The following is a 57,671-nucleotide window of genomic DNA, read 5'->3' on the forward strand; positions in this document are numbered from 1 at the left end:
GACTGCAGGCGCTGGACATGGTGCGCATCGAGGCCGGGTTGATCTTCGCCGGATACGAATTTTCCGACCAGACCGATCCGTTCGAGGCCGGCATCGGCTTCACCGTGCCGCTGAAGAGCAAGACCGACGATTTCGTCGGCCGCGAGGCGCTGATCCGCCGCAAGGAGCACCCGCAGACGAAGCTGGTCGGTCTCGACATCGACGCCAATGTCGACGTCGGCCATGGCGATTGCGTGCATGTCGGCCGTGCCCAGATCGGCGTGGTCACGTCAGGCATGCGCTCGCCGGTGCTGAACAAGACCATCGCGCTGGCCAGGCTCGATGTCACCCATTCGGCTGTCGGTACCGAGGTCGAGATCGGCAAGCTCGACGGCCATGCCAAGCGGCTGCCGGCGCGAGTCGTCGCCTTCGCCCACTACGATCCGCAAAAGACCAAACCGCGTTCCTGACGGCCCTTCCCTCCCAAGACAGTGAGGCCGTGCTGCAGTTCGTGATAGGAATTTTTTCTTGACCTGCTGAGGGCAGCTATGCTACATATTCGTCCATGGTGCTGATTTGCGCCGCGACCCGCCTCCGGCGGGTTTTCGCTTCCTGACCCTTGGTCCTTTTCCGAACAATCCCACCGCGGCAGTGTGAAGCCGACATGTTTCGCAAGCGTGATGTGCACGGCGCGACAAATCGCTTGACCTGAAAGCGCGCCGGATCAATCTTCACTGTTAAGAAAAAAATGCGACTGAGTGGAAACACCGACAGCCGCCCAAAGCATGCGTCGATGATGAAGCCTCGCGAAGTCGCGGCCGTCACGAACGGGGAACATCAAAATGGGGAACAAAGACATATGAGCACGATAACGACTGTCCTGGAGCCGCTTGCCGAAGGCAAGTTGCACCGAAATATCGACTGGCGCGGCGCCTTCTGGGTGGCGAGCGGCGTGCCGGCCCTGGTCCTGTTCTCGATCGGCGGCATTGCCGGCACGACCGGCACGCTGGCCTTCGCGATCTGGATCTTCTCCATGATCATGGGCTTCCTGCAATCCTTCACCTATGCCGAAATCGCCGGCCTGTTTCCGAACAAGTCGGGCGGCGCGTCGATCTACGGCGCCACCGCCTGGCTGCGCTATTCCAAGTTCATCGCGCCGCTGTCTGTCTGGTGCAACTGGTTCGCCTGGTCGCCGGTGCTGTCGCTCGGCTGCTCGATCGCCGCCGCCTACATCCTCAACGCGCTGGCGCCAGTGCCGCTGTTCACCGAAACCTCACCCGATGTCGTCGCCTATATCGCCGCGCATGCCGGGACGAGTGCCGCCGACGCCATCACAGCGGTGACCGCGGCGGCGACGCCGGCAATCCGCAACTGGACGCTTTACAGCCACACGCTGGGACCGGTCTCGTTCACCTTCAACGCGACCTTCTTTATCGGCGCAGTGCTGATGCTGATCATCTTTGCGATCCAGCATCGCGGCATTCTCGGCACCGCCAATGTGCAGAAATATATCGGCCTCTTGGTCATCGTCCCGATGCTGATCGTCGGCGTGGTGCCGATCGTCACCGGCCAGATCAACTGGGCGAATTTTTCGCCGCTGGTGCCGCTGGCCGCAGCCTACGCGCCCGAGCCCGGTGCCTGGAACATCGCCGGCTGGACGCTGGTGCTTGGTGGTATGTTCATCGCCGCCTGGTCGACCTACGGCTTCGAGACCGCCGTCTGCTACACATCCGAGTTCAAGAACCCCGGCACCGACACGTTCAAGGCGATTTTCTATTCCGGCCTTCTGTGCATGCTGCTGTTCATCCTGGTGCCGTTCACCTTCCAGGGCGTGCTTGGCCTCAACGGTATGCTGGCGACGCCGATCGTCGACGGCTCCGGGGTCGCCGACGCGCTGGCCGGCATGGTCGGCGGCGGCGCGCTAGTCCACAGCCTGTTGGTGATGCTGATGATCCTGGCGCTGGTGCTGTGCATCATGACGGCCATGGCCGGCTCTTCGCGTACGCTCTACCAGGGCTCGGTCGACGGCTGGCTGCCGCGCTATCTCAGCCATGTCAACGAACATGGTGCGCCGACACGGGCAATGTGGACCGATCTCGTCTTCAACCTGATCGTGCTGGCCATCGCCTCGGCCGACGCGACGAGCTTCTTCTTCATCCTCGCCGTGTCGAATTGCGGTTACATCATCTTCAACTTCCTCAACCTCAACGCCGGCTGGATCCACCGCATCGACAACGGCCATATCGCACGGCCCTGGAAGGCGCCGAGCTGGCTGCTCGGGATCGGGGCGATCTTCGCCTATGTCAACGCGATCTTCATGGGCGCCGGTGCCAAGGTATGGAACCCGATGGCGCTGTGGGCCGGCCTGATCACGGCAGCGCTGATCATCCCGGTGTTCTGCTTCCGACACTACATTCAGGACAAGGGCAAGTTCCCCGACCACATGCTGGCCGATCTCGGCATGACGGGGGCCGACCTCTCGGTCAAAAAGGCGGGCATGCTGCCCTATCTGACGCTGGTCGCCGGCGTGGTGGTGATGCTGCTCGCCAACTGGTTCTTCGTCATCTGACCTCATAAAAATAAAAAGGATCGGGCGCGCTTCGGCGCGCCCGATCCTTTTCGACTGGCGTGATCGATCTATTCGGCGGCCAGCGCCAATTGCGGCTTTTCGGCTTCCTGGCTCAGTTCCAGATCGTCCGTCCGTCCCTCCGCCCCGCGCTTTTTCGGCTCCCGGCCGAAGAACAGGGCGTAACCGGCCGGCAGGACCAGGATGGTCAGCACCGTGGCAACCAGGATGCCGCCCATCATGGCGTAGGCGAGCGGACCCCAGAAGACGCCGCGCGAGATCGGGATCAGCGCCAGCACCGCCGTCAGCGCCGTCAGCGTGATCGGCCGGAAACGGCGAACGGCCGAACCGATGATGGCCTCGTAGCGGTCCATGCCCGCGGCGATGTCCTGGTCGATCTGGTCGACCAGGATGATCGAGTTGCGCATGATGATGCCGAGCAGCGCGATGACGCCGAGAATGGCGACGAAGCCGAACGGCGCACCGCTGATCAGGAGTGCCGCGGCAGCACCGATAATGCCAAGCGGACCGGTCGCCAGCACCAGCATCGCCTTGCCGAAGTTCTGCAGCTGGATCATCAAAAGCACGACAATGACGGCCAGCATGATCGGTGCCTTGGCGGCGATCGAAGCCTGGCTTTCCGCCGAATCCTCCGCACCGCCCTGGATTTCGATCTTGTAACCGGGCGCCAGACCCGCACGCAGGTCCTTCATGTCGTTGTACATCTTGGTGACGACGTCGTTGGACTGCACGCCGTCGGGCAAGGTGGCGCGCACGCTGATGGTCGGCAGGCGGTCGCGGCGCCATTCGATGCCTTGCTCCAGCACCGGCACCACCTTGGCCACCTGCGACAGCGGCACGAAACCGCCGAAGTCGGTCGGGATATAGACCGAGTCGACCGAGGACAGCAGGCTGCGGCTGGCATTCGGCTCGCGGGCGACGATGGACACCGTCTCCTCGCCGTCGCGGAAGTCGTCGAGCGGCGCGCCGGACATCGTCGCCTGCAGCATCTGGCGGATGCGCTGCGAGGTAACGCCGAGTGCGCGGGCACGATCCTGGTCGATGACCAGCTTCATCGCCGGAACCGGCTCCAGCCAGTCATCATGCACGGCGCCAAGCAGCGGATCTTCACGGAACTTCGCCTTCACCTGGTCGGCGATGCGGCGCACCTCCTGGCGATCCGGCCCCATGACGCGCATCTGCACCGGCCAGCCGGTCGGCGGACCGAGGAACAGACGATCGACCTTGGCACGGATGGACGGGAAGTCTTGCGCCAGAACGGTGCGCAACTTGACGATCAGACGCTCGCGAGCCGGTTCGTCATTGGCCATGACGAGCAACTGGGCAAAGTTGGGGTTGCTCAGCTGCTGGTCGAGCGGCAGGAAGAAGCGCGGCGCGCCCTCGCCGATATAGGTGGCGATGAAACGCTTGTCCTTGTCGTCCATCATCTTGGTCTCGAGCGCCTTGGCCTGCGCCTCGACTTCCTTGATGCTGGTGCCTTCCGGCAGCCAAAGGTCGACGAGGATTTCCGGCCGCGACGATTGCGGGAAGAAGTTCTGCGGAATGAACTGGAAAGCCCACAGGCTGGTGCCGAAGGTGACCAGCGTCATCACCAGGACGATGATGCGATGGCGCACGGCCCAGCTGACGGTGGCACGAAGCCGGCGGTAGAAACGCGTGTCGAAGACATCGTGATGGCTGCCGGCATGCTTGCGCTGCTTGAGGATCATGTTGCCGAGCCATGGCGTGAAATAGACCGCGACGAACCAGGAGACGATCAGCGCGATGCCGACGACATAAAACAGCGTGCGGACATATTCGCCGGCGGTCGAGGCCGCGAAGCCGACCGGAATAAAGCCGGCCGTGGTGATCAGCGTGCCGGTCAGCATCGGGAAGGCGGTCGAGGAATAGGCGAAGCTCGCCGCCTCGACCTTGACCATTCCCTCCTCCAGCTTGCGCTCCATCATCTCGACGACGATCATCGCGTCGTCGACCAGAAGACCGAGCGCGATGATCAGCGCGCCGAGCGAGATGCGCTGCAGGTCGATGCCGAGCTCGTACATGATGGCGAAGGTCGCGGCCAGCACCAGCGGGATGGCGATGGCGATGACCAGGCCGGAACGCCAACCGATCGACAGGAACGAGACCACGAGCACGATCAGCAACGCTTCGCCAAGCGCATGCATGAACTCCGCCACCGCATCGGTGACGACGCCCGGCTGGTCGGAGATCTGGTCGACCGCAACGCCGTAGGGCAGCGCCTCTTCGAAGCGCTTGTAGGTGGCCTCGACATCCTTGCCGACATCGGTAACCTTGAAGCCCTTGGCCATGACGACGCCCAACTGCACGCTGTCGTGACCGTTGAAGCGGTACTTTCGCTGGAACGGATCCTGCAACCCCGAACTCACCGTGGCGATGTCGCCCAGCCTCGTGACCTGACCGCCGGCGCGCAGGCGCAGGTTCCTGATATCCTCGACCTTGCCGACATCGCCCTCGACGGAAATGCGCACCGAGTTGGTGCCGGTATCGACGGAGCCGGCCGGGTCGACATTGTTCTGTCCCTTGATCGCATTCTGCAGATCGGTCAGCGTCAGGCCCCGTTCGGCCAGGGCCTTGGACGAGACGTCGATATAGAGCTTTTCAGGCTGGTCGCCGATGATAACGGCTTTTTCGACGCCGGGCGTCGTCAAAAGCATGTCGCGCGCCTGGATGGCGAACTTCTTCAGCTCGGGATAGCTGAAGCCGTCGCCGCTGATCGAATGCAGGGTGATAAAGGTGTCGCCGAATTCGTCGTTGAAATAGGGGCCGAGCAGACCTTGTGGCAAGTCACCGGCAATGTCACCGACCTTCTTGCGCACCTGGTAGAACGCGTCGGTCACCTCGGCGGTGTTGGTGTCGCCCTTGATCTGCACGGTGATGATGGCGCTGCCGGCGCGGGTGAAGGAGCGCACGAAATCGAGATGCGGCGTCTCCTGCAGCTTGCGTTCGATCTTGTTGACGACCTGGTCTTCCATCTCCTGGATCGAGGAGCCCGGCCAGATCGCCTGGACGACCATGACCCGGAAGGTGAAATCGGGATCTTCCTTCTGGCCCATGCGCATCAGGCCGAGCGCGCCGGAAATGATGATCAGGCCGAACAGGAACCGCGCAATGGCGGGATGGCCGATTGCCCAGCGCGACAGGTTGAAGGGCCGCTTCTCTTCCGTGGAATTGGTCATCGACGCTGGTCCATCTATCTAGCGCAACAAAATCGAGGGTTCGTAGTGGCTTCCGGGCGGCAAGGCTCTCCCAGCGGAGAAGCACTCATCGCGGTGGGACGCGAAATCGATGTGGGGGTTACATCAATCGAGCGTCTCGGTCGGGCGCCTGCCGCCCGGAAACCAGCGGCTGCGGGAACGCGCAGCCGGTTGTCTGTCGTCAGCGCACCTGCTTGGCGTCGCCGTCCGCCGCGGATGCCGATTGCAGCGCCGTATCACCGGCGAGCTTCACCTTGAGGTTCTCGGTCATGAATTGCGTGCCGGCGGCGACCACGACATCGCCGGGTTTCAAACCCTCCGCGACACGCACGCCATCGGCGGCGAACTCGGCAACCTTGATCGGACGAGCATGAACGGTGTCGGCGCCACGATCGACGGTCCAGACGATCGATTGGGTGCCTTGCTCGGCCAGTGCGCTCAGGGGGATCGAGACCAGCTGCCGCTCATTGGCCGCCGTGGCTTCGATGCTGGCGGTCATGCCGAGCAGCACACGCGGATCGTTGGGCAGGCTGACGCGGACGGCAAAGGTGCGTGATTGCGGATCGGCGCTGCCGGCGACTTCGCGGACCTTGCCGTCGAGCGCCAGCGCATCGTCGGACCAGAAGCCCGCCTTGACCGCCTTGCCCGGCTTGAATTCGGCGATTTCCATTTCGGGGACGGCGATCAGCACTTCCTTTTCGCCGTCGACAGCGACAGTGACAACCGGCGTGCCGGAACCGACCACCTGGCCAACGTCGGCGCTGACCGTGGTGACGATGCCATCCCTGTCGGCCTTGAGATCGGTATAACCGACCTGGTTCTTCGCCTGAGCCAGTGTCGAAAGGGCGGAATCACGGGTGGCGACCGCTTGGTCATAGGTCAAGGTCGCCTGTTCGAGCTGTGATTTCGGGGCAAAATTCTTGGCAAAAAGCTGCTCGGCACGCTTGCGGGCGAGTTCCACGGTCTCGACCTGCCGCTCGGCGGCATCGAGCGCTGCCTGCGCGCTCTTGACCGAAAGGTCGTAGTCAATGGGATCGATGCGGGCGAGCACATCGCCCGAGGCCACATGCTGGCCGATATCGACGAGGCGCTCGGTGATCTTGCCATTGACGCGGAATGCCAGAGCGCTCTCGGTGCGGGCCCTCACCGACCCGGAATAGGAGAGCGTGCGGGTGTCATGTACCTTCGCGATCTCGACAACCTTGACCGGGCGGATGATATCCTTGACTTCGGTTTTTTCCTGGCTGCAGCCGGCAAGCCCGAGAGTGGCGGTGACAAGCAGCACCGGGCCTACAGCGGGCAACCTGCCGATGATTGAACTGAACGAAGACACGCGCGTACTCCCGAAATGGAGATGAATCGTTGAAACCGGCGCCCGGCGGGCGGAGGCTACTTCAAGGCCTTGATTGCATAGTCGACGAGGTCGTCAGGCATTGCCCGGTTGGTCTTGGCAAGGCATTGCGCCACCATCTGCGGATGACACAGGATGACGGTCGCGGCGCCGAAACAGCGAGACGCGATAACCGGATCCTGTTTTCTGAACTCACCGGCCTCGATCCCGTCACGAATGATTTCCGCGAACAGGTCGTGAATGCTGTCGACATGCTTGTCGATCACACCCCAATCCCGTTCGAGGGCGACGATGACCATCTCGTGGACCTTCTGGTCGTCGAGCATGACCTCCATCGTCATCTTGTATTGCGCATGCACGTAGCGCCGGAGCCGCTCCTCGGCGCTGATCGGCAGGCGCGAAATCTCGTAGGCCATCTTGTAGCTGGCGCCGAGCATCCGGCCGCAGACGGCCTGGTGGATTTCGACCTTGGAGGCGAAGAAACGGTAGATGTTGGCCGGCGACATGCCGAGCTCACGCGCAATGTCGGCGACATTGGTCTTGCCGTAGCCATAGTGCCGGAACAGGCGCTCGGCGCAATCGAGAATGCGCGTTACATTTTCCTGTCGGGCGGCTTCGGCGACTATGGTGGCGGCTTCGGACATGATCCTCTATCGATTTACGAGTGACGAATTTTGATTTTCATCACTCGTAAATCGAAAAGAAGGACCTGTCAATGCGGATTCGGTATACACGTACGAATGGTGACAGATGGTGACAGTGAGAAGGTGGAATCGACGATCGCCGTTAGCGGCTGGCCCTGATGAATTCGTCATCCTAGGGCGAAGCAAGGAGCGAAGCGACGCGGCGCAGACCCTAGGATCCATGCCGCGACGTTGGTCAAAGAGTGCGACGGATCAACAGGTTTACACCGGTCAGCGAGCTGTAGCCTGCAGCCGCCATTCTCGACTGTCGGAGCTCGGCCGCAAGGTGACGGCATGGATCCCTTGGGCTGCGGAGCAGCTCCAGGGTTTCCGCGACGTCGCTCGCGACTGCTACACCCTAGGATGACGAAGCCCGCGACAAATTGTCGAGGCGAAGCATGGGTGGCGATGCAGCTAAGCCCCCTTGGCCATCTCGCGTAGCCGGAATTTCTGGATCTTGCCGGTCGAGGTTTTCGGGATTTCGGCGAAGATGACCGCCTTCGGCACTTTGAACCGGGCAAGCAGCGCGCGGCAGTGATCGATGATCTCGGCTTCGGTCGCGACCTTGCCGGGTTTCAGCTCGACATAGGCAACAGGCACTTCGCCCCATTTGTCGTCGGGCCTGGCGACGACGCCGCAAGAGGCAACCGACGGGTGCTTGTAGAGCGCGTCCTCGACCTCGATAGAGGAAATGTTCTCGCCACCGGAGATGATGATGTCCTTGGAGCGGTCCTTGAGCTGGATGTAGCCATCGGGGTGCATGACGCCGAGATCGCCGGAATGGAACCAGCCGCCGGCGAAGGCTTCGTCGCTCGCCTTGCGGTTTTTCAGGTAGCCTTTCATGACGATGTTGCCGCGGAACATGACCTCGCCGATTGTCTCGCCGTCGGCCGGTGTCGTCCGCATCGTCTCGGGGTCCATGACCGTCAGGCCTTCGAGCGCTGCATAGCGCACGCCCTGCCGCGCCTTCCTGGCGCTGCGCTCGCCCTTTTCGAGATCATCCCAGGCGCCGTGCCATTCGTTGACGACCGCCGGGCCATAGGTCTCGGTCAGGCCGTAGAGATGGGTGACGGCAAAGCCGGCATCCGCCATCCCCGACAGCACGGCTTCCGGCGGGGGTGCTGCAGCCGTGTTGAAAGTGACCGTCTGCGGAAATGCGCGCTTGTCCTCGTCCCTGGCATTGATCAGCACCGACATGACGACCGGCGCGCCGCACAGATGGGTGACGCCCTGATCGGCGATCGCATCGTAGATCGGCTTCGGCCGCACCCAGCGCAGACAGACATGGGTGCCGGCCTGGACGGCGAGCGTCCAGGGAAAGCACCAGCCATTGCAGTGGAACATCGGCAGCGTCCACAAATAGACCGCGTGCTTGGCCATGCCGGCATGGATGGTGTTGGTGTAGGCCATCAGGGCCGCACCGCGATGGTGGTAGACGACGCCCTTCGGATTGCCCGTCGTTCCGGACGTGTAGTTGAGCGAAATCGCATCCCACTCGTCGTCGGGCATCGACCAGGCGAAGTCCGCGTCGCCGCCTGCGACAAATGCCTCATAGTCCAGTGAGCCTACCCGCTCGCCCTTTGGGTACGGCGCGTCGGCGGCGTATTCGGGATCGTCATAGTCGATGACCAGCGGCTTGACCCTGGCCAGTTCCAGGGCCTGCTTGACGACGCCGGAGAATTCGCGGTCGACGATCAGCAGCTTGGTCTCGGCATGATCGAGTTGGAAAGCGATGACCGCCGCATCGAGGCGGGTGTTGAGCGAATGCAGCACCGCCTTGGTCATCGGCACGCCGAAATGCGCCTCCAGCATCGGCGGCGTGTTTGACAGCATGACGGTGACGGTGTCGCCCTTGCCGATGCCGCGCTTCTGAAGGGCCGAGGCAAGCTTCAGCGACCGCTGCCAGAAAGTGCGATAGTCGATGCGCTGGCGGCCATGGATGATGGCGATATGGTCGGGATAGGTCTTGGCCGCGCGCTCCAGATAGGTGAGCGGCGTCAGCGGCTGATGGTTGGCCGCGTTCTTGTCGAGATCCTGTTCGTAAGGATTGCCCATCCCATGCTCCCCGCGATTTTCTTTCAGACGTTCTAATCACAGGCTCGGGCCGCGTCACCACAAACGATGCCACGACAGAGCGCATTCGGCACAATGATGAACCAGATTCGGCGCAAGCGGGAGCATCGCATACCTCTGCCCAGTTTGACTTTTGTCGAGAGCCGTGAATAATGTCAGCTGAGGAGACGGCATGGCGATCCGACCGGCAGAACAACTCATCCACAAGGCCGCCTGGCTCTACTATGCCCATGGCCTGCGGCAGGACCAGGTGGCGAGCCAGCTTAACATTTCCCGTGCCTCGGTCGCCATGTACCTGCGCAAGGCGCGCGAGACCGGCATCGTCAACATCTCGACTTCGACCCAGCTTTTCACCGACGACGTGCTGGCGCGCAAGCTCGAGGATGCGCTGAGCCTCGACGCCGTCTGGATCGCGCCGGAGAATGATCATATTGCCGACCCGTCGACGGAAATCGCCGTGCTGGCGGCGAGCGTCTTTCTCGAACTGGTCAAGAAGGGCGACCGCATCGGCGTCGCCTGGGGCCGCACCGTCTATATGATTGCCGACGTCATGTCCTATGCCGACCTGCAGGATGTCACGGTGGTGCAGCTCTGCGGCAATCTCGGCGCGCCCTATTCCTATCGCCCCGACCAATGCACTATGGAAATCGCGCGGCGGCTCAACGCCAAAGGGCTCAATTTCTACGCGCCGCTGGTGCTGTCTACGGAAGAACTTGCGCGTGCGCTGCGTGCCGAGCCGGTGATCCGGGAACAATTGTCGGGTGTCGGCGAATGCGACCTGGCGTTATACTCGGTCGGCGCGGTCGACGCCGACAGCCATCTGGTCAAATGCGGCGCGCTGACGCCAAGCGAAATGGCGGATCTGCGCAGCCAAGGCGCTGCCGGCGTGATTGCCGGGCAGATCATAGACGCCGAGGGCAAGGTGCTCGACTGCAGTTATAACAGGCGGGTGATCTCCGCCGAGCTTGCCTCGCTGCGCGCCATCGCCAGGCGGTTGGTGGTGGTGCAGGAGGACAGCAAGTTCGAACCGCTGCTCGCGGCGATCGCCGGCGGCCTTTGCACGCATCTGGTGGTCGGCGCACACATGGCGCAGCGGCTCCTGGATCATGCGGCTGCCACGACAGAAAAGGCCTCCTAGGAAATCCCCTCTCCGTCGCCGGCGCATTGTCATCAAAGCGTCGCGGCATTGCTGTTTCACCATCAAAGACAAACAACCGGACGAAGCGAACATGAAGAATTTGTGGAATGACGAAGCAGCCGAAAAACTCGTCGCAGACTACGCGAAAAAGGGTGTCGGCCGCGACCTGGCGCTGCGCGTCTACACGACCCGGCTGCTCGGCGGCGAACCACGGCTGGTCCTGCATGGCGGCGGCAACACCTCTTGCAAGACGACGGCAACCGACCTCGTCGGCGACCAGTGGGACGTGCTGTGCGTCAAGGGCAGCGGCTGGGACATGGGCGTCATCGAGCCGCAGGGCCTGCCGGCGGTCAAGCTCAAGCCGCTGCTCAAGGCGCGCGCGCTGAACAGGCTGGCCGACGAGGACATGGTTGCCCTGCAACGCGTCAACCTCATCGATCCGTCCTCGCCCAACCCGTCGGTCGAGACGCTGCTGCATGCCTTCCTGCCGCACAAATTCGTCGACCACACGCACTCGACCGCCATTCTCGCCATCGTCGACCAGGAGGACTCCAAGCCGCTGGTGACCACGGTTTTCGGCGCCAAGATGGGCTATGTGCCCTACATCATGCCCGGCTTCGACCTCGCCAAGGCGGCTGCCGACATCTTCGACGCCGATCCTGATGTCGAGGGCCTGATCCTCGACAAGCATGGCATCTTCACCTTCGGCGACGATGCGAAGCAGGCCTACGACCGGATGATCCATTATGTGAACGTCGCCGAGGACTTCATTGCCGCAAGTGGCAAGCCGAAGGCGGCAAAGGCAGCCTTGCCAGCAAAGCTCGCGACGCCGGCGTCGATCGCGCCGATGCTGCGCGGCGCGGTGGCGGTAGCGCGCGGCGAAGGCCGCTTCGACCGAATGGTCAGCGATTTCCGCACTTCGCCGGCAATTGTCGATTTCATCAATTCAGCCGAGATCGCCGATTATGCCGGGCGCGGCGTCTCGACGCCCGATCTGTCGATCCGCATCAAGACCGGGCCGATGGCGCTGCCGGCGCCCGACGCGGACAAGGCCGGCGACTACAAGGCGGTGATCAAGAGCCATGTCGACGCGTTCGCCAAGGATTATCGCGCCTATTTCGAAACCAATGATGCGCTCGACGACGTCAAGCGCACCATGCTCGACCAGATGCCGCGGCTGACGCTGGTGCCCGGCCTCGGCATGTTCGGCCACGGCCGCACCCTGAAGGACGCGAAGATCGCGTCGGATGTCGGTGAGATGTGGATCGAGGCAGTGCGTGGCGCCGAGGCCGTCGGCCGGTTCCATCCGCTTTCCAAGGCCGACCTGTTCCCGCTCGAATACTGGTCGCTGGAACAGGCCAAGCTCGCCTCCAACAAGCCGAAGCCGCTGACCGGCCAGGTGGTGCTGATCACCGGCGGTGCCGGCGCGATCGGTGCAGCGACGGCAAAGCTGTTCGCCGACAATGGCGCCCATGCCGTCGTCGTCGATCTCGACGCCGAAAAAGCCGCCGATGCAGCGAAGAAAGCCGGCAACAATTCGATCGGCGTCGCCGCAGACATCACCGACCCGGCACAGGTGCGTGCCGCCTTCGACAAAGCGGTCGCCGTGTTCGGCGGTGTCGACATCCTGGTTTCCAATGCCGGCGCCGCCTGGGAAGGCCGCATCGGCGAGCTTGACGACGCGCTCCTGCGCAAGAGTTTCGAGCTCAATTTCTTCGCCCACCAATCGGTGGCGCAGAACGCCGTGCGCATCATGCTCGAACAGGGCACAGGCGGCGTGCTTCTGTTCAACACCTCCAAGCAGGCCGTCAACCCCGGCCCGAAGTTCGGCGCCTATGGCGTGCCGAAGGCGGCGACGCTGTTCCTGTCCAGGCAGTACGCGCTCGACTATGGCGCGCATGGCATCCGCTCGAACGCCGTCAACGCCGACCGCATCCGCTCGGGCCTTTTGACCGACGCCATGATTGCCAGCCGCTCAGGCGCGCGCGGCGTGTCGGAGAAGGACTACATGTCCGGCAATCTGCTCGGCCAGGAAGTGACGGCGCAGGACGTGGCGCAGGCCTTCCTGCATCATGCGCTGGCCGACCGCACCACCGCCGACGTGACGACCGTCGACGGCGGCAATATCGCGGCAGCGATGCGGTAGGGAAACCGGCCGAGACTGACGCAAAACAGGCGAAGGTATTCGGGATCTGCAGCTACAGCAGTTCTCGGATGCCTTCCCACGCCATTCTGCCCAACCGTGATTCGGCCTCGTCATTGCCGCCATGTGCATGCAATGTCGAGCGTGGTGTGTTCTCGCCAGGCAAGAGAATGCGATGCCCCGCATCCGGCGATGACACGAGATGTGTGATCTTGCCTGCTTCGCTGCGCCGCCGAACAATTTCTGTCGCGAACCATAGCGAGGGCCACAGCGCATCGTCGCCGCCTGCGACCAGCAGGATCTCGGCCGATGCGGTCTCAACGGGGATGGTCGCCGCAGCCGCTTCCTGCCTGAAGGTTTTCAAGCAATGTTCGAAGAGTCCCCTGTAGGATACCAAGCCATCCACGTATTCTGGTGTCCAGTTTGGATCCGTCGGCACAAACGGCAGGGGGATTCCGTCGAGCGACCATGAGGATCGTTCAGGCCAGCTGACGCCATCCGGGCCAGCACCAATATTTCCCCAAATCACCGATGACGGGCTGATGGCGACCACAGCGTCGATGCGCGGGTCATGGACCGCCGCAAGCAGTGAGGCCTCGGCACCCTTGGATGTGCCGACATAGACGATGCGGTGGCATCCTGTTTCAAGGAGACAATCGGTTGCCGCGAAGAAGGTTTCGAGGGGAATTTCGCATATTCCGGGAGGCTGGCCCTCACCGCCGAACCATTGCAGGGCCAAAGCCGACGAGCCCTCGTTTGCAAAGAGCCGTGCGCGCCCGACATCGACGCGGCCACTCGACCCACCCAACACCACGACACCCGTGGTGGCCTGCGGGCATCGAAACAAGGTTCCGGCGACGGCGCCGGACAGGTTTTCCTCGATTGCCGCCTGAGCTTCCATATACGCACCGAACCTTGGGCCGGAGCCTGGCGCCGGCTGCAGATATTCAGCAAAAAGGCCGCCTGCAGCAAGCGGCTGCAGGCGGCCTTCGATAGCGAAAGTTACTTGGCGTTCGGGTTCGGCATCCAGGCCGGCATCGCGACATCGGCGTGGGCGAACTGCGGCAGCTTGGCCGACAGGTCCTCCATGTTCTTGATGTCCTTGTCGATGAGGTCCTTCTGGGTGATCAGTGTCGGCGGCACGACGACGTTGTGGCCGGGGTCTTCACCGGCCAGCAGCTGTGCCAGCGCACGCACCGAGACCTGGCCGACGACGGCCGGGTTGGTCGCGGCGGTCGCGGCCCAGGCGCTGTCGGGCTCGCGCATCGCAGCGATGTCCGAGGTCGAAATGTCGGCCGAATAGATCTTGATGCCCTTGTTCAAGCCCGCTTCGTCGACAGCGATCTTCACGCCCTTGGCGAATTCGTCATAGGGAGCGAACATCACCTTGATGTCGGGATGCGCCGTCAGCACCGAACGCGCCTGGTTGGCGACGGAGTTGGCGATCGGATTGTCGAGCGTGCCGAACATCGCGACTTCCTTGATGCCGGCATATTTCTTCTTGACGTCAACCCAGGTCTCGTTGCGGCGGTCGAGCGGCGCGATGCCGGCGACATAGACATAGCCGGCATTCCAGCTCTCGCCATTGTCCTTGACCGCCTGCTCGAGCGCGAGGCGTGCCAGGTCGCGATCGGACTGTTCGATCTGCGGGATCTTGGGGTTTTCGACATTGACGTCGAAGGCCACAACCTTGATGCCGGCGTCGACCGCACGCTGCGCGGCGTCCTTCATCGATTCCGTCAGGCCGTGCTGGATGATGATGCCCTGCACGCCGAGCGCGATGGCCTGGTCGACCATGTCGGACTGAAGAGCCGCATCCTGGCGGCTGTCGAGGACGCGCAGGTCGATGCCGAGCGCCTTCGACTGCGCCTCGACGCCCGAGAGATAGGCCTGGAAGAAGTCGCCGGTCGAGAGATAGCGCACCAGCGCGATCTTGACGCCGGGCTTGTCGAAGGGCGCCGGCTTGTCCGCGGCAAAAGCCGGGACCTGCATCAGCATAGTTGCGCCGGCCAATCCGAGCGCCACCTTCCCCAGAAGTCTTCTTGTAATGCTCACTTTGTTTTCCTCCACTCTTGTTGAACTCGAAAATCCTGTTCCGGTCGAAAGCTATCTCCTGCCCCTGCCCGAAAGCGCAAAGGTGAAGACAAGGGCGACGACCAGAACCACGCCCTTGATGAAATCCTGCGTGTAGTAAGGCGCGTTCATCATCGTCAGGCCCTGAAGCAAGATGCCGACGAACAGCGCGCCGATGGCGGTGCCGAAGGCGTTCGGCTTGGCGGCACCCAGCACCGCGTAGCCGATCAGCGCTGCGGCAACCGCATCGAGCAGCAGATTATTACCCGAGGCGATGTCGCCGCGTCCAAGCCGGGCAGCGAGCAAAATGCCCCCGATCGAGGCAAAAACACCTGAAATGACGTAAGCCCAGATCTTGTATGCCTTGACAGGCGCGCCGGCGAGTTCGGCGGCGCGCTCATTGCTGCCGACGGCATACATCATGCGGCCGAAACGGGTGTATTCGAGGAAGAACCAGATCAGCACGGCGAGCACGAGCAGCACCACCACCGACACTGGAATGAGGTTCGGGATGAAGAAGTCGAAGCGGTGGCGGCCAAGCGCCAGGAAGGCGTCGGAGAATTTGCCGTTGGCGACCGAACCATCAGGCATGGTCATGCCGGTGGCGATCGAGCGGCCTTCGGTTGGAATGCGCTGCAGGCCGACGAGCAGGAACATCATGCCGAGCGTCGCCAGCAGATCGGGCACACGCATGTAGACGATCAGCCAGCCATTGATCAGGCCGACGATGGCGCCGATGAGCAGGCAGACGACGACCGCGACAAGGGCGTTCTGCTCCAGCACCACCATGACATAGGCGGCCGCCATCATGGCTGAGGTGGCGACCGAGCCGATCGACAGATCAAAACCTCCGACGACCAGCGTGGCGGTGACGCCGAGCGCCAGCACGCCGGTGATGGCGACCGACTGGAAGATGAAAACCGCACTTTGCGGCGAAACGAAACCGTCGGCGGCGATCGAGAAATAGGCGACGAGCCCGAACAAGAGCACGATGAATCCGTAGCGGATGGCGTGGTCGCGCAATGTCATTCGGCGCTCCCGCGCGCTGCTGCCGTTTTTAGCCAATCCGAACCCATGCTCTTTCCATTCCCATTCCTAACGCCCGCGCTCAGGCGGCACTGTGCAGCGGCCCGCCGGCGACCTCGGCCAACAGGCGGTCGAGATCGACATCGGCATTGCGGTGCTCGCCGACGATGGTCTGTTCCGACATGACCAGGATGCGATCGGCGGTCTCCAGCGCCTCGTCGAGTTCGGTGACGAACAGCAGCGTGGCGCGTCCGTTTGCACTGGCCCTGAGCTTGGCGGCGATGTCGCGCCGGGCGGAAATATCGACGCCCTGAAACGGCTCGTCCAGAATGAACAGTCTCGCATGCTGGGCCATCCAGCGGGCGACCATCACCTTCTGCTGGTTGCCGCCGGAGAGCTCCGACATCTCGTCCTTCTCGGAGCGGCAGACGATGCCCAGCTCCTCGATCTGCCGGCGCGCCGTGGCGCGTTCCAGACGGCGCTTGAGAACAGCGAAACGTGACATGCGCTTGTGAAACGGCAGGCTGATATTTTCCTGGATGTTGAAGCCGCCGACGATGCCGTTCTCGCCGCGGTCCTTGGCAACGAGGAACACGCCGGCGGCGATCGCCTCGCCGGCTGTTTCAGGCGCATAAGGCCTGCCGTTCAGCGTCATTGTGCCGGCCAGCGGCTGGCGCACGCCAAACAGCGTCTCGGCAAGCGCCGTCTTGCCGACGCCGACGAGGCCGGTGATGGCAACGACCTCACCGTCGCCGAGCGTCAGCGAGATCGGCCGTGCGCCTTGTGCGATGCGCAGACCGTCTATCTTGAAGACGGCATTGGCCGAATCCCTGACAACAATCCGGTCGAGATGGATCTTGCGGCCGAGCATGGCGTTGACCGCGCCTTCATAGTCGAGCGGTTTCTTGTCGAAAATGCCTGAGATGATCCCGTCCCGCATGGATACGATGCGGTCGGCCAGCCGCCTTATGTCCGACATACGGTGCGAGATGTAGAGGATGGCCACGCCTTGCTCGCGCAGCCTGTCGATCAGGGCAAACAGCCGATCAGCCTCGGCGCTGGAGAGCGATGAGGTCGGCTCGTCGAGGATCAGCACTTTCGGCTTGTGCGCCAGCGCGCGGGCAATCGCCACCATCTGACGATCGGCCAGCGAAAGATCACTCACCCGCGCCTTCAAATCGATGGCCAGCCCCATGCGGTCGGCAACCGTCTTGGCCTCTCGCCGCACGCGCATTGGATTGAACAGGGTCGGCGCACCGCTGCCGCTCAGCCGGTCCAGCGTCAGGTTGGTGGCGACGTCGAGATCGGCGACGACACCGTCGTTGATGTTCTGATGCACGGTGACGACGCCGGCGCGGATCGCCTCGGCCGGGGTTTTCGGCGCGAAATCCTGGTCGGCGAGCGCCATCGTCCCGCCGCCGCGTTCGTAGACACCAGAGATGATCTTGACGAGGGTGGATTTGCCGGCGCCGTTGGCGCCCATCAGCACGGTCACTTCACCGGCATGCAGTTCCAGCGAGACGCCGCCAAGCACCTCGTTATGGCCAAAGGATTTCCTCAGTCCCTCTACGCGGAACACGGCATTGCCGACCATGCGTTCCTCCCTGACATGACGCTATGGGCTGTATCGGCAATTGTCAACACGATTGACAATTGCCAGATCGCTTCCTAGCTTGGCCCGGCCGCCACGCCTCCGTTATGTTGGAAGCGCATATGCGGGAGGATAACGATGACTGAAGAATTGCCGTTCGAAGCCCTATCGGTCGAAACCCTGGCTGCACGCCTTGGCGGCAACGAGGCGCTGTGCGCGAAGATCGGCAAGGACACCGGCGCCTGGAAGGTCCGCGAGGTCGGCGACGGCAATCTCAACCTGGTGTTCATCGTCGAGGGCGCCAGCGGTGCGGCCGTGGTCAAGCAGGCCCTGCCCTATGTCCGCCTGGTCGGCGACAGCTGGCCGCTGCCGTTGAAGCGCTCCTTCTTCGAATATCACGCGCTGACCAGGCAAGAGGCGCGCGCGCCGGGCTCGGTGCCGGCGATCCATTATTTCGATGAAGGTCAGGCGCTGATCATCATGGAATATCTTGCGCCGCCGCATATCATCCTGCGCCGTGCCCTGATCGACGGCCGCCAACTGCCGAACATCGCCCGGGATATCGGCCTGTTCATGGCCCGCACGCTGTTTCGCGGCTCCGACCTGCATATGACCGCCAAGGACCGCAAGGCCGATCTGGCGCTGTTCGCCGACAATGCCGAGCTTTGCGACATCACCGAAAACCTCGTGTTCTCCGATCCCTATTTCGATGCCAAGATGAACCGGCACACCTCGCCGCAGCTCGACGGCCTGGTCGCCGAACTGCGCGCCGACCGCGACCTCAAGGTCGAGGCGCAGCGGCTGAAGCACATCTTCGCCGCCAATGCCGAAACGCTGCTGCATGGCGACCTGCATTCCGGTTCGATCATGGTCACCGACACGGAGACCCGGATGATCGATCCGGAGTTCGCCTTCTACGGCCCGATGGCTTTCGACGTCGGCATGCTGCTTGCCAATTTCTGGATGTCCTTCTTCTCGCAACGCGGTCACGAACAGAAGGGCAAGCGCGACGCCATGCGCGCCTATCTGCTCGGTGTGACGGTCGAGACCTGGGCGGTGTTCCGCGCCGAGTTTTCGCATCTATGGCGCAGCGAGCGCACCGGCATGCTCTACCAAAAGAGCCTGTTCGAGGACCAGGGCGACATCCTTGCCTCAGAGCAGGCGCTCGACCATGTGCTGCACCAGATCTGGACCGATCTGCTAGGCTTTGCCGGCGTCGAAGTGCACCGGCGCATCCTCGGTCTCGCTCACAATGCCGATTTCGAGACCATTGCCGACGAGGATCTGCGCGCCAGTTGTGAAGCAAAGGCGCTGAAATTCGGCCGCCACCTCGCCGTCAACCGGCGCCAGATCCACAGCATCGACGAGGTCAACCAACTGGCCGCGCTGATCGAACAGGAGAGCAGCATTTGAACGTCGGCGACCGCCACTATCGCACCATCTGGCTGAGCGACGATGGCCGTTCGGTCGATATCATCGACCAGCGCTGGCTGCCGCATGATTTCCGCATCGAGAGGATCGGCACGGTTGCCGGCATCGCCACCGCCATCCGCGACATGTGGGTGCGCGGCGCGCCGCTGATCGGCGTCACCGCTGCCTATGGCGTCGCCATGCAGATGGCCGACGATGCGTCGGATGCAGCGCTCGACGCCGTGTGGGAGACCCTGCACGAGACGCGGCCGACCGCGATCAATCTGCGCTGGGCGCTGGACGAAATGCGGCGCTTCCTGCGGCCTTTGCCTACCGAACAACGCGCTGCAGCCGCCTATCGGCGGGCCAGTGAGATCGCCGACGAAGATGTCGGCCTCAACCGCGCCATCGGCGAGAACGGTCTCACCATCATCAAGGCGATCGCGGCGCGCAAGCAGAAGGGCGAGCCGGTCAACATCCTGACCCATTGCAATGCCGGCTGGCTGGCGACGGTCGATTACGGCACGGCGACCGCGCCGATCTACCTGGCCACAGAAGCCGGCATTCCGGTCCATGTCTATGTCGACGAGACGCGGCCGCGCAACCAGGGCGCCCAGCTGACCGCCTGGGAGATGGCCGGGCACGGCGTGCCGCACACGCTGATCGTCGACAATGCCGGCGGCCATCTGATGCAGCGCGGCGCAATCGACATGGTCATCGTCGGTACCGACCGCACCACCGCCGACGGCGACGTCTGCAACAAGATCGGCACCTATCTCAAGGCGCTCGCCGCCGCCGACAACGACGTGCCGTTCTATGTCGCGCTGCCGTCGCCGACCATCGACTGGACGGTGCATGACGGACTGGCCGAAATCCCGATCGAGCAACGCTCGGCCGACGAGGTCTCGCTGGTCTGGGGCAAGACCGCCGCCGGCGAGATTGCCCAGGTGCGCATTTCGCCTGAGACGACGCCGGCGGCCAACCCGGCCTTCGACGTGACGCCGGCGCGGCTGGTGACCGGCCTGATCACCGAGCGCGGTGTCGCCAAGGCCTCGCGCGAGGGCCTGAAGCAGATGTTTCCCGAGCGGGCGTAGCCGCTCGCTTCTAGTACAGAGGCTCGGCCATGTGCTTGGGTGTCGGCCAAGTCTCGGTGATACCCGGCTGCACCGGCCGCTCCAGATAGGTCGAGAGCACCACATAGCTGCGCGTCGAGGTGACGCCCGGCGTTTCGTAGAGGCGCGCCAAAAGGCCTTCGAGGGCCCTGGTGTCTTCGGTGCGGACCTTCAGCAGCATGCAGGTGTCGCCGGCGACGGTATGGATTTCCTCCACTTCGGGATATTGCGAGACCGCCATCAGTTCCGGCGTCTTTCCCCAGCCCCTGGTGTCGATATGGACAAAGGCGAGCAAAGGCTTTTTCACCGCCCGGGGATCGATGATGGTGACCGTGTTGCGGATGGCGCCGCTGCGCCGGAGCCGTTTGACCCGCTCATGCGCTGCCGGTGGCGACAAGCCGACGCGATCGCCGAGTTCGGCGTAGCTGATCGTGGCATCATCGACCAGGACACCTAATATTCTTCGGTCTATCGCGTCGAGATCGCGGGCCGCCGGCCTGTTCTGCAGAATGCCATCTGTTTCTTCATCCATGGCGAAATTCCTGGTTCTCCGCTGAATAGAATACGGCCATTATGCCGATATGTCGAACATTGATCAACTTGCACCATTGACTGCCCGAGCCCCGATCCCGGCGCTTGCCTATCTGTTGACGGGCTGCATCGCGGTCATCGGCTCGAACTCGCTGGTGCTGGGTCCGATTGCACCGGCTGTCGCCTCGTCGTTCGGGACCAGCGTGCCGGCCGTGATGATTGCGGCGGCCGCGTTCGGCCTCGGCACCTCTGCCAGCGCGCTGTTCCTGGCGCGCTACATCGACCGGCTCGGTGCTCGCAGAATGCTGCAGGGCGCACTGCTGCTGTTGGCACTGGCGCTGGTCGCCAGCGCCGCGGCACCCACGGTGATCATGCTGGTCGCCGCACAGCTGCTGGCCGGCATCGCCGCCGGCGTCGCCATGCCGGCGATCTATGCCAGCGCGGCGGCCATCGCCCCACCGGGCAGGGAGAGCGGCACGATCGGCGTCGTGCTGACCGGATGGACGCTCAGCATGGTCGCCGGCGTCTCGCTGTCGGCCGTGCTTGCCGATCTTGTGCATTGGCGCGCCGTTTTCGTGGCGGTCGCGGTGCTTGCGGCCCTTGCATGGATGGGACTGACAGTGACGTCGCTCAGCGACACCAGGAAGGCCGGACCGGCGCCCGCCCCGCTGGAAGCGCTCGGCATTCCCGGAATCCTGCCGCTGCTGGTCGCGTGCGCGGCCTTCATGACTTCGTTCTACGGCGTCTATGGCTATCTCGGCGACCATCTTCATGTCGGGCTTGGACAGCCGGTGAGTGCCAATGGCCTGGCGGCGCTTGCCTACGGCATAGGCTTCGGCACCGCTGCTCTGCTCGACGGCGTCATCGACAGACTGGGTGCGCGGCGCGTCATGCCGTTTGCCTATCTTCTTGTCGCCGTCGTCTACGTCGCGATGGCGGCGACGAGCGACAGTTTCGGGCTGACCTTGACCATGGTGGCAATCTGGGGACTGGCCAATCATTTCGGCCTGAACGTCCTGGTGATGCGCCTGTCGGCGCTCGATCCGTCGCGGCGCGGCACGATCATGGGGCTGAACAGTGCGGTGACTTACCTCGCGGTCTTTGTCGGCACCACCAGCTTCGGGCCGCTTTATTCCAACTTCGGCTTTGCTGTCTGCGTGATGGTTGCAGCACTGCTCATGCTGATCGCCGCATCGGCGGCGGCGTGGCGCACGCGGTAGTCGAACGTGCTTGGCCCAACCTTCTCACGGTTGACAGCAGCGTCCTGCCCTTTCATACAAAGCCGTTAATGTTCTCAGGGCGGGGTGAAAGTCCCCACCGGCGGTAAGGGTTTCTACCCAAGCCCGCGAGCGCTTTCCGGTCCACGCATCAATGCGTGGATTCTTAAGTGCTAGAGCGTCCTTTACGCGTCCAAGGGACGCGTGGCGCTCTAGTGGAAAGGTCAGCAGATCCGGTGTGATTCCGGAGCCGACGGTTACAGTCCGGATGGAAGAGGACGAAACGGAAGCCGGCCCGCTTTTTGCGGGCTTAATCCGTATCGTGCGTCCTGATTCTGGTTCGAAACGGAAGGATGGACCCATGAATCAGCATTCCCATAAAGACTATGAAACGACCCGCATCGCCGTTATCCGCGCGCGCTGGCATGCCGACATCGTCGACCAGTGCGTACAGGCCTTCGAAGCTGAACTGGCCTCTCTGGGAGACGAGCGCTTCACCGTCGACATCTTCGACGTGCCCGGCGCCTATGAAATTCCCCTGCATGCCAAGACCCTGGCCGGGACCGGCCGTTATGCCGCGATCCTCGGCACAGCCTTTGTGGTCAATGGCGGCATCTACCGGCATGAGTTCGTCGCAAGTGCTGTCATCGACGGCATGATGAACGTGCAGCTGTCGACCGGCGTGCCGGTGCTGTCGGCGGTGCTCACCCCGCACAACTACCACGACAGCGCCGAGCACCACCGCTTCTTCTTCGAGCACTTCACTGTCAAGGGCAAGGAAGCGGCGAACGCCTGCGTGCAACTCCTGGCGGCGCGGGACCTGATCGCGGCCTGAGGTCGTCAAACTGGCCGGATTTCAACCCTGCAACAAGAATTGCGATCGAGAAGCGCTCCGAAGGTTGCGGTTCCCTTGAAATCCCGCCAGAAGCATCAAGGGCCGACCGGCAAACCGGCCGGCCCGCGACGTTGCGCTTGAAACCAGATACGGGAGACTATTGGGTGGCTCGCATAACACTGAGACAATTGCTCGACCACGCCGCCGAATACGGCTATGGCGTGCCCGCTTTCAACATGAACAACATGGAACAGGGCCTCGCCATCATGGAGGCCGCCGAGGAGACCAAGTCGCCGGTCATCCTGCAGGCTAGCCGCGGCGCGCGCGCCTATGCCAATGACGTGGTGCTGGCCAAGCTGATCGACGCGCTGGTCGAAATCCATCCCGACATTCCGGTCTGCATGCATCTCGACCATGGCAACAACGAAGCCACCTGCGTCACCGCGATCCAGTACGGCTTCACCTCCGTCATGATGGACGGATCGCTGAAGGAAGACGGCAAGACGCCGGCCGACTACGCCTACAATTCCGGCATCACCAAGCGCGTCGTCGACATGGCGCATTGGGGCGGCGTGTCCGTCGAAGGCGAGATCGGCGTGCTCGGCTCGCTCGAGAGCGGCGGCGGCGAGCAGGAAGACGGCCACGGCGTCGAAGGCGCGATCAGCCACGACCAGCTTTTGACCGATCCCGAACAGGCGGTCGAGTTCGTCAAGGACACCCATGTCGATGCGCTGGCGGTGGCCATGGGCACCAGCCATGGCGCCTACAAATTCTCGCGCAAGCCGGACGGCGCGGTGCTGGCCATGAACGTCATCGAGGAGATCCATCGCCGCCTGCCGAACATGCACCTGGTCATGCACGGCTCGTCCTCGGTGCCCGAGGATCTGCAGGAGATCATCAACAAATATGGCGGCCAGATGAAGCCGACCTGGGGCGTGCCGGTCGAGGAGATCCAGCGCGGCATCAAGCACGGCGTGCGCAAGATCAACATCGACACCGACAACCGCATGGCGCTGACCGGCGCGATCCGCAAGGTGCTGACCGAGAACCCGAGCGAGTTCGACCCGCGCAAGTATCTGACACCGGCCATGGCCGCCATGCGCAAGCTCTGCAAGGAGCGCTTCGAACAGTTCGGCACCGCCGGCAACGCGCAGAAGATCAAGCCGCTGCCGGTCGCCGAAATGGCCAAGCGCTACAAGTCGGGCAGTCTGGACCCGAAGTTCGGCTGAGCTGAACGCTGGTATCGAGGGCAGGAGCGCGGCAGCGCCCTGCCCGTTTACCGAACGCTATTGAAGCGTGCGCGCCGGCGGCTGACCGGCGTGGTCGCGCGCGATGCCGGCGTCGGCATCCTCGGCGCCAAAAGCACGGTCGAGGCCCGTCGCCACGACCGAGACCCTGAAGCGGCCTTCCATGCCCTTGTCGAAGATGGCGCCAACGATGATGTCGGCATCCTCGTAGACCTCTTCGCGAATGCGGGTGGCGGCCTCGTCGACTTCAAACAGGGTCATGTCCCTGCCGCCCGATATCGAGACCAGCACGCCCTTGGCGCCTTTCATCGACACTTCGTCGAGCAGCGGGTTGGCGATCGCGGCTTCGGCCGCCTTCATCGCGCGGCCTTCACCGGAAGCCTCACCGGTGCCCATCATGGCGCGGCCCATGTCGCGCATCACGGATTTGACATCGGCGAAGTCGAGATTGATCAGGCCTTCCTTGACGATGAGGTCGGTGATGCAGCTGACGCCGGCATAGAGCACCCGGTCGGCAATGACGAACGCATCGGCGAAGGTGGTCTTGGCATCGGCGATCCTGAACAGGTTCTGGTTCGGGATGACGATCACCGTGTCGGCGCTCTCGCGCAGCCGCTCGATGCCTTCTTCGGCCATCTGCATGCGGCGCCGGCCTTCAAAGGTGAACGGCTTCGTGACGACGCCAACCGTCAGGATGCCGGCTTTGCGCGCCGCCTGGGCGATGATTGGAGCCGCACCGGTTCCCGTGCCGCCGCCCATTCCGGCGGTGACGAAACACATATGCGTGCCGGCCAGATGATCCATGATCTCGTCGAGCGATTCCTCGGCCGCGGCGCGACCGATCTCGGGAAGCGATCCGGCGCCCAGCCCTTCGGTGACATGAGCGCCAAGCTGGATCAGCCGCGTCGCCTTGGACATAGTCAGCGCCTGCGCGTCGGTGTTGGCGGCGATGAATTCGGTACCCTGAAGCTGCTCGGCGATCATGTTGTTGACGGCATTGCCGCCGCCGCCGACGCCGATAACGGTGATCTTGGGTCTCATCTCGGAGATTTCGGGCTTCTTGAACTCGGCCATGCCTGTTTCTCCTTCGTCAATTGCGCGCGCTTCACGACCCACCCGCAGACTGCCTTGGGCATATTGCAATCGAGCGGCATGACGCGAATCAGTCCGTTGCGATGGGTACCCCAAAAAGCCAGACAGCGGCCAGAGGTGCAAGTGCATGCGAGGTCAAGATTTGTGATGACCGTTTTGCACAGCGTGGCTCGGGCGCTGCGTGCGCCAGATCTTACCGCAGCGAACTCGCCGCTCCCGCCGATAGCGGCTGCGCGCTGGTTTACCGTCTCGTGCTTGGCATTCCGCCCTCCAACCTCTATGTTGCGATCGCAGATCGCGCAATTGGTTTTGAAATGCCTCCCGACATACCAGCTAGTGACTTGAAAAAATAAGGAAAAGCGCTTGGCGACAGCCACGTCTGTTTTCCTAAAACTCACCAGCTATTTTTACCAGGGACGTGCGGCCGGTCAGGCTGCGGCACCTTCGAAAACCAGAGGTTTTAAATTGAGCGATGCAATTGCGGACGTTTTGAACTGGCTTGAAAGCAGAACCGACATCCAGAGCCTCAGGGCGGCGGTGTGCGACCTCAACGGTATCATGCGCGGCAAGCGCATTCCCGTCGAGCAGGCAAGAAAGGCGCTGGAAGGCAAGCTGCGCATGCCTTTTTCGCTGATCGGACTGGATGTCTGGGGCGAAGACATCGAAGGCAACAGCCTGGTTTTCTCGACCGGCGATGCCGATGGACTGTGCCAATGGACCGGGCGCGGCATTCTGCCGGTGGCCTGGACGGCGCATCCGACGGCACTTGTCCCGCTGTGGCTTGCCGACGAAAGCGGCGCGCCCTATCTCGGCGACCCGCGACGGGCGCTGGCCCGCATCCTCGATCGCTACAAGGCCCTGGGCCTGACCCCGGTCGCGGCAACGGAACTCGAATTCTACCTCGTCGATCCGCAATCGCAGCGGCCGGTCGGCCCTGTCTCGCCGGTGACCGGACGCCGGCTCGATTCCGACGCGGCGCTGTCGATCGACGAAATCGACGATTTCGAATCCTTCATCCATGACGTCTACGAGGCTTGCCGGACGCAAGGCATTCCCGTCGACACGGCCATCGCCGAAAACGGCGTCGGTCAGTTCGAGATCAATCTGAACCATGTCGCGGACGCGTTGCGGGCGGCTGACGATGCGGTGCTGTTCAAGCGCACGGTGAAGGGCATTGCCCGCAAGCACGGCTTTGCCGCCTGCTTCATGGCCAAGCCCTATGGCGACCGGGCGGGCAACGGCTTTCACGTTCATTTCAGCCTGGTCGACGGTGAAGAGCGCAACGTCTTCGACGACGGCACCGACCAGGGCTCGGAGACCATGCGCCATGCAGTCGGTGGCCTGCTTGCGGCAATGGCCGAGAGCACGCTGGTATTCGCGCCGCACTTCAATTCGTACCGCAGGCTGCGCCCAAGATCCTATGCGCCAACCGCGGTCGCCTGGGGCTATGAGAATCGCATGGTCGCGATCCGCATTCCGGGCGGGCCGACCGCTGCTCGCCGTATCGAGCACCGCGTATCGGGAGCCGACGCCAACCCCTATCTGGTGCTCGCGGCCATATTGGGCGCCGCGCTGACCGGCATCGAAAGACAGTTGTCGCCAGGTGATCCGATCGGCACAGACGGCCAGGGACTTCCGCCGGCAAAGCTGCCGCCGGACTGGGCATCCGCGATCGCCGCCTTCGAGAGCGGGACGCATGTGGCGGAGATTTTTCCAGCCATCCTGCGCGACTCCTTTGTGGCCTGCAAACGCCAGGAGCTGAACACGTTCGCGCTCAATGTCAGCGATTTCGAGATCGAGACATACCTCGAGAGCGTCTAGATCGGGTTACGCCAGTACGGCCAAGCTGCCGCGCATCGGCCAATCATGTCCTGGCGGCCGCGATACGGTCGGCAGCCCTCGGGCTTCCTGCGTACCGAACCCTAATCGCGTCAGGCAGGCTCGCGCCAGGGCCGCATTGCTGTCGATGACGAGCAATCCATTCACGTCGTTGAGGCTGGCGGCCACCACCGACAGTTCGGTGCAGCCGAGCAGGGCGGCATCGGCGCCGGCCGCTTGCGCGATGTCGAGCGCGCGCTCGGTTTCAACCGCCGCATCCGCGATCGAACCCGCCTTGACGAGGCTGATCGCGCTGTCGACGCACGCCTGAAATTCGGTGTTCGAGGGAAGGCAGAGCTCAAATCCCGCCGCCGACATCCTGTCCTGATAGAAGCCGGAGACCAGCGTGCCCTGGGTGGCGAGAACAGCAACCCGGCCCCGCTCCAGGCTACGACGCGTCTCCGCCACCACGGCGTCGCCGATATGGATGATTTCCGCGCGCGAATTCGCCGCCAGTTGGTCGTACCAATGATGGGCGGTGTTGCACGGCATCGCGACGCAGGCGACGCCGAGCGCATTGAGCGTCGCGACCGCCGCTTTCAAAGGCGCCAGCGGGCCGTCATGGCCGGCAAGGATGGCTTCGGTCCTGTCGGGCAGCTGCGGTACGCTGAGGATCACGGCAGGCACATGTTCGTTGTCTCTGAACGCCTGGGTCATCCGGGTCAATTTGAAGTAGAAGTCAGCCGATGCAAGCGGCCCCAGGCCGCCGATAATGCCGAGCTGGGGACGGATGCTGTCGTCGATCATCCGGCAGGCTCGGCTTCGAGCTGTTCCGAGACGGTTTCAGGCTGTGTCGCCTCCCTGTGGCTGGGAGCGATCATTGCCGTGCTCGCCGCGACGGTGCAGACGCTGGCCAGCGTCATGAACGTGTCCACGGCCGCATCCACCGCGACGAACAAAGCGAACGCCGCCTCGAAGGGAAGCTTCAGGTAGCCGCAGACGATGGACATCTGCGACAGGATGAGCAGGCTGCCCATGCCGCCGGTGGTGAGCGCGAGAAGCGCCGAGATGATGCCGACGAGCACGAGGTCGGGGACTGCAAGCGGATGGCCGTAGAGCTGGGCGATGAACAGCGCACCCGAAGTGTAGAGCAGCGCCGGGCCTGTACGCAGCAAAGCCGCCTGCAGCGGCACCAGCAGTTCCACGACCACCAGGCTGAACCGCAGGCGCTCGCTCAAAAGGTTGATGACCCACGGCAGCGAGGCGACCGTAGAGCGTGTGGTGATGGCCACCATGAGAAGGGGCTGGCAGGTCTTGATCGTCGTCCAGTAGCTTCGTCGCGACCGGATGGCGATAATGGCAAAGGCGCCGGCAACGAATATGAGGCAGGAAAAACCCATCACCAGCAGGTAACCGCCCATCAGCGTGAGCGGCTTGGTTCCGGTCGACGCGGTCTGGTCCGCGATCAGGATGAAGGTTGCAAAGGGCAACCCCCAGATGAACCAGTTGGTCAGCACCGTACAGGCCCTGTAGACCGCGTTGAGCGCCTGCGTCAGGCTCATGGACGAGGGCTGGGGAATCTTCCCCATCGCGAGCCCGAAAAGCAGGCAGAACAGCAGAACCTGGATGGTCTGTCCCGAGGCCAGCGCATTGAAGACGTTGTTCGGCACCAGGTCGAGCAGGATCGAATGCCCGCCGCTGGGATCCCCATTGGAGGGCGGCGGCTGGAACGGGAAGGCGAGATCGGTGGACACGCTGCCTTGCGAATTGATGAACTCGCCAAGCTCGATGCGCGACTGGGGATTCTCGATCTGGCCCGGCTGCAGGATCAGCGACAAGGTGCCGCTCACCAGCACGGCCAGGAACGACACGACCAGCACGGCCATACCCACCTTACCGAGGTAGCGGACCGATTTCGGGTCCTGGACCATCGCCGTGATGGAGAAGATGACCGATGAGACCAAATAGGGCAGGACGACCATCTTTAGGAAATTCAGGTAGAGTTGTGCGACAGGGCTGATCGCATGGGCAAAGTCTGGATAGTAGAGGCCGCACAGGATTCCTGCAGCAATCATCGCAATCGTCGTCACCGGCGATCGCAAGATACGCCTTGCCGCGAGACGCCAATCGAAAGGCAGGGGTCCGGCTACGTCGGAGATGGCCATTGTCAGGCTTTGCTCCCCAGGCGATAGCGGGCGATGATCTCGTCCGTGTTGAGAATCTGCTGACCCCGCGCGAGGTCGAGATACAGATCGACAAAGGCCGCGAGATGCGGATTGTCCGGCCGCACGCCGACTGCGATCGTATCGACCTTGTCGGTCAGCGTGATGGAGCGCGCTACGACTGTCATCGACGGATCGTCGACCATCAGCTTCTTGATCTCGAAATCATCGCGATAGGCCATGTCGATCGTCCCGTTTCGGATCGCATCGATGATCAGGTCCCAGCTTGCCAAGCGATGGATTTGCGCATGTGGGAAAGTCGTGGCCGCATAAGTGGCGAAGGAAGAGCCCTCGATCACGCCGAGATCACCTGAGAAATCACGGACAATCTGTTCTGGCGGCTTGCCTTGCGCGATACGCGCCAGGTTGAGGCGGTTGGCGATCAGCCCTTGCCGCAGCATGGCGTAGGGGCGGGAATAGATGATCGACCGGCCGCGCTGAAGCGTCCTGCTGAGCTTGCCAATCGCCATGTCGGCCTGTCCGGAACTGACCTGTCTGACGATATCGTCGAACGTTGCGGCGGATCGGTCGAACACCGGCTCGACCCCAAGCGCCGCGGCGATGCCGTGGGCCAGTTCCATGTCTATGCCATTGTCCCCCGATCCGTCGGCCGGGAAGAACGGATTGGAAGCGAAGGCCGGCATTGCGATGCGCAAGGCATCGCCGCTCGCGATCGGCGTTGGGGCGTTCTCCGCCTGCTGTCCTGGAGTGTTGGCCGCCCGGGCTTGCGAGATCAGCAACCCGCCGCTCCCGGCCGCAAGCAGTGTACGACGTGTAACCGGCATACGCGTTCTCAATTAGACCGGGAAAGCCAGCAAGATGCACAACCGACGTTAAACAAACGTATATATTACACTGCGCTTTTTTATGTATTGGATAAGCAGCTCAGCGCCACAAAATATTAGTATCACCTAATGTAAAAGGAATGGCGGAAGGATCGCGTTACTTCCCGCCAGGCGATTAGTTGGCCCCTAGGCGATCAGCTGCACTGTCAAAACGTCTCTGCCCAGGGCCGCAGCTCAAGCTCCGAGCTCCAGGCGCTGCGATGCTGGGGATGGGTTGTAAGATAGGCCTCGGCGATGGCGTCCGGCGATAGACGGCGGTCCGGCCGGCCGGGATCGGCCACCTGTCCGGCCGGCTCGATCTGGCCGTCGATGATGAAGTGGGCGACGTGGATGTTCTGCGGAGCGAGCTCGCGGGCCATGGACTGCGCCAGGCCGCGCAGGCCGAATTTCGGCATGGCGAAGCCGGCTGAGCCGGGAAATCCCTTCACACTGGCGGTGGCGCCGGTGAACAGGATCGATCCGGAACCCCGCCCAAGCAGCCGGCGCGCCGCCTGCTGGCCGACCAGGAAGCCGCCATAGGCGCCGACCAGCAATGCCTGTTTGACCGCTTCGGCATCGAGCTCGGCGATCGGTCCGCGGGTGCGCGCGCTGGCGTTGAACACTGCAAGCGCCAGCGGGCCGGCCTTGTCTGCAGTGTCGAACAGGCTGGCGACGGACGCGACGTCGGCAACATCCGTCTCGACGGCCAGCGCACCGGTTTCGTCGGTCAGAGCGCTGAGCTTCTCGAAATTGCGGGCGGCCAGAATCACGCGAAAGCCTTCCTGGGTGAGAAGGCGCGCAAGCGAGGCGCTCAGACCAGCGCCGGCGCCTGCAATGACGGCCACATCGGATGCCATGATTTTTCACTCCTTGCGGATTTCGGCGGAAGCGTTCGCCAGATCAGGCAAGGTCGCGCCTTCGGGGCTGACAGGCAAGAGGTGGCATCTCGGCGGTTGTTGAGCCAGACGGCTGCAGAACCAACGTTGCGCGGTCCAGCATCGCCTGTGGCGCTACGAAGGCCGCTCGGCCTTCAGCACCGAGACCGCCGCTTCGACAGTGGCAAGGCTTGGACCTTGCCCGCCAACCGGATTCATCCGACCGATATTTTGACGGTAGAATCGTCAGGCTTCGCAAAGCTATCGGCGATCTCATCGATGGGGACTGGAGCATGGTCCCGAAAAGTGGGAAACGGTTTTCGGAAAAGATCATGCTCAACGAGGAAACGACTATGGAACCAATCTGGGCCGTCGGCCTGATGACCGGCACGGTGCTGGACGGCAACATCGACGTCGCGCTGATCAAGACCGATGGCGAACGCATCGAGGATTTCGGCACCTACCGGCTGATGCCCTATCCCGCGTCGATCCGCTCGCTGCTGGAAGAGACGCTGACGGAGGCGCGGGGGTGGAGTTTCGTTGGGCCGGAGCCGGCGATCTTCCGCACCGCGGAGGATGCCCTGACACGCGCGCAATCGGCGGCCGTCAAGGAGTTGGTCGAAGGCTATGGCATGACGATGGCCGATATCGGCATCGTCGGTTTTCACGGCCAGACCGTTCTGCATCGTGCGCCGCAGGTTGGACGGCTGGGCCAGACCCGGCAGCTCGGCGACGGTGAGCTGATGCATGCCATACTGGGCACCAAGGTCGCATACGATTTCCGCTCGGCCGACATGCGCGCCGGGGGGCAAGGCGCGCCGCTGGCCGCGGTCTATCACACCGCGCTGATGCGCAGCGCCGGTGCCAATGGCGAGGTCGCCGTACTCAATCTCGGCGGCGTCGCCAACATCACCTGGTGGGACGGCGCTGACAATGTCGTCGCCTTCGACACCGGCCCCGCCAACGCGCCGCTCAACGATTTCATCAAGTCGAAGGGGCTCGGCGAGATGGACCGCGACGGCGCGCTTGGCTGGGCGGGAACGGTCGACGAGGCCCGGCTCGCCAAGCTGCTGCAGCACCCTTATCTGAGCAAAGCCTACCCGAAATCGCTGGACCGTTTCGACTTCGGTGCCGCGATGGCGGACGGCCTGAATGCAGAGGATGGTGCGGCCTTGCTCACCGCGTTCACCGCCGGCGCCGTCGGCAAGGCACTCGACCTCTTGCCGCACCGGCCGAAGAAACTGGTGGTCAGCGGCGGAGGTCGCCATAATCCGACCATGATGGCGATGCTGGCCAGCCGCGCCGGCGTCGAGGTGGTGCAGGCCGAGAGCCTGGGCTGGAGCGGCGACGCGGTGGAGGCGGAATGCTTTGCCTTCCTCGCGGTTCGCGTGCTGCGCGGCCTGCCGATCAGTTTTCCGAGCACGACCGGCGCACCGCGGCCGATGCAGGGCGGAAAACTCGCCGGTTAAGCCAGTTTCTTCTGCAGGAAGATGCGGCTGCGGCCGACGGGGAAGTCGGCAAGTGTTCCAAAGGGCTGATAACCCTGGCGCTGATAGACCTTGGCGGCATTCGGATTGAAGGTGTCGATCCAGGCGTTTTGACAGCCGCGCGCCACCGCTTCATGTTCGGCCGCGTCCAGCATCTTGCCGGCCATGTGCTGGCCACGCAGCCGCTCATCCACCCAGAGCCATTGCACATAAAGCCATCCCCAGGCGGTGTAGCCGGAAATGCCGGCGACGACCGCGCCGGCGTCGTCGCGCACGAACACCGCAAGCGCATGCCTTTCGGACGCGCCGACATCGCCGTCGTTGAACGCCGTCAGCCTTTCGCTGAGAAAAGTGAGGTCTTGCGGCGAGGGATTTGCCGTCGTTTGCAGTGTCGTGTTCATCGCTTTTCCGAGATGGGTTGCGTATCGGCATCGCCGCCATTGCGAAATTCGGACGCGGCAATGCCGTAGCGCTTGAGCTTGTCATAAAAGGTCTTACGCGGCACGCCGAGCACGTCGATGGCGGCGCGCACGTCGCCGCCATGGTCGCGTAGCGCATCGCGGATCAGTTGCGCCTCATAGTGGCCGACCCGTTCGGGCAATGCTGCCGCAGGCTCCGGCGAATGCGCGCGAACCGTTTTCATCTCCTCGTCCGGGCCGAGACCGAGCGCGACGCGATCGGCGAAATGGGCGAGCTCGCGCACATTGCCCGGCCAGTCATGCGACTGGAGATGATCGCTGACGGCTGCATTCACTTTGGCGACAGGCCGGCCAAACCGTTCGGCCGCCTTGCCGAGGAAATGCCCGAACAGCATCGGGATATCGCCGCGGCGTTCACGTAGCGGCGGAATGCGCAGCGTCACCACGTTGAGGCGAAAATACAGATCCTCGCGAAAATCGCCGCGCTGGTCCGGCCGCCCGAGATCGACCTTGGTCGCTGCGACGACCCTGAGATCGATGCGCCGTATCTCGTTCGAGCCAAGCGGCGTGAGGCTGCGCGTTTCGAGCACGCGCAGCAGCTTGACCTGGAGCGCAGGCGGCATGGATTCGATCTCGTCGAGAAACAGCGTGCCGCCGCTCGAATGCTCGATGCTGCCAATCCGCCGCCGCTGCGCGCCGGTGAACGCGCCAGCCTCGTGGCCGAACAACTCGCTCTCTATGACCGTCTCCGGCAGAGCGCCGCAATTCAGCGCGACGAAGGGTTTTGCGCGCCGCCGCCCCCATCGGTGCAGGAGGTCCGCCACCACTTCCTTGCCGGTTCCCGTTTCTCCCTCGACCAGCACATCGACATCCATGTCGGCGATCTGGCGCAAGGTCTCGCGCAACCGCTTGATGGCAGGCGCCTCGCCGATCAGCGGCAGGCCGTCGGCGGCCAATGCCGCGGCTTCGCGCAGCCGCCGGTTTTCCATCACCAGCCGCCGCTTCTCACTCGCCCGTTTCAGCGCCTCGACAAGGCGTTCTCCGGCATAGGGTTTCGGAATGAAATCGTAAACGCCGTCCTTGAGCGCGGCCACAGCGAGATCGACGTCGCCATGCCCGGTAACCAGGATCACCGGTATATCCGCGTCGATCGCTTTGATGCGATCGAACAGCTGCAGACCATTCATGCCTGGCATGCGGATATCGCTGACGACGACGCCCTCGAAATTCCTGTCGACGACGGCAAGTGCTGCCTCGGCGGCGTCGAGTGCGACCACCGTGAAGCCGGCAAGCTCGAGCAATTGCGTGGTGGCGTGAAGGAGGTCCGCATCGTCGTCGACGAGCGCGACCAGCCCTGATCCGTCTGTCATTCAATTCGCCTCAAATCGATGGTGAAGGATGCGCCGCTGCCATTGCCGGGATCGAGCCGCAGCGTGCCGCCCAATTCCTGGGCGATCTCCTGCGAGATCACCAGCCCCAGGCCAAGCCCCTTCTCCTTGGTGGTCTGGAACGGCATGAACAGATTGCCGGCCGCCTCCGGACCAAGGCCGGGTCCATTGTCGCGCACCGAAATCAGCACTCGATCACCGCGCTCGGCGAGTTCGATCTCGATGCGCGGATCGGGCTGGTCCTTCATCGCGTCCAATGCATTTTGCAAAAGATTGACCAGGATCTGCTCCAGCCGGATGCGGCTCGCCATGACCACCGGCGAGGCATTGCCGCGCGGCCTGACGATGGTGACGCCGGAATCGCGTATGCGGCCTGACAGCAGCGACAGCGCGCCGTCGATCGCCTCGCGCACCGGCAGCGGCGAAGCGGCGACGCCCGGCCGGCGGGCGAAAGTGCGCAAGGTGCCGGTGATCGCGCCGATGCGTTCGGTCATCGAAACGATCGATGTCAGATTGCCGCTGGCCGATCCGGTCTTGCCGCTGTCCAGAAAACGACCTGCATTCTCCGCATAGGTGCGGATGGCGGCGACCGGCTGGTTGATCTCATGCGCCACGCCGGCGGCGATCTGGCCGAGGATGGAAAGCCGGTTGGCCTGGGCGAGATCGTCGCGCAGTCGGCGGACCTTGGCTTCGGCATTCTCGCGCTCGGCGATTTCGCCGGCAAGTGCGGTGTTGGAGCGCGTCAGCTCGGCCGTTCGCGTGCTGACCCGGCTTTCGAGCTCGGCATTCATGCGCGCCAGCGCTTCCTGCCGCAGCCTGCGCGTTCGCCGGCGCCGGGTCAGCACGTAGGCAATCAAGCCTAGAAGCAGCAAGCCCAGGAGCGTGGTCAGGCGCGCCGTATTGGCGGCCGAGGAGAGAGCAGCGTCGGCGGGCGTCAGCAGCCACAGACGCCAGCCTGGGACTGCACCGGGCAAATCCTGCACCACCTCGACGAACTGGCGTGGTTTTCCGGCGTTGTCGATCGTCGCCAGGCCATCGCCGGCGCCGCGTCTGAACGGCAGCGGCTCGAAGGCAGCATCGGCCAATTGCAGTTGCTCATGGGCGGCGGCCACGTCCTCGGCCGACAGTGGTGCCAGCGCACGAAACCGCCAGTCGGGCTGGCTGGTGGCCAGCACGACGCCTCGTTCATCGGTGACAAAGACAAGGAAACCGCTGGAACGCCAATTTGCCTCGACGCCGTCGAGCTCGACCTTCAACACCGCAACGCCAAGCGGCTTGCCGTTATCGTCGACGCGGCTCGAAAGGTAGAGTCCCGGCCGTCCGCTGATCGTGCCGAGGCCATATTGGCTGGCAGCACCTTTCGCCATCGCCTCCTGAAAATAGTGCCGGAAATTATAGTCGATGCCGACAAAGCTGGTCGGTTCGCCGGCATTGCTGGCTGATATGGCGATGCCTGCCGTATCGATGACATAGATGGCGGAGGCCGAGGCATCGCCGGCAATCGCCTTGAGCTTGTCGTTGAGGGCCGCTTCTTGCATCTTCCCGGCCCGGCGCAGCGCGCCCCGCACAGCATCGTCGCGGGCCAGCACCAAGGGAACCAGGCGCTGCTTTTCGATTTCGCCGGTCAGCGTTCCCGCCGCCAGCGGCAGAGCGGCAAGTGCTGTGTCGCGCAGATTGTCGGCCGCCTGGCCGGAGGCGATGCGCCCGGCGATGGCGATCGCGCCAGCCAGGACGGCAAGGGCTGCGACCACGGCAAGCCAGCGGCCGTCGCGCAGCCGGGCCACCGCCTCGCGCAGCAACTCACGGCCGGCAAACCCTTGGGATTCGCTATCGGTGCCTGCCTGCGGCGTCTGCCCTCTCCCTTTTCTTCGCGGCTTTCCGGTCAGTGTAATGCGAAAATCCGCCCAGGCAAACGCCACTTGTGCGGAAATCCGCACAAGTATTGTCCGCGCGACCTCTGACAAAGGCGGAAATCCGCGATTCCGGCCTTTCCCCGATCTGGCACGACGCTTGCAAAACTGTTTTCAGCGGCGTGCGACCGGAGCGCCGCGATGGGAGAAGTCACGCAGGCGATCCGTTTTCGCCCATCCGGCCAGGGAGAGTTCGATGCACATCGCAGACCAATCAGGCGCGCTTGCCGCGCAGCGCAAACCTTTCTATGCCCAACTCTACGTGCAGGTGCTCGTCGCGATCACCGTCGGCATCCTGCTCGGCCATTTCTATCCGTCGGTCGGCGAGAGCATGAAGCCGCTCGGCGACGCCTTCATCAAGCTGGTCAAGATGATCATCGCCCCGGTCATCTTCCTGACCGTGACAACGGGCATTGCCGGCATGAGCGACCTGCAGAAGGTCGGGCGTGTTGCCGGCAAGGCGATGCTCTATTTCCTCACCTTTTCGACGTTGGCGCTGATCATCGGCCTTGTCGTCGCCAATGTCGTGCAGCCGGGCGCCGGCTTCAACATCGACCCGGCGACGCTCGACGCCTCGACCGTCAACACCTACGCCGCCAAGGCGCACGATCAGTCGGTCACCGGGTTCCTGATGAACATCATCCCGTCGACCATCGTCGGCGCCTTCGCCGACGGCGACATCCTGCAGGTGCTGTTCTTCTCGGTGCTGTTCGGCATCGCGCTGGCGCTGGTCGGCGACAAGGGCATGCCCGTGCTCAACTTCCTGCAGGCACTGACGACGCCGATCTTCAAGCTGGTCAGCGTGCTGATGAAGGCCGCCCCCATCGGTGCCTTCGGCGCCATGGCCTTCACCATCGGCAAATACGGCATCGGCGCGGTCATCAATCTCGCCATGCTGGTCGGCACCTTTTACGTGACGTCGTTCCTGTTCGTGTTCATCGTGCTGGGTGCGGTCTGCCGCTACAACGGCTTCTCCATCCTGTCGCTGATCCGCTACATCAAGGAAGAGCTGCTTTTGGTGCTGGGCACCTCCTCGTCGGAGGCCGCCCTGCCCTCGCTGATGGAAAAGATGGAGAAGGCCGGCGCCAAGCGCTCGGTGGTCGGCCTGGTCATCCCGACCGGCTATTCCTTCAACCTCGACGGCACCAACATCTACATGACCTTGGCGGCGCTGTTCATCGCACAGGCGACCAACATCCACCTGTCGATGGGTGACCAGATCCTGCTGCTGCTGGTGGCCATGCTCTCGTCCAAGGGTGCCGCCGGCATCACCGGAGCGGGCTTCATCACCCTTGCCGCCACGCTGTCGGTGGTTCCGGCGGTGCCGGTCGCCGGTATGGCGCTGATCCTCGGCGTCGACCGCTTCATGTCGGAATGCCGGGCGCTGACCAACTTCGTTGGCAATGCCGTCGCCACGCTGGTGGTGGCGCGCTGGGAAGGCGAACTCGACGAGGCCAAGCTGGCGAGGGCGCTGGCGGGCACGGCTGATGACAGCCTGCCGGCGGATGTCGTCCCCGCCGAGTAACCACGTGTGGCTTATGCGTAAAAGGCCGGAGGCATGCTGCCTGCGGCCTTTGTCATGCAGTCGCACGTCAGACGGTGCCGATCTTGCTCAGTGGTGTGTCCGGATATGTGCTTGGGCCGACAGGCATGCGGGCTGCCAAAGTGCCCTCGTCGTCGAACAGCACAAGGCTGGCGGCGCCGACGAGCCCGGCATGGCGGCCGAGCTGTGCTGGAACGACCGGTACGTCGCGATAGGCGCGCATGGCCCGCTGCCTGATGGTTGCCTCGATGGTCGGCGCCATCAGGTCGAGCCCATTGGCGATGCCGCCGCCGACGACCAGCACATCGGGCGAATAGAGATGTAACAGGTTGGTGAAGCCGACGCCCAGCCAGCGGGCTTCCTCGTCCAGCAAGGCCGAGGCAAGATCGTCGCGCAGCCGTGCCGCCTCGACGACATGGCGGCCGGTCACCTCCGCATCCGCTGACAGGCGCCGCAAGGCCGAGCCGTCGCCGGCGGCCGTGGCGGCGGTGGCGCGGCGGCCGAGCGCGGTTCCCGAAGCGATGGCCTCGAAGCAGCCGATAACGCCGCACACGCAACGCTCGCCCTCATTGGTGATGGTCATGTGACCGATCTCGGCGGCAAGGCCACGGCGGCCATGCAGGATGCGCCCATCGACGACGACACCGCCGCCGATGCCGGTCGACACCGTGACAAAGACCAGCGAGCGAGCGCCATGGCCGGCGCCGAAGCGCCATTCGCCGAGCGCCGCGGCATTGGCGTCGTTCTCCAGACGGACCGGCAGGCCGAGCCGCCGCTCGAGGATGTCGGCAAGCGGCACATCCAGCCAGCCGGTGAGTGTCGGCGGGCCGACGGCGATGCCGGCCAGCGGATCAAGCGGTCCCGGCGCACCGACACCGACGCCGACGACCGACAGTGCCGGGGCTTCGGCATGGACGGTCGCCGCCAGCGCCTCGATCTGGCCGATCACCACGTCTGGACCGGCCTGCGCCTGCGTCGGCACCGCTGCGAATGCCAGGATCTTGCCCTCACGGTCGACCAGGGCGGCGCGAAGCTCCGTCCCGCCAAGATCGATCGCAAGGGCGGCTTCCGTTGTCATGCCGCGACCTTCAAGCCGTGCAGCCAGCCGATGCGGCCGGCGAGGTCCTTGTCACCGAAGGCGAGCGAACCGAGAACCACGGTTTCGGCCCCGGCGGCACGCAGCAACGGCACGGTCTCGTGGCGGATGCCGCCGTCGGCCGCCAGAACCACTTGCGCCTCGCGGCCGGCCTTTCTCAGGATGGCGCGGGTAGCGCCCAGCCTGTCGCAGGCCTTGTCCGACAGGCTCTGTCCCTTGACGCCGATTGCGGTTCCAAGAAGCGTTACGAAGGCGACTTCCGGGACGAAGGCCGTCACCGCTTCCACAGGCGTCTCCAGCCTGAGCACGACGCCCGCCTCGGCGCCGAGCTCCCGCGCCAGCCGCACGGCGCGCAATCCCGCTTCGCCATTCTCGGCATGGACGCTGATCATGTCGGCGCCGGCTTCGATGAACTGGCGCGTCTGCGCCTCGACGATTGCTTCATCGACCATCAGGTGGACATGGATGGGCTTGGCCGTCAGCCCGGCGATGCGGGCAACGAGGTCGGGGAAGAACAGGAAGGACGGGGCGAAATGACCGTCCGCCACATCGATATGATGAAGATCGACATAGGGTTCGATGCGCTTCAAGTCGTTCTCGAAATTGGCAAGATTGGCAGACCAGAGCGAGAATTCGGCGATCATGCGATCGCGTGGCAGTTCGGCGATGGCGGCCGGGCCGGAGAGAGATTTCGAGATCATGATTGGTCCTGCTTGTCAAAATTTGTGTTGAGAAAGCTGCCGATGGCGGCGCGGATTTCGGCGAAATGGCGCTCCTTGTCGGTGGCCTTCGGCGTCACCTCGACAAAGGCGGCATTGGGGATGGTGTCTGCAAGGCTGCGCGCGGTGGCCAGCGGATGGACGAGATCGATGCCGCTGCCGATGACGAGTGTCGGGAGCGCGAGGCCGGCGGCCGCTGCCCGCGTCACGCCGGGCCCATCGTTTGCGATCGCTCGCATCACCTCGGCGAAAACATTCGCATTGGCGCGCGCGAAAAAGCCGAGCAGGGAAGCAAGATTGTCCGGCGCCTCGATGCGAAAGCGAGCCGCCGTGGCGGAGGCCGCAAACGCATCGCGCGCGTCATCCAGCGGACGGCCGCGGATGAGCTCCGCCACTTCCACGTAAGGGCGCATGTTTTGCGATGCCGCGTCGAAAGCCCAGGCAGGGCGAACAAGCACGAGACCTGTGACCCTATCCGGGTGCCGGGCCGCAAGCCGCAAGGCGATTGCCGCGCCCATCGAGATGCCGCCGGCGACGAAACGGTCGAGGCCGGCGGCATCGGCGGCAGCCAACACGTCGTCGGCGAACATCTCGATCGAAAAAGGACGCTTGCTGCCGGCGCCGGAGCCGCCCTGAGCGCGACATTCGACGGTCAGTCGGCGGTATGAAGGACCATCGGGAAAGTTCTGCGCTACTTGTGCCGCATCACCGCCGAGGCCGTGCTGGAAGACGACGGGAGGCCTGCCCTGCCCCGTGTCGAAGACACGAAGCGATGCATCGTCGCGAAGCAGGATCGCCGGCGCGGCGCCCATCAGAGGAGTCCCCGCAGAAAGGCTGCGACGCCGGGGGCTTCATCGGCGGACAGCCCGTGGGTGACGAGCGATCCGTCGAAGCCCGCTGCCTTCAGCCGTGAAACAAAATGCGGAAAATCGACGATGCCTTGTCCGGCGGTGGCAAAGCGGCCGTCACCAGAGCGATCCTTGGCGTGCGCCATGGCGATATGGCCGGCAGCCTCGTCGATCGCGGCGGCGACGATGGCGCGCGCTTCGTGTGGCGTCGCGTGCTCGAACAGGTTCGCCGGATCGAGCACGATCTTCAGATGCTTCGATCCCATTTCGGCGATCAGCCTGGTCGCGTCCCTGGCCGAGGTAACGATGTTGGCCTGCTCGGGCTCGATGCCGAGATCGACGCCGGCGTCTTCGGCAAGCGCCAGCGCTTTCTCCATCTCGGCGGCCATGTCGGACCAAGCGGCCGGCGTGCTATTGTCGGGATGATACGCCCATTGATCGGCGGCATTGCGCGAGCCGGTGCAGAGCGTGACCAGCGGAATACCGAGGGCCGCCGCCGCCTCGATGACGACGGCAAGACGGCGAAGACCATCGTCGCGCACAGCCTTGTCGGGATGCGCCATGTTGTAGGTGCCCGACAGCGCGGCCAGCGAAACGCCTGACGATCGCACTGCGGCACGGACGGAAGCGATGGCATCTGCCGGCACGACATCCGGCATCGACGGCAGGCCGGCGCAGGCGAGATTGAACTGCGTCGTCTCATAGCCAGCCTGCTTAACCGCCGTCAGCACGGCAGCCGGCTCTGTGCCGGCAAATGTCTTGGCGAAAATGCCGAGACGCATCAGACCGCTCCCGAAACCGAGGCGAGTTCGACCCGTTCACCTGTCTCGACCGAACGCGCGATGGCGACCATGGCGCGGATCGAGGCGATACCGTCCTCGACATTGGCGCCGCGCATCGGCGTGCCGTTCAGGACTGTATCCGCTAGGCCTTCCAGTTGGCGGCGGAAGAAGTGGCCGTCGGCGCCGAGCGGCTTGTGGGCGGTGGCGGTCTTCTCGTGAAATATCTCGACCTCGCTGGCGCGGAAGTACCAGGGGTTGAAGGTTTTCGCGATGACGGAGCCGTTCTCGCCATAGAGCTGAAAACCTTCGTGCCAGTCCATGCGCACGGCAACGGTCAGGTCGAGATGCCCGAGCGCGCCGCTGGCGAACTCGGTCTCGACGAACCAGCAATAGGCGCCGAATTTCTCATTGAGGCGGGCGCGCACGGCAACGATATCGCCGCACAGGAAACGCGCCGTATCGACGAGATGCGAGCCGTGCGCCAGCATGAAATATTGCCTGAGATCAGCCTTGGGATTGCCGGTCGGCTTCTTCGCCAGCTTGCTGGTGACCGGCAGCGGCTGAATGGCATCGGTGTTGGTGTAGCGATGGGTGGAATCGCAGTACCAGGCCTTCAGCGCCAGCACCTCGCCGATCTCGTCGCGGACGAAGTCGTGCGCGGCCTCCAGCGCCGGGTCGAAGCGCTTCATATGCCCGACCTGCAGCACCTTGCCCGAGCGCCTGACCGCCTGGGCCAGCGCCTCGCCTTCCTCCACCGAGGTGCCGATCGGCTTTTCGCACAGGACATGCTTTCCCGCATCGAGCGCCTTGATCGACATCGGCACGTGATAGGCGTCCGACGTGGCGACGATCACCGCTTCCAGTTCGGGATCGGCGAGCATGGCGTCGTAGTCGGCATACATCTTTTGCGGCTCGTAGGTGGCGCCCATGCGGGCGAGCAGATCGGGTGCCGCGTCGCAGATGGCGTAGAGGTCGGCATTCCCAGCCTTCACGCAGGATTGCAGATGCGCGAACTGCGCGATGGGGCCGCAGCCGAGCACACCGACCCTGAGGCGTCTGTCCTGTTTCTTGATCATCGTCTCGTTCTTCAGGCGCCCAAGCTGCGCATTGTCTGGCGGTTGGTTTTTACCGCGCCGGCGGGATCGGCGGCGGCCGTTTCGGATTCCTCCTCCAGCACCAGCCAGCCGTTGAAGCGCGGTGCGGTGTTGGCGATCTCGATCACCGCCGGCGTGTCGCAGACGCCCTTGCCGAGCATGGCCCAGCTGCCGTTGGCATCGACGTCCTTGAGGTGGATGTAGCGGATGCGGTCGCGGTAGGTGCGCAGCGTATCGGACATGTCCTTGTGGCCGCGCAGTATATGGCCGGTATCCGGTACCCAGCCGACCAGGTCGGGGTCGAGCAAGGCAAAGATCGCGTCGTAATCGGCGCGGTCGAACAGCAGCGTGTTGTGGTGCGAGCTGGGATGCACCGCGACCTGAACACCGTCCCTGCGGCCAAGCTCGCCGGCCTGGTTGTAGACCTCGGCCGCGATGGCGAACTTCTCGTCGCGCGGGCCGTCGGACACCACCGTGGCCGAGCCCATCGACACCAGCGCATTCGGGAAGGCGGCGGCGAAATCGATCCAGCGTTTGGCGGTTTCGAGGTCGGCGCCGATCTCCTCCTTCGACGTAAAACCGCTGTGCGAGCCAAAGGCGAAGGAAACCAGCGTCAGCCCCCACGCCTTCAGCGCGGCGGCGAACTCCTCCGGCTTGTTGCCATAATGTCCGATCATGGTGTCGGTGATCTCGATGCCGGCATAGCCACCGTCAGAGATCGCCCTCAGCAGATCGTCGGGGCCGCCGGTGAACCGGTCTCCCAGCATTTCCCAGGTGAAGGTCTGGCAGCCGACTTTGAGGTCTTTCACGTTCATCCTTTCAATCCTTGATACCGCTTATTGATTGATGCCACCCTGCGTCGCCGTGGGATGAACATCCTACTTGACCGAGCCCGCGGTCATGCCGGCGAGGAAGTATCTCTGGGCAACGAGGTAGATGAGCAAGAGCGGTAGCGAGCCGAGCACGCTCATCGCCATCATCTGGTTCCATTCGAAGGCATGCTGCCCCATCAACAGCTGGATGCCGATCGGGACCGTGCGCATGGACGTCGACTTCGTCAGCGTCAGCGCAAAGAGAAATTCGTTCCAGCACAACAGGAAGGTGTAGACCGACGTCGCCACGATACCAGGCAGTGAAATCGGGACAATCACCCGCCAAAGCGCGGTCCAGCTGCTGCCGCCGTCGACAGCCACGGCTTCATCGAGATCGCGGGGCAAGGTGTTCAGATATCCCGTCATCAGCAGGATCGCGTAGGGCAGCGTAAACACCAGGTAGGTCAGGATCAGTGCGACATAGGTGTCGAAGATACCGTATGAGACGACAAGCCCGAAGAAGGGGATCAAAAGTGTGATCGGCGGAATCGTCTGCGTGCTGATGATGATTGTGTTCAGGCTGCCCTTGCCGCGGAAATTGAAGCGGCTGAACCCGTAGGCCGCCAGCAAGGCGATCAGCACCGTCAGCACGGTCACCGCTCCCGCCACGAAATAGCTGTTGAAGAAGAAGCGCAGCTTTACCGGGTCGCCAAGGATGGCTGCATACGCTTCCAGCGTGAACGCCTTTGGCAGGATGGTTGGCGGCAGGGCAAAGATTTCGGTATTCGATTTGAACGAGCTGCTCAGCATCCAGTAGATCGGGAATGCCGCGAAAAAGAGCCCTGCTGCAAGCGCTACATGGAGCGCCACGGTGATCAGCCTGTCTTTCGGCGTGTGCCTTTTCCTCATGGTGATTACCGAGCCTTTTGATAGCGAATATAGAACAGCGTCAGGCCGAGAGAGATCAGCAGGATGACCACGGCGCTGGCCGAAGCCTGCGACAGGTTGTAGCTCGAAAATGCCAGCTTGTACGTGTAGGTGCTGAGGACCTCGGTCGAGTAGATCGGGCCACCGCCCGTCGTTATCCAGATTAGCGGGAAGACCTGCATGGTCCAGATGAAGTCGAGCAGCGAGATGCTGATGATGATCGGCATCAGCTGCGGAATGGTGATGAAGATCAGCTTCTGGTAGGCTTTCGCCCCGTCGATATCGGCGGCCTCGTAGAAATCCTTGGGAATGCCCTGCAAACCCGCGAGCAAACTGACCATGAAGAGCGGGTAGCCCGCCCAGATATTGGCAAAAGTGACTGCATGCAGCGCGGTCTCAGGCGAGGAAAACCATTCGACCTTGGAACCGATGATGCCGATTTGCATGAGAATACTGTTCACGACACCGTTCGGCTCAAGCAGGAGGCGCCAGATCACGGCGATGATCACCGCGGTGAACAGCCAGGGCAGTATGTAGAGCACACGCAGAATATTGCGCAGCGTCGGATTGATGCGGTCGCTGTTCAGCATGAGCGCGAAGACCATGCCGATGGTCATGTGGAAAATGACACTCATGCATGTGAAGTAGAGCGTGTGCCACAGCGAAGCCCAGAACACGGGGTCGTCGAAGATCGCCTGGTAGTGCTTCAGTCCGGCAAAGGATGGGTCACGACGCAGCACCGCGCTGTTCTGGAACGAGTAGGCAATCACCGTCACCATCGGCAGCAGCATCAGGAGCCCGACTATGAGCAGCGCGGGCGACAGATAGAGGTAGGGTGCGACCGCTCGTTTGAGCTTGTGGTGGGAGCGCTTTTGCCGGGTCATGTGCCAACCTTGGGATACGCCTTCAAGGGAAGGTAAGCTTTCGAAAACAAGTCCACTCAGAATGCCGATCCGTTGTTGCCGGGTGGCCTGCCCGAAGTCAGGTCACCCGGTCGAAGACAGCAAACGGGAACAGGCCGATCAGAATTTCGCCATCCAGCCCTTCTGAGCGGCGGCGGCGGCTTGTTCCGGAGACTGCTCGCCGGCGAGCATCTTCTGGGCTTGCACGTCGAACTGGGTCATCAGGTCTTCAGCCACCGGCAGGCCCGTGAACTCATTGGCGAGATGACCGGTCTTGAAGATTTCAAAAGCCTTGCCGAAAGCCTTGTCCGAGGTCACGAAATCGGGCTTGGCGTTGACGTTGCCCGGGAAGGCGTTTGCAAGCGACACGAGCTTGGCGTTGACCTTTTCACTCATCAGATATTGGACGAGTTTCCAGGCCTCTTCCTGATGTTTCGAAGCCGCAGAGATGCCGATGCCCCAGGAGGCATAGGGAAGGCCGCGCTTGCCGGTATAGTTTTCCACGACAGGGACCGGGATGAGGTCGAAGTTCAGCTTGGGATTGCGCTTGCGGATGAGGTTCACATGCGCGAGCGAGTCGATCATCATCCCGACGCGGTTGTTGACGAACTCCTCGACCTTTTCCTGCTCGGTCTTGGTGGCGATGCCGGGCGAGATGGTGCCGGCGTCATTGAGTGATTTGACGAAAGTGAGCATATCCACCACCGGTTTGCCCTCAAGGTCCGGCTTGCCGCTCGCCATCATCGACTGGCCCGAAGCCCAAACCCACGACATCATGTCGTTCTGGACGCCGGATGGCGTTTGCAGCGACAGGGGCAGCACCCAGCCATACTGGTTCTGGTCGGCGTGCGTCATCTTCTTGGCGGCTTCGAGAAACTCCGCACGGGTCGACGGCAGCTTGGTCACGCCCGCCTTGGCGGCGAGGTCCAAATTCACGAAGACCGGATAGACGAACGAAGCCACGGGAAACATCACGGCCTTGCCGTCCACCTTGATGATATCCGCGACCTGGCTCTTGTCGAAACCGCTCGCATCCATCATCGGATTCATGTCGGCGAGTGCGCCCTGCGCATTCAGATTGTTCACCCAGGCGCCGTCGAGACCGACGACGTCGCTGAGCGTTCCGGTTGCAGCACCAACCGAGATCTGGTCTCGCGTGGTGGCGTAGGGGCCGCTGACCAGCGTCACCTTGATTCCGGGGTTTGCCGCCTCGAACTCGTCCATAATTGACCTGAGCGAGCCAGCCGGCAATTCGGGCTCCCACCATTGGGTGAATTCCAGCGTCGTATCCGCCATGGCGCCGGTTGCGCCAAGCAACCATGCGGCCGCGGCTATTTTCAGCATCGCGGATTTAATACGAAACGTCATTTTCTCCTCCTTCTTTATATTCGCCCGCACAATGCGGCCGATCGTCTGATTATTCAGAAGTCTTCTTACGCAGGCGCCTCACCCTCGCCCGCGGGTCTTATCGCTGATATTCAGATTGCCAGATGCGTCTCGGGGTCGAAGAAATGGAGCTTGGCATCATCCAGGGCCAAGCTGATTTCCGAGCCGGAGCGGACTGTGCTGACCGGTTCGAATTTCGCCACCGCATTCGACGCCAGGCCGAAATCCTGCACCGCGTCAGGGTCGCCGGAGTCCACCCGGACCGCGTCGATGTTGAGATGGACGATTTGTTCGGATCCGAGTTCTTCGATCGAGGTCACCTTTGCCGGTATCGTCTGATACTTGCGGCCGGATTCGAGACTGCTGTCATAGAGATCCTCCGGTCGTATCCCGAACACGACCTTGCGCCCCGCATACGACCTCAAGCCCGGCCTGCGCACGAAGGCTGCATCCTGCAGCCGGATGGCCAAGGCGCCGGACATCAGTTCGTCGCCCGTCAGGGTTGCCTCGAAAAGATTCATCGAAGGAGACCCGATGAAGCCAGCAACGAAAGCGTTCACCGGCGATTCATAGAGCCTCTTGGGTGCGTCGACCTGCTGCAGCACGCCGCCTTTCAACACCGCGACCCTGTCGCCCATCGTCATGGCTTCGGTTTGGTCGTGGGTCACATATATGGTCGTTACGCCGAGCTGCTTTTGCAGACTGGTGATTTCGGCGCGCATTTGAACACGCAGTTTCGCGTCCAGATTGGAAAGGGGTTCGTCCATGAGAAAGGCTGCCGGCTCGCGCACCATGGCGCGGCCCATGGCAACCCTTTGACGCTGTCCGCCTGAAAGGTTCGCGGGTTTGCTGTCCAGCAGAGACGTCAGTTGAAGGGTTTTGGCGATCTCGTCCACGCGCTTTTTGCGCTCGGCCTTCGGCTTGCCTGCCAGCCGCATCGAAAAGCCAATGTTTTCGAACACGGTCATATGCGGGTAGAGAGCGTAGCTCTGGAAGACCATCGCAATGTCGCGGTCCTTGGGCGGCATGTCGACGACGTCGACCCCGCCGATCCGAAGGCTGCCGCTGGTGACGTCCTCCAATCCCGCGATCATCCGCAACGCGGTGGATTTGCCACAGCCGGACGGCCCGACGAGAATCAAGAACTCGCCGTCCTTGACCGACAGGTTCAATTGGTCGATTGCGTGAAAATTGTTCCCGTATGTCTTGCAGATATTCTCAAGAACGACTTCTGCCATATTCCTCCCTCCACAAGTCTAAGCCACTGATTTTTATGATTGTCCTCGGCTTACGTTCACCTGCGAAATTTTTCCTCGGATAGTTCGGGCTATGTTCCGGTATCAAGCCGCGCATATTTCAGTTCGACTGCCGACGGCGCGTTCGTCGATGCCAGGAGTTCCTTGACCTGGTCGTCGGTCGGAAGCGCCTCGCGCCCGCCCCGCCCCGTTATCGAAAGGGCCGCCGCCGCGGCCGCGAATGCGACCCGGCCTGCGGTGTCGGCCCCGCGCGTCAATGCAAGGGCATAGGCGCCATGAAAGCAGTCACCGGCGCCGGTCGAGTCGACGACGGCAACCCGTTGCGGAGGCAGGTGCCAGAGCCCTGTCTCGTCGCGTCCGCGATAGAAGACGCCTCTGCCGCCATCCGTCAGAACCACGGCGGACCGCGACGGCAACCACAATGCATCGAGTATCTCGGCCGGCGAGTGGCGGCCGGTGGCGGTCCGCGCAAAGCCCAGCGGAAGAATGAGATGGTCGCAGAGCCCGATCAGTCTCTCGGTGGCCGGGCCGTGGCTCCATTCGACATCGCCGAGGATCGCAAGGCCGAGATCGCGAGCCCGAGCCACGACATCCAGCGACCCGATCCCGTAACTGTCGACGATCAGGACAGTCGCGCGGCTGAGAACCTCGTCCGGAAAGTCCGGCGCGGTGCCCAGCATCGCTTCGTCGTCATACGCGATGAACCGCTCCCCATCCGAACCGACGGTGATCCGCGAGCGCACCGGGCGCGCGTGCGGGTGGCGCGGCGCGAACGCGGTTTCAACGCCGCTCGCAACGAGATCGCACAACACGGCGTCGTCGGCGGCACTGCCCAGCCATCCGACGAACCCGGCGCTTCCGCCGAGCCGCGCGACGGCGGCAAGTGCCGTCGCGACGTTTCCCCCGAAAGCTCGGGCACTTTGCAAAACCTTCCCCTTGCCCGCCGACAACGGCTGATCGACATAGACGATGTCGTCGATCGCAATAGCTCCGAAGCCGAGGATTGAAGGGACGGCGGGCATCGTTCAGGCACCCGCCTTCGCCAAGGCGTCTTGCGCCGAAAGGCCGTCATGGATGACGCCCCGAAAGGCGATCGCTGCCTTTTCCGGATCGCCGTGCCCCCAGAGATTGCGGCCCACCACGGCACCGCGCGCGCCTGCACGGATGGCGTCCGCCGTCTGTTGAAGGGCGCCGAGCAGCGTGTCGGTCTTCGGACCACCAGCGATCACAACCGGCACCGGGCAGGTCCGAACGGTCTCTCGGAACGACTCGAAATCGCCCGTGTACCCGATCTTGATCACATCGACGCCGGACTCGTAGCCGATGCGTGCCGCATAGGCGATCTCGTCGGGGGTGAAGACGATTTTTGCCCCGTCGGTGAAATCGCGAGGGTAGATATGCGCTACCACCGGCATGCCGTAACGAGCCGCCGCGTTCACCGAATCGGTCAGCCAGCGTATGTATTTTCCCTCGGTCGCGCCGCGCACCGGAATGGCCACGGCCAACGCATCGGCGCCGGCGCGCACCGCATCCTCGGGCGTTGCAATCAGTTCACTGATGCGATCGTCTGGGGTGAAGCAGCCGGCCTGGATCACCAGGGAAGCCTTGCCCGCATATTGCGGCCACAGATGGCGCGCGGTGCCAGGCTGGATGCTGACGTAGTCAGGTTTGCCTACCATGACGCGTGCAAGCGCACCCGGCAGGTCGGCAAGACCTCCTTTGCGCACGTCGCCATAGCCGACAAAGTGGTCGACCGCGCCGCCAAAAAGATTCCCCGATGGATGTGAGAAGAGGCGCGCCAGGCGCACCTTGGTTCCGAGGCTCATGAGTCCAAAACTCTCCAATTGATTGATTTCAAAATCCTGGACCCAGTGTTTGCGAAAGAAATAACAAATGCAATCTTTCGAAAGCTTTCGAATTCGCCTATTTTCGGTAGAGTGAACCGAGGCCAGGGCGATCGCTTGGCGCATGGAGGCAAGGACAGGCCAATGTTGTCAGAGCAGAGACGCCAATCGATCCTGGGTGAAGTGCAACGCAGCGGACAGGTTCGCATCAAGGACCTGTCAGACGATTTTGGCGTGTCGGAAGTCACGGTGCGCTCCGACCTCGAGATACTGGATCGCAAGGGACTGCTGACCAAGACCCGCGGAGGCGCGGTGACCCGGACCACGGATTCGACCACGGCCGCGTTCGCCCGGCGGATGCAAACAAACCTCGATGCAAAGAAACGCATCGCCCGGGCAGCGATAGACCTGTTCGAGGACAACCAATCGGTCATCTTCGATGGCGGCTCGACATTGATGCAGGTTGCCATGCTGTTACCGCCGCTCAGCAATGTCGTGGTCGCGGCCACGGCGATGAATATCGTGCAGCATCTGATGCATCGGCCCGGGCTCGACGTTCACATGATCGGCGGCCGGGTCTACCCGGATACGGTAAGCACGCTGATCACCGATGCCGACACGGCTCTCGGCGGCTTGGTAGCGCATCAGGTCTTTGTTGGAGCGCATGCAATTGACTCGTCACTGGATGTGGTCGACGTGAACGAAGACATGGCGCGAACCAAGCGAAACCTCGTGCGCATGGCCCGGCGCGTTGTCCTCCTTGCGGATTCGAGCAAATGGGGCGTCAGCGGAACCTCCAAGGCCTTTTCGCTGTCGAGCGTCGATGTCGTGATCACCGACGATGGCCTGTCCGGCCCAATACGCAGCCAGCTTGATAGGACAGGGGCCAAGGTGATCTATGCCTGACCCCGTCGAGGTCCCTGGCCGCGGCGGAAATATCCGATGCGCGCATGACCCACGGCATCCGCATCGGCGGTCGGCCGTTTTTTCATGTCGGTCATTTTCTCCTCCCAGGACTGGCAGCCTCCCGATATCGCGCCAGCATTTTCGCATGTTGTATAAAAATTTTACGCGCGTCAATATTTAAAATGTTGTATAGCCCTTTGCGAAGGCGATCCGTTACTTCTGGGCGGATTCGGCAGACGGTGACCGCGTTGGGAGGTACGATCGAAAATGCACGGGATATCAACGACGAAACTCGGGATCGGCGTCATCGGATGCGGCAATATCTCGATGACCTATCTGCGCAATGCCGCTCTCTTCGGCGGCATCGAGTTGCGCGCCTGCGCCGATATCTCGGCCGACATGACGGCGCTGCGGGCGAAGGAATATGGCATACGGGCACTCGGCGTCGATGCACTGCTGGCCGACCCCGAGATCGATCTCGTCCTCAACCTGACCATTCCGGCGGCGCATTTCGACATTTCGTTTGCCGCCCTTTCGGCCGGCAAGCACGTCTTCACCGAAAAGCCGCTCGCCACCTCGGCCGCCGATGGACGGCGCCTGGTCGACGAGGCGCGGTCGCGCGGGCTGCTGCTCGGCTCGGCGCCCGACACCTTCCTTGGTGCAGCCGGACGCCGCGCCCGCCGGCTGATGGATGACGGCGCCATCGGCCGCCCGGTCACCGGCACCGCCTTCATGATGGGCCGCGGCATGGAGCACTGGCACCCCAACCCGCAGTTCTACTACCAGCCAGGCGGTGGCCCGGTGTTCGACATGGGCCCCTACTATCTGACCATGCTGGTCAATCTGCTCGGCCCGGTCGAACGCGTCATGGCGATGGCGACGCGCGGCCAGGAGGAGCGGCTGATCACTGCCGAAGGGCCATTCAAGAACACCACATTCAAGGTCGGCACGCCGACCAATGTGCTGTCGCTGCTGGAGTTCCGCTCCGGCGCAACCGTCACCTTCGGCGCCTCGTGGGATGTCTTTCGCCACTCCAACCATCCGATCGAACTGCACGGCACGGAAGGCTCGCTGCGCCTGCCCGACCCCGACACGTTCGGCGGCACCGTGTCGCTGTCGAAACGCGGCACCGACTGGAGGGATTTCGCCAGCGAAGGCGAACTCTATGGCGCCCGCAACTGGCCTTATGCGGCGCCCGATCGCGCCAATTACCGCATGCTCGGCGTCGCCGATCTGGTGCGCTCGCTTCAGACCGGCAACACGCCACGCGCCTCCGGCAATCTGGCGCTGCATGTGCTGGAGATCATGGAGGCTATCCTGCGCTCCGGTGAAACACAGGGCTCGGTCGCCATCGCGGGCGATGTCGTCCAGCCGGCCCTGCTGACCGAGGAAGAGGCGAGCGATCTGCTGGCCTGAGGGTATGATCATGACGCTCGATCCGGATGCGCTGCGCGTCCTCGACATGGCTCGTGCAGCCGGCGGCAAGCCATTCGAGACCGGCAGCGTGGCGGCGGCGCGAGCTGCCTACAACGCCTCGTTCCCGACGCTGCAAGGTGAGCATGAGCCGGTCGCGACGACCTTTGAACAGCAGATCGACGGGCCGAACGGCCCCATCGCTGTCCGCATCCATCGCGGCATCGACGCACTGCCGAGCGGGGCGCCGGCGCTGCTCTATCTGCATGGCGGCGGCTGGGTCATCGGCAATCTCGATTCACATGACGAGATCTGCCGCCTGATGGCCAATCTCGGCAACGCCGTCATTGTCTGCCCCGACTATCGCCTGGCCCCGGAGCACAAATTTCCCGCCGGGCTCGAGGATTGCCTGGCGACACTTCGCTTCATGGCCGAGAATGCCGTCGACCTGGGCATCGACAAGGTGCGCATTGGTGTTGCCGGCGACAGCGCCGGCGGCAATCTTGCCGCAGTGCTGGCGCTGCTCGCACGCGATGGGCTCGCTCCACCACTTGCGACGCAGATCCTGATCTATCCCAACACCGACGCGCGGCAGACATCGGACAGCTACCGGCGTTTCGGCGACGGCTTCGGCCTTACCGCGACGACCATGGCATGGTTCCGCGACCATTATGTGCGAACGCCCGACAATATCATGGACTGGCGCGTCTCGCCCTTGCTGGCGCCTGATCTTGCCGGCGTCGCGCCAGCATTCGTGGCGCTTGCGGGCTGTGACATCCTGGCCGACGAAGGGGCAGCCTATGCGGCGCGCCTGCAGGCCGCGGGCGTGCCTATGATCCTGCGGCAATGGCCGGGCCAGATCCATGGCTTCGTCTCGATGGGACGCCATATTCCCGCCGCCCGGCAAGCGGTGGTCGAGGGGGTGACGGCCTGGCGCCACTTCGAGGGATCGACGTCGACCGGTTAGGCCGACTGACGCATCACCAGGTTGGCACCGAGCTTGACGGTGCGCGCCATGCCCTGCTTCGGCGGATCGGCCTCGTCCAGCAGGGCCAGCAGGATCTCGACGCTGCGGCCGGCCATGGCGGTGAAATCCTGCGCCATGGTGGTCAGCGCCGGACAGGTGTAGCGGCTCAGCGGATGGTCGTCGTGGGCGGCAACGCGCAGATCGCAATCGGGCCTGCGGCCGACCTTCAGGCCGCGCGAGTACGCGGCCGCCATTACGCCAAAGGCGAGACGATCGTTGGCGCACAGGATGGTGCGGCCGGGCAAGGTCCCGGCCTCCAGCATTTTTTCCGTCTGCTCGTAGCCGATGCGTTCGAAGTCCCAGGTGTAATCGCGCGCGGCCTCGATGACGGCCGGCTTGAAGCCGGCGGTCTCCATCGCGACGATGTAGCTCTCCTGGCGTTCGCCGGAGTTGTGGTTGACATGCGGAATGTCGAGATAGACCGGCGGTTCGCCCGAGCGACAGAGATAGTCGACGATGGTCGACACGCTCTGCCGGTTGTCGTTGCCGACGAACGGCGTATCGCCCTCGATATAGGTGTCGAAATAGACGATCGGAATGTCCTGCCCGAGCTTGTCGAAGACGCTGCGGTCGGAGGCAAGGCCGAGCGGGGCGATGATCGCGCCGGCCACCTTCAGCGACAGCAGCGTCCTGACCGACTCCGCCTCCAGCTTCGGCGAGCCATGCGAGGAAATGACGATCGGCCAGTAGCCTTCGTCGCGGCAACGAAATTCGATGCGGCTGACCATCTCGGCGTAGAAAGGATCGGTGATCGTCGGCACGACGATGCCGATGTTGCGGGTGCGCTTGCGGTTGAGATTGCGGGCGAAAAGGTTCGGCTGATAGTCCGAGGAACGCAGGGCGGCTTCGATGCGCGCCCGCGTCGCTGGCTTCACGCTCGCCGGATCGTCGAAATATTTGGACAGCGTCGGGCGCGACACGCCGCATGCCTGGGCGAAGTCGTCCATCGTGCGGTGCGTCTTCTCCGCCATCGATATATTCCTGATCCCCTGCCAACGATCGGCCCCGCCCACAGTCATGCGGCCGTTGACCGGATGCGACAATGCTTGACGGAACTTATTCAGTCAATTTTCACAGTTCCCAATAGAACGCAAAAATATTCCATGCGTCAAATTATTTGTTAACGCTTCAAAACTGATGGCGTCATGGACTTCATTGTCAGTTCGACGAAGGGCTGCAGAAGCTTGCCGCTCAGCCCTCAGCTACGGGCCTGCTTGCCAAATGTCGCCATGCCGCCCATACACGGCTTGGAAATCACCCCACCCCGTTCGCCCCCCCTGCCAGGGATACCGTCCAATGTCCGTGACGCCGTGGTCAAAGCCGTGACGGATCACTCCACGCCATCGCTCGCCAGCCTGGGCTGGACCGAATTTTTCGGCGACCAGCTCGAGCCCGGCGAAGCCAATCTTGTCCCGACGCGGATCGCCACCGTCCACCGCGATCGCCTGACCGGCCTGTCCCAGGCAGGGCCGGTCGATCTGACGCTGGCGGCGCAGGCAAACACCGGTGACTATGCCGTCGGAGACTGGGTGCTGGTCGATGGGCATGAACACCTTGTGAAGCGCCGCCTGACCCGCAAGACGGTGCTGGAACGCCGCACCCAGGGCGGCGGCAGGGTGCCGCAGCTTGCCGCGGCCAATGTCGATACGCTGTTCATCGTCACCTCGTGCAATGCCGACTTCAATCCCGCCCGGCTCGAGCGCTATCTGGCGCTGGCCAACGAGGCCGGAACGACGCCGGTGATCCTGCTGACCAAGGCCGATACCGCTGAAGACGCCGAGACCTACCAGAAGCAAGCTGCGGCGTTGCAGCGTGGATTGCCGGTGGTGATGCTGAACCCCCGCACATCGGATGCGGCAACCGTCCTGGCTGCCTGGTGCGGTGTCGGCCAGACGGTGGCGCTGATCGGCTCCTCCGGCGTCGGCAAATCGACGCTGGTCAACACGCTGGCCGGATCGGCGCAGCAATCGCCGCAACAGACCGGGGGCATCCGCGAGCACGATTCCAAGGGACGCCACACCACCACGTCGCGATCGCTGCATTCCATCGCCGGCGGTGGCTGGGTGATCGACACGCCGGGCATGCGGACGCTGCAGGTCAGCGATGTCGGCTACGGCATCGACACGCTGTTTGCCGAAATCACCGAGCTTGCACCGCTCTGCAAGTTCCGCGACTGCACGCATGTGCACGAGCCGGGTTGCGCGGTTCAGACTGCCTTGAAGGCGGGGACGCTCGACCCGGAGCGCCTTGCCCGCTGGCGAAAACTGTCCGACGAGAACCAGAACAACACGCCGGTCCAGAGCGGGCCTCGCGGAGCCAAGACTTCCGGCGGTCGCGGAAAGAGGCGCTGAACGGCGAGGACTGAGGACTTCAGAGCTGCGCCGTGCCGAAAACGCGATCCCAGAATGCCGAAGTCACACCGAAATTGGCCGTTTCGTCGATGTGGTGATGCACCGCATGACGGCGCTTGAGCGTATAGAGATAGCTCGGATGCGCCGGGTGCCAGTGATGGATCATGTGGTGGATGCTGATGTACCACAGATATCCCAGCATCAACCCGCAGCTCACCGCGCTCGCGGTGGCGAAATCTGAGACCACCCAAACGGGCACAAACGCGACCAGCGCATGCACGCCGAGACTGAGCCAGGTTGGCGTGCCCACAGAACTGCGTTCCTCGACATGGTGACGGTCGTGCAGGTCCTTGACGTAAGGAATATGGTGAAGAGCGAACCTGTGCAGCACATACTCGATCAGCGTCCAGAGGCCGAGACAGGCGAGGACAGTGCCGATCCAGCCTGGCGCACTCTCTTCGCCAGCCTCGAGCAGCCCGGCCACTGCCAGCACGGCGATCACCAGCGGATACACCACGAAGTCGCTATAGTAGCCAATAAGACCGAGTTGCATCGTCACCTAGCCTTCGAGCCGCCAAATAAGCGATGGTATCAGATTGCCGGACTCGCGACCGAGGTGCAATGCAGACGCGCCTGACATAGCGTCGCAATCCCCTAGTGCAAGGTTCGCATCAACGATTCAAGGACCATCAGCAGGCTGCCGGCTTCGCAAATGGACGTACAAAAATGGCAAAACGCAGTGCGGGATTGCTGATCTATCGCCGCAGCGATGGCGATCTCAGGGTGTTGCTGGTTCACCCGGGCGGGCCGTTCTGGGCGAAGAAGGACGATGGCGCCTGGTCGATGCCGAAGGGTCTCGTCGGCGAGGACGAGGATGAGTTGACGGCAGCGCAACGCGAGACCGAGGAAGAGCTCGGCGTCAAGGTTGATGGTCCCTTCGCGCGGCTCGGCGACTACAAACAACCCGGCGGCAAGATCGTCTCGGCCTGGTCTGTCGAGGCGACCATCGACATCGACGTGGCCGCCATCAAGAGCAACATTTTCACCATGGAATGGCCGCCAAGGTCGGGATCCCTGAAGGAGTTCCCGGAGGTCGACAGAGCGGGCTGGTTCACCTTGCCCGAGGCCGAGGTGAAAATCCTCAAGGGGCAGCGCCCGATGCTTTTGGATTTTGCCAGGCAGCAAGGCGCCGGATGATCCGCAGCCCTCAATAGGGCAGGCCGACATAGTTTTCCGCGAGCGCGGTCGATGCGGCACGCGACTGCACGAGATAGTCGAGCTCGGCCTCCTGGATGCGCTGGCCGAACTCGGCGGTGTCGGGAAAACAATGCAGCATCGTCGTCATCCACCAGGAAAAGCGAACCGCCTTCCAGACCCGCGCCAGCGCCTTTTGCGAATAGCAGTCGATGCCAGCCGCGGATTTGTCGCGATAGAAGTCGCACAAACCCGAGAAGAGATAGCGCACGTCGCTGGCAGCGAGGTTCAGACCCTTGGCGCCGGTCGGCGGCACGATGTGGGCGGCGTCGCCGACCAGGAACAGCCGGCCGAAGCGCATCGGCTCGGCAACGAAGGAGCGCAGCGGCGCGATCGATTTCTCGAAGGATGGGCCGGTGACGACGCTTGCCGCCGTCTGCTCGGGCAAGCGGCGGCGCAGCTCGTCCCAGAAGCGCTCGTCCGGCCAGGCTTCGACGCGATCGTCCTGCGGACACTGCACATAATAGCGGCTGCGGTGCGTCGAGCGCATCGAGCACAGGGCAAAACCCCTTTCATGATTGGCGTAGACCAGTTCGTGATCGGCCGGCGGCACTTCGGCCAGCACGCCGAGCCAGCCGAACGGATACTGCCGCTCGAAGATTTTCAGCGCACGCTCGGGCACCGATTTGCGGCTGACGCCGTGATAGCCGTCACAGCCGGCAATGAAGTCGCAATCGATGCGATGCGTGACCCCGTCCTTGTCATAGGTCGCGAAAGGTGCGGCGCCGTCGAAATCGTGCAACGCGACATTTGCCGCCTCGTAGATCGTGGTCAGTCCGTCCGCATCGCGCTTGTCCATCAAATCGTGCGTCACCTCGGTCTGGCCATAGACGGTGACATGCCTGCCGCCGGTCAGTGCCTCGAGGTCGATGCGGTGCAGGCGTCCGTCGAAGGCGAGCGAGATGCCGGAATGCGGCAGTCCTTCCGCGTGCAGCCTTGCCGCCGCGCCGGCCTGTTCCAGCAATTCGACGGTGCCCTGTTCGAGCACCCCTGCCCGCACTCGGCCAAGCACGTGCTCGCGGCTCGCGCGTTCCAGAATGACCGTCTCGACGCCGATGCCGGCCAGAAGCTGCCCAAGCAGCAGGCCGGACGGTCCGGACCCGACGATGACGATTTGCGTGCGCATCAGTGGCCGAGACTTTCGACCTGTGCGGCCAGCTCAGCGGCAAGGCGGAGCGACGCGGCCGTCGCGATGACCATTTGCGGCAGCAATAGCCATTCCAGCGTCCAGGCAGCGCCCGAGCGCTCCTGCTCATGCACGAGCG

The 57,671-nt window shown here is 63.3% G+C and carries 50 protein-coding genes and 1 riboswitch (2 of these 51 cut by a window edge); of the genes, 17 read left to right on the forward strand and 33 right to left on the reverse strand.

Annotated features, from left to right (window positions below; all coding sequences use genetic code 11):
- Positions 1-449, forward strand: partial view of an aminomethyltransferase family protein gene (locus EOC83_RS26230; RefSeq protein WP_063167612.1) — the 3' portion only. The gene continues 1,921 nt to the left of window position 1, outside the view; 449 of the gene's 2,370 nt are visible here — the last part of the coding sequence; the start codon falls outside the window, past its left edge; it ends in the stop codon at positions 447-449.
- Between the two features lie 389 nt (positions 450-838).
- Positions 839-2,548 (forward strand): APC family permease, encoded by a 1,710-nt coding sequence (locus EOC83_RS26235; protein WP_024502584.1) that lies wholly within the window; start codon positions 839-841, stop codon positions 2,546-2,548.
- Between the two features lie 68 nt (positions 2,549-2,616).
- On the opposite strand, the gene EOC83_RS26240 is transcribed toward EOC83_RS26235, so the two are convergent.
- From EOC83_RS26240 to EOC83_RS26260, 4 genes are all read right to left on the reverse strand, one after another.
- Entirely contained in the window at positions 2,617-5,763 is a 3,147-nt protein-coding gene (locus EOC83_RS26240; protein ID WP_013532913.1) for an efflux RND transporter permease subunit, read from the reverse strand.
- A gap of 199 nt (positions 5,764-5,962) precedes the next feature.
- Entirely contained in the window at positions 5,963-7,114 is a 1,152-nt protein-coding gene (locus EOC83_RS26245; RefSeq protein WP_063167611.1) for an efflux RND transporter periplasmic adaptor subunit, read from the reverse strand.
- Positions 7,115-7,170: 56 nt separating this feature from the next.
- The gene (locus EOC83_RS26250) at positions 7,171-7,776 is read right to left on the reverse strand and encodes a TetR family transcriptional regulator (RefSeq protein ID WP_013532915.1); all 606 of its coding nucleotides are present in this window, start codon (positions 7,774-7,776) and stop codon (positions 7,171-7,173) included.
- A gap of 453 nt (positions 7,777-8,229) precedes the next feature.
- Positions 8,230-9,870 (reverse strand): acyl-CoA synthetase, encoded by a 1,641-nt coding sequence (locus EOC83_RS26260; RefSeq protein WP_063167610.1) that lies wholly within the window; start codon positions 9,868-9,870, stop codon positions 8,230-8,232.
- 190 nt (positions 9,871-10,060) lie between these two features.
- Here EOC83_RS26260 and EOC83_RS26265 point away from each other — a divergent pair, with 190 nt between their 5' ends.
- Together EOC83_RS26265 and EOC83_RS26270 are read left to right on the forward strand one after the other, a co-directional pair.
- On the forward strand, positions 10,061-11,026 hold the full coding sequence (locus tag EOC83_RS26265; RefSeq protein ID WP_013532917.1) for a sugar-binding transcriptional regulator: 966 nt from the start codon (positions 10,061-10,063) through the stop codon (positions 11,024-11,026).
- A 91-nt stretch (positions 11,027-11,117) separates the two neighbouring features.
- Positions 11,118-13,172, forward strand: coding sequence for a bifunctional aldolase/short-chain dehydrogenase (locus tag EOC83_RS26270; protein ID WP_063167609.1), 2,055 nt, complete (start codon positions 11,118-11,120; stop codon positions 13,170-13,172).
- A gap of 52 nt (positions 13,173-13,224) precedes the next feature.
- Here the strand turns inward: EOC83_RS26270 and EOC83_RS26275 are convergent, their stop codons facing one another.
- The 4 genes from EOC83_RS26275 to EOC83_RS26290 form a co-directional block, all read right to left on the reverse strand.
- Positions 13,225-14,070 (reverse strand): acyl-CoA thioester hydrolase/BAAT C-terminal domain-containing protein, encoded by an 846-nt coding sequence (locus EOC83_RS26275; protein WP_063167608.1) that lies wholly within the window; start codon positions 14,068-14,070, stop codon positions 13,225-13,227.
- Positions 14,071-14,171: 101 nt separating this feature from the next.
- Positions 14,172-15,224, reverse strand: coding sequence for a substrate-binding domain-containing protein (locus EOC83_RS26280; RefSeq protein WP_023808755.1), 1,053 nt, complete (start codon positions 15,222-15,224; stop codon positions 14,172-14,174).
- Between the two features lie 51 nt (positions 15,225-15,275).
- Positions 15,276-16,271 carry an ABC transporter permease gene (locus EOC83_RS26285; RefSeq protein WP_013532921.1) on the reverse strand — a complete coding sequence of 332 codons (996 nt, stop codon included), beginning with the start codon at positions 16,269-16,271 and terminating at the stop codon, positions 15,276-15,278.
- Positions 16,272-16,350: 79 nt separating this feature from the next.
- Positions 16,351-17,862 (reverse strand): sugar ABC transporter ATP-binding protein, encoded by a 1,512-nt coding sequence (locus EOC83_RS26290; protein ID WP_063167607.1) that lies wholly within the window; start codon positions 17,860-17,862, stop codon positions 16,351-16,353.
- A 135-nt stretch (positions 17,863-17,997) separates the two neighbouring features.
- Here EOC83_RS26290 and mtnK point away from each other — a divergent pair, with 135 nt between their 5' ends.
- Both mtnK and mtnA read left to right on the forward strand, forming a co-directional pair.
- The gene (gene mtnK, locus EOC83_RS26295) at positions 17,998-19,272 is read left to right on the forward strand and encodes an S-methyl-5-thioribose kinase (protein WP_063167606.1); all 1,275 of its coding nucleotides are present in this window, start codon (positions 17,998-18,000) and stop codon (positions 19,270-19,272) included.
- Positions 19,269-20,363 (forward strand): S-methyl-5-thioribose-1-phosphate isomerase, encoded by a 1,095-nt coding sequence (gene mtnA, locus EOC83_RS26300; protein WP_013532924.1) that lies wholly within the window; start codon positions 19,269-19,271, stop codon positions 20,361-20,363. The genes mtnK and mtnA overlap by 4 nt, the downstream gene beginning before the upstream one ends.
- Positions 20,364-20,373: 10 nt before the next feature.
- Here the strand turns inward: mtnA and EOC83_RS26305 are convergent, their stop codons facing one another.
- Positions 20,374-20,913: an Lrp/AsnC family transcriptional regulator gene (locus tag EOC83_RS26305; protein WP_013532925.1), complete on the reverse strand. Its 540-nt coding sequence runs from the start codon at positions 20,911-20,913 to the stop codon at positions 20,374-20,376.
- Positions 20,914-20,962: 49 nt separating this feature from the next.
- Here EOC83_RS26305 and EOC83_RS26310 point away from each other — a divergent pair, with 49 nt between their 5' ends.
- The 3 genes from EOC83_RS26310 to fba all read left to right on the forward strand — a co-directional run bounded on the left by EOC83_RS26310 (position 20,963) and on the right by fba (position 24,193).
- A complete protein-coding gene (locus EOC83_RS26310) occupies positions 20,963-22,132 on the forward strand; it encodes an MFS transporter (protein ID WP_063167605.1) in 1,170 nt (389 codons plus the stop codon).
- A 66-nt stretch (positions 22,133-22,198) separates the two neighbouring features.
- A riboswitch (FMN riboswitch) is annotated at positions 22,199-22,413 on the forward strand.
- A 77-nt stretch (positions 22,414-22,490) separates the two neighbouring features.
- Positions 22,491-22,964 (forward strand): 6,7-dimethyl-8-ribityllumazine synthase, encoded by a 474-nt coding sequence (locus EOC83_RS26315; protein ID WP_063167604.1) that lies wholly within the window; start codon positions 22,491-22,493, stop codon positions 22,962-22,964.
- Between the two features lie 164 nt (positions 22,965-23,128).
- Complete coding sequence (fba, locus tag EOC83_RS26320) at positions 23,129-24,193, forward strand: class II fructose-bisphosphate aldolase (protein ID WP_013532928.1); 1,065 nt, start codon at positions 23,129-23,131, stop codon at positions 24,191-24,193.
- 57 nt (positions 24,194-24,250) lie between these two features.
- Here the strand turns inward: fba and ftsZ are convergent, their stop codons facing one another.
- Positions 24,251-25,285 carry a cell division protein FtsZ gene (ftsZ, locus tag EOC83_RS26325; protein ID WP_063167603.1) on the reverse strand — a complete coding sequence of 345 codons (1,035 nt, stop codon included), beginning with the start codon at positions 25,283-25,285 and terminating at the stop codon, positions 24,251-24,253.
- Positions 25,286-25,768: 483 nt separating this feature from the next.
- Here ftsZ and EOC83_RS26330 point away from each other — a divergent pair, with 483 nt between their 5' ends.
- Entirely contained in the window at positions 25,769-27,124 is a 1,356-nt protein-coding gene (locus EOC83_RS26330; protein ID WP_063167602.1) for a glutamine synthetase family protein, read from the forward strand.
- A 6-nt stretch (positions 27,125-27,130) separates the two neighbouring features.
- Here EOC83_RS26330 and EOC83_RS26335 read toward each other — a convergent pair whose 3' ends face one another.
- The 4 genes from EOC83_RS26335 to EOC83_RS26350 all read right to left on the reverse strand — a co-directional run bounded on the left by EOC83_RS26335 (position 27,131) and on the right by EOC83_RS26350 (position 31,024).
- Positions 27,131-27,928, reverse strand: a complete 798-nt coding sequence (locus tag EOC83_RS26335; RefSeq protein ID WP_063167601.1) for an amino acid racemase — start codon at positions 27,926-27,928, stop codon at positions 27,131-27,133.
- Entirely contained in the window at positions 27,925-29,286 is a 1,362-nt protein-coding gene (locus EOC83_RS26340) for a cation:dicarboxylase symporter family transporter (RefSeq protein WP_063167600.1), read from the reverse strand. Before EOC83_RS26340 ends, EOC83_RS26335 begins: the two co-directional genes overlap by 4 nt.
- A gap of 2 nt (positions 29,287-29,288) precedes the next feature.
- Entirely contained in the window at positions 29,289-30,128 is an 840-nt protein-coding gene (locus tag EOC83_RS26345; protein WP_063167599.1) for a transporter substrate-binding domain-containing protein, read from the reverse strand.
- 206 nt (positions 30,129-30,334) lie between these two features.
- Complete coding sequence (locus EOC83_RS26350; protein ID WP_063167598.1) at positions 30,335-31,024, reverse strand: SDR family NAD(P)-dependent oxidoreductase; 690 nt, start codon at positions 31,022-31,024, stop codon at positions 30,335-30,337.
- Positions 31,025-31,395: 371 nt separating this feature from the next.
- On the opposite strand from EOC83_RS26350, the gene EOC83_RS26355 reads away from it, so the two are divergent.
- Positions 31,396-32,511, forward strand: coding sequence for an anhydro-N-acetylmuramic acid kinase (locus EOC83_RS26355; RefSeq protein WP_063170182.1), 1,116 nt, complete (start codon positions 31,396-31,398; stop codon positions 32,509-32,511).
- Here the strand turns inward: EOC83_RS26355 and EOC83_RS26360 are convergent.
- The 3 genes from EOC83_RS26360 to EOC83_RS26370 are packed head-to-tail and all read right to left on the reverse strand — an operon-like array spanning position 32,508 to position 36,273.
- Positions 32,508-32,930, reverse strand: coding sequence for a GNAT family N-acetyltransferase (locus EOC83_RS26360; RefSeq protein ID WP_063167597.1), 423 nt, complete (start codon positions 32,928-32,930; stop codon positions 32,508-32,510). The genes EOC83_RS26355 and EOC83_RS26360 overlap by 4 nt on opposite strands.
- Complete coding sequence (locus EOC83_RS26365) at positions 32,927-34,318, reverse strand: sigma-54 dependent transcriptional regulator (RefSeq protein WP_063167596.1); 1,392 nt, start codon at positions 34,316-34,318, stop codon at positions 32,927-32,929. The genes EOC83_RS26360 and EOC83_RS26365 overlap by 4 nt, the downstream gene beginning before the upstream one ends.
- Positions 34,315-36,273 carry a sensor histidine kinase gene (locus EOC83_RS26370; protein WP_063167595.1) on the reverse strand — a complete coding sequence of 653 codons (1,959 nt, stop codon included), beginning with the start codon at positions 36,271-36,273 and terminating at the stop codon, positions 34,315-34,317. The genes EOC83_RS26365 and EOC83_RS26370 overlap by 4 nt, the downstream gene beginning before the upstream one ends.
- A 169-nt stretch (positions 36,274-36,442) precedes the next feature.
- Between EOC83_RS26370 and EOC83_RS26375 the strand changes: the two genes are divergently transcribed.
- Positions 36,443-37,771 carry a dicarboxylate/amino acid:cation symporter gene (locus tag EOC83_RS26375; RefSeq protein WP_063167594.1) on the forward strand — a complete coding sequence of 443 codons (1,329 nt, stop codon included), beginning with the start codon at positions 36,443-36,445 and terminating at the stop codon, positions 37,769-37,771.
- A 67-nt stretch (positions 37,772-37,838) separates the two neighbouring features.
- Here EOC83_RS26375 and EOC83_RS26380 read toward each other — a convergent pair whose 3' ends face one another.
- The 12 genes from EOC83_RS26380 to EOC83_RS26435 all read right to left on the reverse strand — a co-directional run bounded on the left by EOC83_RS26380 (position 37,839) and on the right by EOC83_RS26435 (position 49,437).
- A complete protein-coding gene (locus EOC83_RS26380) occupies positions 37,839-38,867 on the reverse strand; it encodes an ROK family protein (protein ID WP_024502565.1) in 1,029 nt (342 codons plus the stop codon).
- Positions 38,864-39,586: a ribulose-phosphate 3-epimerase gene (locus EOC83_RS26385; RefSeq protein ID WP_013532941.1), complete on the reverse strand. Its 723-nt coding sequence runs from the start codon at positions 39,584-39,586 to the stop codon at positions 38,864-38,866. The genes EOC83_RS26380 and EOC83_RS26385 overlap by 4 nt, the downstream gene beginning before the upstream one ends.
- Positions 39,583-40,416, reverse strand: a complete 834-nt coding sequence (locus EOC83_RS26390) for an alpha/beta hydrolase (RefSeq protein WP_063167593.1) — start codon at positions 40,414-40,416, stop codon at positions 39,583-39,585. Before EOC83_RS26390 ends, EOC83_RS26385 begins: the two co-directional genes overlap by 4 nt.
- Positions 40,416-41,234 carry a sugar phosphate isomerase/epimerase gene (locus EOC83_RS26395; protein WP_063167592.1) on the reverse strand — a complete coding sequence of 273 codons (819 nt, stop codon included), beginning with the start codon at positions 41,232-41,234 and terminating at the stop codon, positions 40,416-40,418. The genes EOC83_RS26390 and EOC83_RS26395 overlap by 1 nt, the downstream gene beginning before the upstream one ends.
- The gene (locus EOC83_RS26400; protein WP_063167591.1) at positions 41,234-42,310 is read right to left on the reverse strand and encodes a Gfo/Idh/MocA family oxidoreductase; all 1,077 of its coding nucleotides are present in this window, start codon (positions 42,308-42,310) and stop codon (positions 41,234-41,236) included. Before EOC83_RS26400 ends, EOC83_RS26395 begins: the two co-directional genes overlap by 1 nt.
- 11 nt (positions 42,311-42,321) lie before the next feature.
- Complete coding sequence (locus tag EOC83_RS26405; RefSeq protein ID WP_063167590.1) at positions 42,322-43,143, reverse strand: sugar phosphate isomerase/epimerase; 822 nt, start codon at positions 43,141-43,143, stop codon at positions 42,322-42,324.
- A gap of 63 nt (positions 43,144-43,206) precedes the next feature.
- A complete protein-coding gene (locus tag EOC83_RS26410; protein WP_013532946.1) occupies positions 43,207-44,049 on the reverse strand; it encodes a carbohydrate ABC transporter permease in 843 nt (280 codons plus the stop codon).
- Between the two features lie 5 nt (positions 44,050-44,054).
- On the reverse strand, positions 44,055-44,951 hold the full coding sequence (locus EOC83_RS26415) for a sugar ABC transporter permease (RefSeq protein ID WP_063167589.1): 897 nt from the start codon (positions 44,949-44,951) through the stop codon (positions 44,055-44,057).
- Between the two features lie 138 nt (positions 44,952-45,089).
- Positions 45,090-46,337 carry a sugar ABC transporter substrate-binding protein gene (locus EOC83_RS26420; protein WP_024502559.1) on the reverse strand — a complete coding sequence of 416 codons (1,248 nt, stop codon included), beginning with the start codon at positions 46,335-46,337 and terminating at the stop codon, positions 45,090-45,092.
- A gap of 110 nt (positions 46,338-46,447) precedes the next feature.
- Complete coding sequence (locus tag EOC83_RS26425; RefSeq protein WP_063167588.1) at positions 46,448-47,593, reverse strand: ABC transporter ATP-binding protein; 1,146 nt, start codon at positions 47,591-47,593, stop codon at positions 46,448-46,450.
- A gap of 89 nt (positions 47,594-47,682) precedes the next feature.
- Complete coding sequence (locus tag EOC83_RS26430; protein WP_063167587.1) at positions 47,683-48,633, reverse strand: PfkB family carbohydrate kinase; 951 nt, start codon at positions 48,631-48,633, stop codon at positions 47,683-47,685.
- Positions 48,634-48,636: 3 nt separating this feature from the next.
- A complete protein-coding gene (locus EOC83_RS26435; RefSeq protein WP_023756676.1) occupies positions 48,637-49,437 on the reverse strand; it encodes a class I fructose-bisphosphate aldolase in 801 nt (266 codons plus the stop codon).
- Positions 49,438-49,599: 162 nt separating this feature from the next.
- Here EOC83_RS26435 and EOC83_RS26440 point away from each other — a divergent pair, with 162 nt between their 5' ends.
- From EOC83_RS26440 to EOC83_RS26450, 3 genes are all read left to right on the forward strand, one after another.
- Positions 49,600-50,361 (forward strand): DeoR/GlpR family DNA-binding transcription regulator, encoded by a 762-nt coding sequence (locus EOC83_RS26440; RefSeq protein ID WP_013532952.1) that lies wholly within the window; start codon positions 49,600-49,602, stop codon positions 50,359-50,361.
- A 267-nt stretch (positions 50,362-50,628) separates the two neighbouring features.
- Positions 50,629-51,777 carry a Gfo/Idh/MocA family oxidoreductase gene (locus tag EOC83_RS26445; protein WP_013532953.1) on the forward strand — a complete coding sequence of 383 codons (1,149 nt, stop codon included), beginning with the start codon at positions 50,629-50,631 and terminating at the stop codon, positions 51,775-51,777.
- A 10-nt stretch (positions 51,778-51,787) separates the two neighbouring features.
- Positions 51,788-52,741, forward strand: coding sequence for an alpha/beta hydrolase (locus tag EOC83_RS26450; protein WP_082826663.1), 954 nt, complete (start codon positions 51,788-51,790; stop codon positions 52,739-52,741).
- On the opposite strand, the gene EOC83_RS26455 is transcribed toward EOC83_RS26450, so the two are convergent.
- Positions 52,738-53,772, reverse strand: a complete 1,035-nt coding sequence (locus EOC83_RS26455; protein ID WP_063170181.1) for a LacI family DNA-binding transcriptional regulator — start codon at positions 53,770-53,772, stop codon at positions 52,738-52,740. The two genes, EOC83_RS26450 and EOC83_RS26455, sit on opposite strands and share 4 nt — an antisense overlap.
- 339 nt (positions 53,773-54,111) lie before the next feature.
- On the opposite strand from EOC83_RS26455, the gene rsgA reads away from it, so the two are divergent.
- Positions 54,112-55,152 carry a ribosome small subunit-dependent GTPase A gene (gene rsgA, locus EOC83_RS26460; protein ID WP_063167585.1) on the forward strand — a complete coding sequence of 347 codons (1,041 nt, stop codon included), beginning with the start codon at positions 54,112-54,114 and terminating at the stop codon, positions 55,150-55,152.
- Between the two features lie 19 nt (positions 55,153-55,171).
- Here the strand turns inward: rsgA and EOC83_RS26465 are convergent, their stop codons facing one another.
- Positions 55,172-55,705 (reverse strand): sterol desaturase family protein, encoded by a 534-nt coding sequence (locus EOC83_RS26465; protein WP_027163878.1) that lies wholly within the window; start codon positions 55,703-55,705, stop codon positions 55,172-55,174.
- A 173-nt stretch (positions 55,706-55,878) separates the two neighbouring features.
- Between EOC83_RS26465 and EOC83_RS26470 the strand changes: the two genes are divergently transcribed.
- Positions 55,879-56,349 carry an NUDIX domain-containing protein gene (locus EOC83_RS26470; RefSeq protein ID WP_027163879.1) on the forward strand — a complete coding sequence of 157 codons (471 nt, stop codon included), beginning with the start codon at positions 55,879-55,881 and terminating at the stop codon, positions 56,347-56,349.
- A gap of 10 nt (positions 56,350-56,359) precedes the next feature.
- Here the strand turns inward: EOC83_RS26470 and pobA are convergent, their stop codons facing one another.
- Both pobA and EOC83_RS26480 read right to left on the reverse strand, forming a co-directional pair.
- Positions 56,360-57,532, reverse strand: coding sequence for a 4-hydroxybenzoate 3-monooxygenase (gene pobA, locus EOC83_RS26475; protein WP_063167584.1), 1,173 nt, complete (start codon positions 57,530-57,532; stop codon positions 56,360-56,362).
- Positions 57,532-57,671: the end of a 3-carboxy-cis,cis-muconate cycloisomerase gene (locus EOC83_RS26480; RefSeq protein WP_063167583.1), read on the reverse strand. 913 nt of this gene lie beyond the right edge of the window; only the last 140 of its 1,053 coding nucleotides appear in the window; its start codon lies beyond the right edge, outside the window; its stop codon occupies positions 57,532-57,534. The genes pobA and EOC83_RS26480 overlap by 1 nt, the downstream gene beginning before the upstream one ends.

It is taken from the genome of Mesorhizobium sp. Primo-A (assembly GCF_003997175.1).
GTDB classification, from domain to species: Bacteria; Pseudomonadota; Alphaproteobacteria; order Rhizobiales; family Rhizobiaceae; genus Mesorhizobium; species Mesorhizobium ciceri.

Coding starts and splice junctions, on each gene's coding strand:
- EOC83_RS26235 (WP_024502584.1), top strand. CDS start 839: ATGAGCACGATAACGACTGTCCTGGAGCCGCTTGCCGAAGGCAAGTTG.
- EOC83_RS26240 (WP_013532913.1), bottom strand. CDS start 5,763: ATGACCAATTCCACGGAAGAGAAGCGGCCCTTCAACCTGTCGCGCTGG.
- EOC83_RS26250 (WP_013532915.1), bottom strand. CDS start 7,776: ATGTCCGAAGCCGCCACCATAGTCGCCGAAGCCGCCCGACAGGAAAAT.
- EOC83_RS26260 (WP_063167610.1), bottom strand. CDS start 9,870: ATGGGCAATCCTTACGAACAGGATCTCGACAAGAACGCGGCCAACCAT.
- EOC83_RS26265 (WP_013532917.1), top strand. CDS start 10,061: ATGGCGATCCGACCGGCAGAACAACTCATCCACAAGGCCGCCTGGCTC.
- EOC83_RS26270 (WP_063167609.1), top strand. CDS start 11,118: ATGAAGAATTTGTGGAATGACGAAGCAGCCGAAAAACTCGTCGCAGAC.
- EOC83_RS26275 (WP_063167608.1), bottom strand. CDS start 14,070: ATGGAAGCTCAGGCGGCAATCGAGGAAAACCTGTCCGGCGCCGTCGCC.
- EOC83_RS26285 (WP_013532921.1), bottom strand. CDS start 16,271: ATGACATTGCGCGACCACGCCATCCGCTACGGATTCATCGTGCTCTTG.
- EOC83_RS26290 (WP_063167607.1), bottom strand. CDS start 17,862: ATGGTCGGCAATGCCGTGTTCCGCGTAGAGGGACTGAGGAAATCCTTT.
- mtnK (WP_063167606.1), top strand. CDS start 17,998: ATGACTGAAGAATTGCCGTTCGAAGCCCTATCGGTCGAAACCCTGGCT.
- EOC83_RS26305 (WP_013532925.1), bottom strand. CDS start 20,913: ATGGATGAAGAAACAGATGGCATTCTGCAGAACAGGCCGGCGGCCCGC.
- EOC83_RS26310 (WP_063167605.1), top strand. CDS start 20,963: ATGTCGAACATTGATCAACTTGCACCATTGACTGCCCGAGCCCCGATC.
- EOC83_RS26315 (WP_063167604.1), top strand. CDS start 22,491: ATGAATCAGCATTCCCATAAAGACTATGAAACGACCCGCATCGCCGTT.
- ftsZ (WP_063167603.1), bottom strand. CDS start 25,285: ATGGCCGAGTTCAAGAAGCCCGAAATCTCCGAGATGAGACCCAAGATC.
- EOC83_RS26335 (WP_063167601.1), bottom strand. CDS start 27,928: ATGATCGACGACAGCATCCGTCCCCAGCTCGGCATTATCGGCGGCCTG.
- EOC83_RS26340 (WP_063167600.1), bottom strand. CDS start 29,286: ATGGCCATCTCCGACGTAGCCGGACCCCTGCCTTTCGATTGGCGTCTC.
- EOC83_RS26345 (WP_063167599.1), bottom strand. CDS start 30,128: ATGCCGGTTACACGTCGTACACTGCTTGCGGCCGGGAGCGGCGGGTTG.
- EOC83_RS26350 (WP_063167598.1), bottom strand. CDS start 31,024: ATGGCATCCGATGTGGCCGTCATTGCAGGCGCCGGCGCTGGTCTGAGC.
- EOC83_RS26355 (WP_063170182.1), top strand. CDS start 31,396: ATGGAACCAATCTGGGCCGTCGGCCTGATGACCGGCACGGTGCTGGAC.
- EOC83_RS26360 (WP_063167597.1), bottom strand. CDS start 32,930: ATGAACACGACACTGCAAACGACGGCAAATCCCTCGCCGCAAGACCTC.
- EOC83_RS26365 (WP_063167596.1), bottom strand. CDS start 34,318: ATGACAGACGGATCAGGGCTGGTCGCGCTCGTCGACGACGATGCGGAC.
- EOC83_RS26375 (WP_063167594.1), top strand. CDS start 36,443: ATGCACATCGCAGACCAATCAGGCGCGCTTGCCGCGCAGCGCAAACCT.
- EOC83_RS26380 (WP_024502565.1), bottom strand. CDS start 38,867: ATGACAACGGAAGCCGCCCTTGCGATCGATCTTGGCGGGACGGAGCTT.
- EOC83_RS26385 (WP_013532941.1), bottom strand. CDS start 39,586: ATGATCTCGAAATCTCTCTCCGGCCCGGCCGCCATCGCCGAACTGCCA.
- EOC83_RS26390 (WP_063167593.1), bottom strand. CDS start 40,416: ATGGGCGCCGCGCCGGCGATCCTGCTTCGCGACGATGCATCGCTTCGT.
- EOC83_RS26395 (WP_063167592.1), bottom strand. CDS start 41,234: ATGCGTCTCGGCATTTTCGCCAAGACATTTGCCGGCACAGAGCCGGCT.
- EOC83_RS26400 (WP_063167591.1), bottom strand. CDS start 42,310: ATGATCAAGAAACAGGACAGACGCCTCAGGGTCGGTGTGCTCGGCTGC.
- EOC83_RS26405 (WP_063167590.1), bottom strand. CDS start 43,143: ATGAACGTGAAAGACCTCAAAGTCGGCTGCCAGACCTTCACCTGGGAA.
- EOC83_RS26410 (WP_013532946.1), bottom strand. CDS start 44,049: ATGAGGAAAAGGCACACGCCGAAAGACAGGCTGATCACCGTGGCGCTC.
- EOC83_RS26415 (WP_063167589.1), bottom strand. CDS start 44,951: ATGACCCGGCAAAAGCGCTCCCACCACAAGCTCAAACGAGCGGTCGCA.
- EOC83_RS26420 (WP_024502559.1), bottom strand. CDS start 46,337: ATGACGTTTCGTATTAAATCCGCGATGCTGAAAATAGCCGCGGCCGCA.
- EOC83_RS26425 (WP_063167588.1), bottom strand. CDS start 47,593: ATGGCAGAAGTCGTTCTTGAGAATATCTGCAAGACATACGGGAACAAT.
- EOC83_RS26430 (WP_063167587.1), bottom strand. CDS start 48,633: ATGCCCGCCGTCCCTTCAATCCTCGGCTTCGGAGCTATTGCGATCGAC.
- EOC83_RS26435 (WP_023756676.1), bottom strand. CDS start 49,437: ATGAGCCTCGGAACCAAGGTGCGCCTGGCGCGCCTCTTCTCACATCCA.
- EOC83_RS26440 (WP_013532952.1), top strand. CDS start 49,600: ATGTTGTCAGAGCAGAGACGCCAATCGATCCTGGGTGAAGTGCAACGC.
- EOC83_RS26445 (WP_013532953.1), top strand. CDS start 50,629: ATGCACGGGATATCAACGACGAAACTCGGGATCGGCGTCATCGGATGC.
- EOC83_RS26450 (WP_082826663.1), top strand. CDS start 51,788: ATGACGCTCGATCCGGATGCGCTGCGCGTCCTCGACATGGCTCGTGCA.
- EOC83_RS26455 (WP_063170181.1), bottom strand. CDS start 53,772: ATGGCGGAGAAGACGCACCGCACGATGGACGACTTCGCCCAGGCATGC.
- EOC83_RS26465 (WP_027163878.1), bottom strand. CDS start 55,705: ATGCAACTCGGTCTTATTGGCTACTATAGCGACTTCGTGGTGTATCCG.
- EOC83_RS26470 (WP_027163879.1), top strand. CDS start 55,879: ATGGCAAAACGCAGTGCGGGATTGCTGATCTATCGCCGCAGCGATGGC.
- pobA (WP_063167584.1), bottom strand. CDS start 57,532: ATGCGCACGCAAATCGTCATCGTCGGGTCCGGACCGTCCGGCCTGCTG.